Origin of the sequence: Campylobacter rectus, from assembly GCF_004803795.1 — a bacterium.
GTDB lineage: Bacteria > Campylobacterota > Campylobacteria > Campylobacterales > Campylobacteraceae > Campylobacter_A > Campylobacter_A rectus.
The window spans coordinates 1,781,666-1,837,988 of sequence record NZ_CP012543.1 but is presented as its reverse complement, the minus strand read 5'-3'; the positions used below and the strand labels follow the sequence as shown (position 1 = coordinate 1,837,988).

The window sequence follows — 56,323 nt, the reverse complement described above, 5'->3', positions numbered from 1 at the left end:
GTGTCGGTGTAAAATTTCACGATCTCGCTCTCATCGACGAAAGAGAGATCGACGGGCATATGGCAAAAATGAGGTTGATCTGCTCCATCGTGAGCTTGCCTGTGGCGACGTCCAGGACTTTGTTTTGCGCAGTTTTTCGCTCGTTTAGGCCGTATTTTGCCACCAAATTCGCAAGCTTGATTAGGAAATTCGGATCAAAATTTACCGCGCTTAAATTTGAGGCGTTTTGCGTGCTAAAATTCGCCGCAGAGCTCAAATTTGCCCCGCCGTTTTTGTCGGCGTTGGCAGGTGTCTGATTTAAATTTGACCGGCCGAAATTTGCCGCCTTTGCCTCAAAATTTGACGCTCCGACGGCCGAGCCGCGACGATCCTGCGATCGGTAGGAGATTTTAAATCGGCAAAACTCAAAGCGTTTAATTTTGTTCGCTCGTCAAATTTGCCGAATTTTTGGCGGACGGCTGCAAGTGAGCGGTTAAATTTGCGCCGTTTTGAGCCTGCGGCGAGCCTGCAAATTTCACCGCCGAGTTTAAATTCGAGCCCGAAGTGGCGCTAAAATCGTGCGAGCCAGCGGTTAAATTTGCATAGGTATTTTGCGCGTTGCCCCGCAAATTTTGATCGTTTGCCGCATTTGTCGCTGCGCTAAAATTTACTCCAAAGCCGCCCGAACCGTGCCGGCTCGCGTCCGCCGAGCCGACGTTTTGATCGGATAAATTTGCTTCGTTTAAATCGCCGTTTTATAAATTTATCGCGCTCAAATTTGATTTACTCGGCAAATTTGCGACCTTTAAATTTGAGTCCGAGCCGCCGTCGACACTCAAATTTAACGGATAAATTTACTCGGCTTTTCGACGAGAAAATATCCGATCTCATCATTGCCGCGCCTCATCGCGCAAAACTCCTCCTCGCTGATTAGCCTCAAAGAGGTCGGATAGAGCGCCGCATCCTCAAGTGCTAGCAAGTCGAGTAGATTTTCGTAGATCTCGTGCCAAGCGGCGATAAACTCGTCCGCCTTATCGCCGTCTAGCAGCTCGCGCGCTGCGGCTATACCGCCGCGGACCTTGTTGTCAAACCCACATAAAGCGTGACAGGCGGTTAAAGCCCTTGTTTTCGAGCATCGACGAGTAGAACTGGCGCTGTTTTCTGGCAAGGTGCGTCCTGTTAAAGCCGCCCGGTTTATCGTAAATTTCAAGCCATTCGTTTTGATAAATTTCTTTTTTTAGCAGCTCTTTTGCCTTTGCGATTAGCTCGCGCGCGGCGTCGTTTTCGCTGATGTAGGCAGCGATGGGGCAGTCTTTTGGCGCTAGGTGCTTGGGCGGCTAGGATGCTGCGCAATATTTCTGATAGCTCGGCGGCATTTTTGTCGATAAACTCGCTTTTAAAGCCTAAATTTAGCAAATTTGCGCGCACGTTTTTAAAATCGGCCGGCGTAAGTTTCGCTAGCTCCGATTTTGTGACTTTCCTAGAAGCGAAAAATTTGCCGCTCCGCTAAGATAATCTCTTAAAATCGCAGTCGCCGAAGCGGCAGCATTATTAAATTTTATCATTTTTTATCCTTATTTAAAATTTTAAGGATTATGCAAAAAGCGGAGATTAAAAATTTTGATTTATCTTAAGCTGTAAATTTTGACGCCAAACGTCGCGTCGATCTTCTCAGCCTCTTTGCGCATTTTGATCGGAAGGTCGATTTTTACGATATTTTCGTAGCTTTGAAGCGCGTCCATAAACTCGTAAAATTTAGCGGGCGTCTTCATCGAGCCCCTCACCGTTAGCTCATAGACCGAGATTTCGCCATTTTTTGCAGCCTCTTTTGGCTCGCTTAGATTTACGTTTGTGAAGTATTTCGAGGCAAACTGCGCAAATTTATCCGCGTCAAATTTATTTTCAAGCGCGTCTAGCACGGCTTTATCATTTTGATTGATCTCGTTTAGGGCCTTTGATTTAGCATCGTAGATCCTTTGCGTTTGCGCGCTTGCGGCGATTTGCATGCGGCTTTCGTATTTGACTTGCTTGTATTCTTTTATGTTCGGCACCAAAAAGCCAAATATCATCACTAGGCAAGCAACGATGAAAAGTAGCACATATATGAGTAGTTTGGTAACGTCGATATTTTGCAGGCTTCTGTCTTTACTCATTTTTACCCTCTAAGCTGTCGGTTTTGTTTGTGCTGATGAAATTTAACCAGCCGCTATCCAGCTGATAAAAAGAGGTGTTTGATGTGTTAAAAATCGACTTTAGCGGCGTGGCGAGCAGCATATTATAAACATCTCGGCTAGGCGTAGTGCCTTTTACGACGAGTGAGTTTTTATCCATCGCGATCTCGTTTAGCGTAATGCTTGAAGGCACGAGATCGAGTAGATTGCGCACGCTTTGCTTTAAAACGGCGTTTGAGGCCAGTATCTCGTTCGCACTATCTCTTCTTTGTTTTAAAAGCGCGGTAAGTTCGTCGGTCTGTTTGATCTGCTCTTTTATTTGATCTTGCTTTTGTTTGGAAATTTGTGTTTCGTTTCGTAACGAACCGCTCTTAAGCTCGACAAATAAATTTACTGCGGCGAAAAGTAACACGACCGTAGAGATAAAGAGCATCCAAATTTTGCTAAATAGACTAAAGATCGGTTTTTTCTGAGGTTTTATGAAACTGTAACTAGTCATTTTCCAACTCTTTTTTCATCAGTTCCGTCATCGTTTTTAGCGTATCGACGGGATAAACTGCGGTCTTTACCAAAAGCTCGTTTTGCAAATAGTGTAAAAAAGTAGCGCTCGTTCTCTCCATAGCGTCAAAGATCACGACATTTTCGATAAAATCACCCTCGTAAAGCGGATTTGTGTAAAATTCTTTAATCGCGAGCGAGATATGGCGATACATACTCATATCGTGTCCAAATATCGACACGGACGCAGTTACGTCAGTGGATTCGGGCATATTTATATCGTAGTCGAGGTCTGCAAACTCCTCCTCGTTGCCGCTGGTTTTTAGCATATCTTCTAGATCTTCTAGTCCGTCAAGGTTGTTAAAGCTATCGTCCACATCGGTGATAAAATCGTCTATCTCGTCACTGTTTTCTTTGTCGAATTCAGTGTTTTCGCTAGCGTCGTATTCGTCCGTCTTACAAACGGTGGCGTATTTCGCGCCATCGTCCGAAGTGATGCAGATGGCGAAAATTTCTTTGCAGGAGTAGATAAAAAGGGTGTTTGCGGTGGGTAAATTTTGCTTTTCTATCTCTTTTTGTATGAGTACGATAGGCGAATAAAGCACGTCGATATCCGTATCGTCGAATTTTTCTTCAGCGGCTTTTACGTCCGAAAGCTTTGCGTAGACGAGCCAATTTTTAGCGGGATTTATGCAGCTTATTTCTTTTGTTTTGATGCCTAGTTTTTCGAGATGCTCGGCATTTCTAGCCTCAAAAACACCTTGACCGAGAGCATCGAAAAAGAGCGAAACATAAACCCATTTATACTCTTTTTGTAGATTTTTTAGATACTCTTCCGCTTTTTTGGAGATGACGCCTTGCTCATCTAGATCAAATTCTATTTTTATCGTTTTAAGAAGTTTTGCGCCCTTATACGCCTCACCGTAAAATAGGCATTTTTTAGACTCGATAACGGCGCTAAGATATAAAACGCTAAAAAAACGACGTATCAGCAAAGATTTCTCCTAAAATTGCAATGCGTTATCATACCCAAAAAGCTATTAAGTTCAATTAAAACAGCTCTTTTTGCAAGGTTAAAAATTTATCTCTTATCATTTTGGCTTCTTTTTGCAAATCGGGGTCGGTCAAATTTGAGGGCTTAAGCAGGTCGTAGTCGCTCACGGCGATGTCGCACATCATACGTATTTTGTCTAAATTCGCTTTGCTTACCTTGCCTGATTTGCTGATTTTTTGGATCTTTTCTAGATAGTCGTTTGAGCGGGCGATGTAGAGGGCGTATTTTTGCGAGATTTCGCTTTGCACCATTACGGTGTGGGCGAGTTTGTTGTAGATGTCTTTATTATATGCCGATTTTGAGAGCTTATAAGCGGTTTCGTAGTCGCCCGTTTCGTAGTAAAATTTAGCCTTGAGCGCGTTTTTGTAGGAAGGGCTAAGGGTGACAAACGAGATAAAAAGAGCCGCCAAAAGCGCTCCGATAGATAAAACTACGACTTTAGAGCTCATTTTCCATCTCCTTTTTTATCAGCCCCCTTGCGGCTTCTAGCGCCATATCCGTCACGCTAAAAGGCGGCGAGAGCGTGTAAGAGATCTTGCTAAAAGGCTTTGGGATTATCATCTTGTCCCAGCTTTTTAGCTGCCAAAATTTACTCGCTTCGTAGTTTAAAATTTGTATCGGCGCATTTTGCTTTTGCGCGATGACTACCGCGCCGTCGGCGACGCTGTGATAGGGGCCGCGCGGACCGTCTGGGGTGATGATGACGTCGATGCCGCTTTTTAGCTCTCTGAAGCTTTGCGCGAGGGCCTTTACCGCGCCTTTTGAGCTGCTGCCTCTGATCGCGTCGATACTGAAAAACGAAATCACGCGCGCGATGATCTCGCCGTCTTTGTGGTCGCTTATCATTACTTTGGCGCGTCTTTGCGGATTTTGGCCGTTTGTCCACCAGTGCACGTAGGCAAAGCTCATCAGCGCCAGCCTGCCGTGCCAAAACAGCACGACGCAGGGCTCGTTTGTCAAATTTGTCTTAGAAAAGCTCTTTTTGCAGGTTAGAAATATAATCCAAATAAAAAAATAGATGATGCGCGGGGCTAAATTTATAAAAACGCTTCGTTTAAATTTAGCCCACAAGCTCACCGTAAAGCACCATTCTCTTTGGATCGTTCACGCGCACTTTTAGCGTCTTGCCCAGCAGCTCTTCGCTACCTGCGACTTGAACGAGGAAGTTGTTAAAGCTCCTGCCGGCAACGCCGCCGTTTGCGCGAAGCTCCTCGAAATATACGTCAAAAATTTTACTCTTTTGCGCCGCGACGATTTCGTCTAAAATCTCGTTGTGACGGCTTTGTAGGCGGGTTAGGCGAGCGCTTGCGAGGCTGTCGGGGATTTGATTGGTAAATTCCGCTGCCTTCGTAAGCGGACGAGGCGAATACTTAAAGCTAAAAATTTGTTCGAAGCGCACCTTTTCCAGCACGTCCATCGTGTCCTCAAACTCCTCGTCGCTCTCTCCGGGAAACGCTACGATGATGTCGGTTGAAATGCTAACCTCCGGGCACATCGCACGCAGTTTAGCGGCCCTATCTAAAAACCACTCTTTGGTATATCCGCGCTTCATCTCGCGCAGGACTTTGGTGTTTCCGCTTTGAAGCGGCATGTGCATGGATTTACAAATTTTGGGATTTTGACTAAAGATTTCTAAAAATTTATCATCCATATGAAGCGGATGCGGGCTGGTAAATCGTATGCGCTCGACGCCCTTTATCTCGCTGATCTTTACGAGTAGGTCGCTAAAATCGATCTTCTCGTGCGCGCCTGAAAATCTCTTGCCGTAGTTGTTTACGTTTTGCCCGAGCAAGAAAATCTCCTTCGCTCCACTCTCGGCGGCCTTTTTTACTTCGCGCAGGATCAAATTTGCGGGGATCGATATCTCGTCGCCTCTGGTGTGAGGGACGATGCAGTATGTGCATTTTTTATCGCAACCGATCGAGATATTTATGTGGCTTTTATACGGCGAGCCGCGAAATTCGCCGAATGCGTACTCGCTCTCGTCATGATTTATGTCGGTGCTGATAAATTTAGGCGTCTTAACCGCAGTGGAAATTTTACTGACGTTTCGCGCTCCGAGTACGAAATCCACGTAAGGCGCTCGTTTGAAAATTTCATCTCCCAAGTGGCTTGCCGTGCAGCCACAAACGCCGATTTTAGCGCCATTTTTTTTGGCTTTTTCAAAGGCGCCGACCTCGCTAAAAAGTTTATGCACGGGCTTTTCGCGCACCGAGCAGGTGTTGATGAGGATGAGGTCGGCATCGGCGATATTTCCCGTTAGCTCGTAGTCCTCTTTTTGCGAGAGTTCGGCGATGATGTGCTCGCTATCGCGGACGTTCATAGCACATCCTAGCGTTTGGATAAAGAGCTTTTTTTGCGCAGCGCTCAAAGGATATGAACCTCGTACATATAGTCGTTTTCGTTGAGGCCGTAGCGAACGGTCCTGTGATAGACGCTCAGGCCTTTTTCTTCGAAAAATTCGACCAGGGCGATGAGTTGTTTGTGGCTATTTTCTCTGTCGAAATAGAAAATTTGTTGTGGATCTTTTGTGAAAGCCGCTTCGATTTTTTCAAGAGAGATTGTTTTTGGTTTGGCGTCAAGTTGCGTTCTAGCTAGTTTTAGCTCCATTTTTTAATCCTTTGAAATCTTTAATTTAATCTGTGAATATAGCAAAAACATCTTAAAAAACGCATTAAACTTCTTAAAAGTATAAAGCTTGTATAATGCTCCTCTAACTCAAAAATTCCCCCAAATTTAAATAACGGAGCAAAAATAATATGGAAAGAATAGCGGATATCATAGAGTCTATCGCAAACGAAAAAGGGCTTGAAATAGAGGACGTAAAAGAGCGCGTCATAAGAGCTATTATCAACACCGCAAAGAAAATTTACGGCGAAAACTACGAATACGACGCCGTCATAGACAGCTCGACCAAGTCCTTGCATTTGTATCAAAAAATCACCGTCGTAGAGGACGGCGACGAGAGACTGGCCGAAGACAACGAGCACTTTCTGGGCGTAAGCGAAGCTAAAAAAGTGGATGCGGGCGTAGAGATCGGCGACGAGCTAACCTACGAGCTATCTACCGACAACCTCGGCCGCACCGCCGCGCAAACGCTTCACAAGGAGCTTGAGTACCATATCCAGCGCCTAATGGAGGAGAAGATCTTTCAGAAATATCAAGAGATGATCGGTCAAATGGTCTTTGGCTCGGTCACGCGAGTGGATAGCGAGGAAAACACCTTCATCGAGATAGACGAGCTGCGAGCCGTGATGTCGCGCAAAAACCGCATAAAAGGCGAGAAATTTAAACCGGGCGATGTCGTAAAAGCCGTCATCAAAAGCGTCTATATCGACAAATCGATGGGTATCAAGGTGGAGCTAAGCCGCACGTCGCCAAAATTCCTCGAAGCCTTGCTAAAAGCCGAAGTGCCCGAGATCAAAGACGGCCTCGTGCTGATCGCCGCCAGTGCGAGAATCCCCGGCGAACGCGCTAAAGTAGCGCTAGTGGCAACATCGCCCAACGTCGATCCCGTGGGAGCAACTGTGGGTACCAAGGGCGTGCGCATCAACGCCGTCACAAACGAGCTAAGCGGCGAAAATATCGATGCGATCGAGTATTCCGCAGAGCCTGCGATCCTCATCACCCGCGCGATGTCACCCGCAATCATCAGCTCGGTCAAGATCACCGATGAAAACAAGGCCGTCGTAAGCCTGGCGAGCGAGCAAAAGAGCAAAGCTATCGGCAAAAGCGGCATAAACATCAGGCTAGCTAGCATGCTAACGGGCTATGAGATCGAGCTAAACGAACTAGGCACGAAGGGCGAGAGCAAGAATGAAAACGCGAAGGATCTAAAGGCGCTGTTCGGGGATTTGTAGTTGATTTTAGTTTGGAGTGCTATACGCCGTTTTTGATTGCTTTTAGGCGGCAAATTTAGAGCTTGGCGTCCGGGTCGAATTTGAGTAAATAAATTTAGCTCAAATTCAGCCTGTTTCGCGCGCTAAAATTTGCCGCTTTTTTCGTTAAATTTCTTATTTTGTCTTGCCAAATTTTGTTTGCGTTTTTCGGGATTTGCCGAATTTGGCGTCTGCGTCGTCAAATTTTAAACCGCTTTATTTGCCCGGAATTTTACCGTTAAATTTATCCGTAGATCAACAAATTTGCCGCACTTTTCTCGCAAAACCCGCACTGCAAAAACCTGACGCCGAATTTACAAAACCGCCGCAACTATAGAGTAAATAAATCCAATATGTTTAAATTAAATTTTAAAAATATTTAAGGGTGTAATATGTAAAATATCAGCAACAACCTCGCAGGATTAAAAATGAATGAAAAATGGCCGAATCAAAACAAACCCCTCAAAAAACTACTTTTGATAGCCTTGATCGCCTTCGTCGTAGGCCACGCCCTGATGTACATAAACCAAAGGAGCGAGTGGCTATACGAAGGTCAGCCATACAAGAAAGCAAAAGAGTGGCTAATAGGCGCAAATTTTATGATGGTATACGGCAATTTTCTAACCAAACTCCCCTTTGTCGATGAAAAAAGCTTTATCGTTCAGCCTGTGCTTGCCTTGCAGGATTATTTCATAAAAAGATGGAAAGAAAATCTACCCGGCGACGATGCGGAAAAATACGCGGACTGGTATGTTTTTAGGTTGATGATGTATATCGCATCTGACCGCATTTATCTATATATGAAATACAATATGGACGAAGTCAAAAAAATAAACGAAAAAGCCTGGGAAACCATAGAAAATATGATCAAATACGAAGCCAAAGACAAGATGTTTCAAGAGATTAGGTATGCCGCCTTTAACAACTCGTCAGTTATATTTGCAAAAAACGTACTCGTGAACTGGTCTGATATAGAAAATAAAAATGGGCAAACGTCGGTAAGTATAGAAAGAAAAAATATCGCAAAACGTCAAACAGCACGAAAGACTCATAAAACTGCGCGAATATATAAAATATATGAACGCGCTTTACTCTTCAAAATATCCCGAAATTTACGACAAAACTCGCAAAGCGGAGACGGCGGAATACTTTGAAAACGAAAGAATTCACGCGATAGCAAGCCAAATTTTATACTGGCAAATACTGACAAATAGATACGCAAATATAGACGGCTTTTGCCAAACGGATAAAAACGAATACTTAAAAGATTACATACAAACTAGGGACTGGCTGGTGAAAAACAAAGAAGACTTGGACAAATACGACATAAATATATATACGACCGTAATAAAATCCGTGGACGACAAGATAAAAGAGGTTTGCGAGGATGTTAAATTTTAAAATGGGCCGCGCAAACGTCAAATTTTACAAAGCGGCGAAGCGCAATAAATCGGCGTTTAAAGTAAGCAAAATAGTAAAATTTGGCATTTGCGGCGGAGATAAATTTGAGGCGGCGGTTACCCGCCTGATTTGAGGTTATTTATTTTTCGTTGAGCGATACATCGGGTGCTGATAGTCGTTCCTCTCGCATCCCGCAGCCAAAAATCCAAACGCTAAAACAAGCGCGCTCAATATAACTTTTCTCATTTTTCTCCTTATTTGATTTTCAATTTCCGCGCGATTATATCAAATTTTGCCAAACGGGTGAATTTATGAGCGGCTAAATTTGACGGTATGTTTTTATCTACCCTGCCGCAAACCGAGCTTGGCGGTAAAAATAGTCGTCTTTGCCGTCTTGCTAAAAGATTTGTTTCGCCGCTATTTAACCGGCCTCGCCAAACTCCGCCGCAAATCCCGGACGCGCCATATCCTCAAATTTATCCGCCTCATCGCCTCGCCGAGCGGCTATTTTGCGCCCTATTTACGTCAAATTTACCGCCGCATAAGTCGTGAGCGACAAAATGCGACGACCTACCGTGCGTTGCACGGAGCGTGGCTGCGAATTTATCGCTTTGCGCCGACTTGCCGATGATACAAATTTAACTTCGCGTCAGCCCGTCAAATCGTTCGACTCGCATCTGTTACCGCTTGCCTTGCAAACTGCTCAAATTTTGCCGCATAGTCGCACCGAATTTGCGGTTATTTACGTCAAATTTGCCGCCGTTTGACAAAACACGGCATCGCTTTGGCGCACGTTAAATTTACCGCCAGAGCCGCGCTTTTCGTCTTGATCGCCAAGGCCATCTCACCCTATCGTCATCCGCGGCAAACTCGCTATCGCGGCAAATTTTTAGACAAAAGCTCGCCCGTTTCGCCGCCTCTCTAAATAACTCGTTTTGCGCCGCCGCCTTTTGCGGTAGGCTCTACTCTCGCGACAAATTTATCGCCAAACGTCGCTTTACCGTCTTTATGGGGCACTCGTTTCGCGCCGCCCCGAGCCGCAATATATTAAATTTTTATCCAAAAAAAAGTAGAATATCACATCTTAAATTTAAGGAAAAATCCGTGTTGCAAGCATTAGCGCTTAGATATAGACCGCGAAATTTTAGCGAGCTCGTAGGCCAGGAGGCCGTCAGCACCAGCCTCACGCACGCTCTGGACGAGAGCCGCCTCACCCACGCCTACCTTTTTTCGGGGCTTCGCGGCAGCGGCAAAACCTCGAGCGCGAGGATATTTTCAAAGGCGCTGGTTTGCGATCACGGACCGACTAGCCGGCCCTGCGAGCAGTGCGCCAACTGCATAGCCGCAAACGAAGGGCGCCACATCGACATCATCGAGATGGACGCGGCTAGCCACCGCGGTATCGACGATATAAAGGGGCTCATCGAGCAGACCAAGTACGCTCCGGCGATCGCTCGCTTTAAGATTTTCATCATCGACGAGGTGCATATGCTCTCCACGCCCGCGTTTAACGCACTGCTAAAGACACTCGAGGAGCCGCCGCCCTACGTCAAATTTATCCTGGCCACGACCGATCCGCTCAAGCTCCCGGCCACCGTGCTATCGCGCACGCAGCATTTTAGATTTCGCCAGATCTCGCGCCCGGACGTCGTCGCACATCTTGACTTTATCCTAAACCGCGAAAACGTCCCGCACGAAAAAGAGGCCCTCGAGATCCTCGCTCGCAGCGGCGCGGGCTCGCTGCGCGACACTCTCACGTTGCTAGATCAGGCTATCATCTACGCCAAGGGCGAGCTCACGCAAAGCGTCGTCGCGCAGATGCTGGGGCTGCTTGATCCGCAGCGCATAGAGGAGATCTTGGCGCTCGTTATGAGTGGCGACAAATCGGCCGTGAGCGCGGCGGTAGCGCAGCTGGAGAGCTACGACGCCGAGATGGTGATAGACGAGATAACGGCCAATCTCAAGGCGAATTTCCTTGCGCAGAGTCCGAAATACTCGCTGCTTTTATACGAGAGATTTTTTAGGATCCTCTCGCAGGCGCGCTCGATGCTAAGCGTCAGCAGCGACGGCGGATTCGTGCTTGGCGTGATGCTTTTTATGATGATCGAGGCGATAAATCTAAAATCGATCGACGAGATGATAGCCGTGGACGCGAGGGAAAAATTTGCGGATTCGCAGGCGCGCGCGGCTGATTTTAGCGCTTCTCGTGCGGCGTCAAATTTCACGGGCGGACGAAGCGAAGCGGCTAGGTTTAGGGCTCCTGCGCAGACGGGTCAAATTTCAGCCTCTGCGGACGGATCAAATTTGACGGGAGTAAACGCTGCCAAACTCGCCTCGCAAAACGGCGCGGCTTTGGAGCAAAATTTGAGCGCTCAGACTCTAACCGGCTCGGCAAATTTGAGCGCCCAGACGCCTCAAGAGCCGGGCGGCCAAACCAGCGCCGCAAAAACTCAAAATCCGGCTTACGAGGCGTTTTTGGCCAAAATTTACGACCGCAGCTTTGATCTTGGCGAGTGCTTTAAAGACTGCATCGAGTTTTTGGATTTCTCAAGCGGCTGCATGAGTTTGGCCTCGAGTGCGGCTGGCGATGATCAGAGGCGGCTTCGCGAGAGCTCGAAGGTGATTTTGCAGATTTTGCGCAGTCTTTTCGGCGAGAGCGCAAAGATAAAGATAACTCCCAAGCAAAGCCCCGAAATAGTGGGCGCAGAGCAAAAGGACGCGGCGGCAAATTTGACGGCAAAAAGTACTGCAAATTTAGACGATGAGCGCGGCAGTGCGGACAAATTTGAGGGCAACGAAACTGTTTCAGGCCTAGAGAGCGCCAAATTTGACGCGGGCGGCTCGGTGGAAAATTTAAATCAAAACGCCCAAGCGCAAGAGCCCTCAAATTTGACTGGAAATTTGTTTGCAGGCGGTAGCGAGGAGAGGACGGCTACGCCCTTGGTGCAAAATTTAGACGCTAAATTTGAAGGCGGCGAGCAGGACGAGCAAACGGAAAATTTGACGCAGCAAACGCAAGCGCAAACGGCAAACGACTCGGCTCTAAGCGAACAAACTAATAGCGACTCGCCTATGGGCAAAACCGAGCCCTTAAATTTAAACGAAAACGCGGCAAATTTGACGCAAAACTCGCAAACGCAGGCGGGTTTAGTTCAGCCTGCCGAGCCTAAATTTGCGCCTGATTTTGAGAGTATGCGCGACGACACGCACGATTTTCATGAGGCGTATTCGCTGAAATTTAAGACCGATGAAGGCGTCGCTACGGGAGCGGATCTGGCGTTTTTAGACGACGAACTAAGGCTGCTCGAGAGCCAAAACGCCGCGAAAACGGAGCAAAAACCAAGCGGCGCTGCTAAATTTAACCAAAACAGCGCGCCGCAAACGGCTAGCTTCGGCGAGCCGCCCTTTGATTCTGATGGCGTGAGCGAGATGTTTAGCGAGGCGGCGGACTATGAGGGTATCGCCGCACCCTTTGAGCAAGACGCGAGCGAGCCGGCAAGCGCCGCCGCAAGGCAAAATTTAGAACCTCGGCAAAACGGTGATAATGTATTTGGCAGCTTGGTTAAAACGAGTACACAGGGCGCTTTAGCGGATTTCGTCTCGCGAAACGGCGCGCCTTTTGATGCGGCAAAATTAAGCGGCGACAAGCTCCAGGACGAAGCAAATTTTGACGACTCGTCCTCAAACGAGGCAAATTTGAGCAGTCAAAATCCTGCGCAAAATTTGACCGCCAAACTGCAAACCGACCCAAAAGCCGCAAAAAATCAAGCGGTTTTAAAAGAAGCCAAGCGACTGTTTGGAGAGCCTGAAATTTTGGAGATTTGACGATATGCACGACGCCGCAGCACTTCTAATCGCACTCATTTTTCTAATCGTAAGCTTCTTTGTCGCTTTAATCGCCCTCAAGGGTAAACGCAAGCTGCTTTGGCTTTTTGTTTGGTTTATGGTTTTCTTTAGTGACTTTATCCTACTTCGAGTCGTTATGGCCTATTATGATTTTAAATATGCCAAGATAAGTGTCCACGAAAAGCCCGCTATCAGAGCATATTATGCCGGAGAAAGAGAAATAGTCGAATGGAATAGAAGCGCTTTTCCTTTGATAGATCCAACCGATTGGCTAAATTTCCCTGCAAATACGACCGATGCGAATTTCATATCTTTGATAAACGGCTACGTAAATTTTATAGACTACAAAGAAAAAAGTAAAAATCCCGCCACGAACGGTAAATATTTTAGAATTTATCTGGATGACTATACCGCACAAGAGTGCTTTTTATCAGCCAAGTTAAGCACAAGAGGCTTTTTAAAGAGTATCCCGATAACATATGAAGAATTAAATATATTTTTTAATCAACTGCAATCAAATCATGAAAGCGAGGATAAAATAATCATAGAGATAAAATCGTTACTTGATGATAGAAATGCCTCGACGATAGATATAAAACCGTCTAAAATATTAAGCTACATAAAATACAATATGAAAGATCTCAAGCAAATTTACAAAGACAAATGTATAGCTCGCAAAGAAATCAATGAAGATGAGATAGCGTCTGTCGAGCTCGTAATAAAATATCCGTATGCCGTCATAGAACTAAAGCCCGACATAAAGCCTAATGTATTGACAGATATGTTATATATTGATTTTGACTACGGTGCCGTGATCAAAGATAGATATACCGGTAAAATTCTAGCAGATAACGTATATATGAGCGTTGGATACCAGGGGATAGCGGGTGAAATTATAAGGGCATATGGCGGCAATCCCGGGAGTACGGATTTTTGCGATAGCGGCAGAGAGAAGTATTTAGACGTATGTAATCAAAAAATGATAGAGGAATTCTTTAAAGGCGCTGGGCGGTAAAATTTGCAAATCCGTCGCAGCGATAGAAGAGGGGGCGGCGTGCTCGGTAGCGCAGTAAAATTTAAATAAAAAAGCAAAGCGTGCATAAAGCGGTTAATCTCGTAAATTTAGCGTAAGATGTGAGAAGCGACGGACAACAAAAGCTAAAAGCAAATTTGAAAGGCCGCGTTAAATTTGGGCGTTTAAATAGTCGCCGCTACTGACGTAAATTTAAGCGGAGACGGTTTGTAAATTTATAAAATTTAGAGCGTTTTAAAGTAGGTCGGCGAGCCGAAACGACTCGCGCGTAAGATTAAGCGGCGGTAAATTTAGGTCAAAAAATGCGTAAATTTACGACTCGTTTAGGATCGAAAGCAGCTCTTTGTTATCCTTGGTTTTTAGCATTTTGGCGTATAAAAACTTAAGCGCCTCTACGTCGTCCATCGTCGCGATCGCCGAGCGGATAGCCCAGATCTTTTGCAGTTCGTCCGGTTTTTGCAGTAGTTCTTCTTTTCTGGTGCCTGATTTTAGTACGTTGATAGCCGGGTAAATACGGCGGTCGGAGATGTTGCGATCTAGCACGATCTCGCTGTTGCCGGTGCCTTTAAATTCCTCGAAAATTACCTCGTCCATACGCGAGCCCGTGTCGATGAGTGCGGTGGCGATGATGGTGAGGCTACCGCCGTGCTCGATGTTTCGCGCCGCGCCGAAAAAGCGCTTCGGTTTATGCAGGGCGTTTGCATCCACGCCGCCGGTTAGCACCTTGCCGCTTGGCGGAGTTACGGTGTTATACGCGCGCGCTAAGCGGGTGATGCTATCAAGCAGGATGATGACATCCTTGCCCATTTCTACGAGGCGTTTGGCCTTTTCGATGACGAGTTCGGCGACGCGCACGTGGTTCATCGCAGGTAGGTCAAACGTCGAGCTAAATACCTCGCCCTTTACGCAGCGCTGCATGTCGGTGACCTCCTCGGGACGCTCGTCCACGAGCAGTACCATGAGATGCGACTCGGGGTGGTTGCGCGCGATGCCGTGGGCTAGCTCTTTCATGAGCTCGGTTTTACCGCTTCTTGGAGGGGCGACGATTAGGCCGCGCTGACCCTTGCCAAGAGGCGTAAAGAGATCGAGCACGCGGCCCGTTAGCTTCATTGGATCGTACTCGAGGCGAAGTTTTTCCGTCGGGAAAAGCGGGGTTAGGTTGTCAAATAACGGGCGCTCTTTGGCCTCGATTAGCGGCATATAGTTTAGCGCTTCGATTTTTAGCAGGGCGTAGTATTTTTCCTGATCTTTTGGCTCGCGCACCTGACCCGTCACGATATCGCCCACGCGTAGGGCAAATTTGCGAATTTGAGAGTTTGAGACGTAGGCGTCGTTTGAGCTGTCACTGAGGTTTGCGTCTACCGAGCGCAAAAAGCCGTAGCCCTCGCTCGTGATCTCTAAAATGCCCGTAAAAAGTATAAATCCGCCTTGTTTTGTTTGGGTTTTTAGGATCTCAAATATCAAATCTTGTCTGCGAAATTCGCGCGGATTCTCGACGCCTACGCTATTTGCGATAGCGATGAGCTCCTCTAGGCTGAGCATTCTTAGCTCTTCGATTTTGTGTCCGTCGACGGGGATGTGAGTGCGCACACTCGGGTATTTTTTGGTCGTTTTTTGATTTTCCTGCGCGGAATTTGCAGGCTGGGTCGCGTTATTTTCCATCGTGTCCTCTTTAAAATTACGGAATAATTTTGTAGATAAATTTAAGTTTCAAAAAGAAGTTTTGAAAGCTCGCATTTTATAAAATTTTGGCTTTGATGTCAAGAAGCGATATAATCTCGCCAAAAATGAAAAGAAATTTCAAAATGACGGATTTTAAAGACGACAAACGTGAAAAAACGATGATAAAACCGCGCTTATCGGTATAGTTACGAATTTTTTCTTAGCCGGAGCGAAAATCTTTATCGCTATGGTTTCAAACTCGGTCGCGCTGATATCAGACGCTGTAAATAACCTTAGCGACGCAGGCTCAAGTATCATTACAATTTTCGGATCAAAACTAGCTAGCAAGATGCCGGGCGAAGCCCCACCCATACGGCTACGGCAGGACCGAGTATATCGGCGGTCTCATCGCCTCGGTTATCGTGCCGATGCTGAGATTTCAGTTTCTAAAAACTTCGGTCGAAAATATCTTCGCGCCGGAGCCTACTAGCTTTACGATGCCGTTTTTGGCGTTTTTGTTCTGCGCGATATTCGTCAAATTTGCGCTCGGATTTTACTGCAAAAGATCGGCAAACAGACCAAATCTATCTCGCTTAGAGCCGCCCCGCAGGAGGCTTTGGGCGATGCGATCATATCGTGTGTGATCCTCGTCTCCGCCGCGCTATCGTACTTCGCCGATATCCAGATAGACGGCTACGCAGGCGCTTTGGCCTCGCTTTTTATTATCGTAAACGGCGTTTTTGATAAAAGAAACCTTCGATAAAATCATCGGTCGGCGCGTTGAAAAGGAGATCAGCGACGAAATTTGCGCCGCCGTAAATCGCTGCGAGATCGTGCGCGGCGCATACGACCTAATCCTGCACAACTACGGCGCGCAGCGATACTTTGGTTCAGTAAGCGTCGAGATAGACTAGCATTTGCCTCTTAGCGAGGTCTCGCAGAGGCTAAACGAGCTTCAGATCGAGATTTATAAAATTTACAGGATTTATCTGGTTTTCGGCGTTTATAGCGTAAATTTGAGTCAAGAAGGGAGCCGCGCCTGCGTGACGAATCTACTCTCGCGCTTTAGCAGCGTGCGCGGATTTCACGCGTTTTTCATCGATACTAAGAAAAAGAGCGTGAGGTTTGACGTGATGGTCGATTTTGCCGAGAAAAATCTAGGTGAGCTGCGCGCCGAGGTAGAGCGCGAGATATCGCTAAGCTTTCCTGGATATAAAATTTTCATCGTGATAGATAGGGAGTTTGCGTGAGGGTTGGGGGAGGGACAAATCGGTAGCGCCTAGGACGTTTTAATGTGCTATAATCGTGCGGCTTAAAAATATAAAGCTGGAGCGTAAAATTTAATCTAATCGTGAGAAAAAAATGGCATTTTTAAAAATTTTTACTTGTGCGTTTTCGATGAGTTTTTGCTTTATGAGTATTTACGGGCTTACGACTAGCGCGGTAGAGCTTGCGCTTTTTACGGAGTATGATCCAGCAGGAGATGCCGATCCTCTCGGAGATTTGGGCGATCCGCTTGATTGGCTTCAGCTAAATATCGCTTATTTGGTCGGTTTTTGGATATTTTTTAGTGGCGTGTGCGCGGTGCTTTATAAGCGGCTAAGTTATTTTGACGAAATTGCAAAATTTTTCATAGATTTGTTTTTGCCTGCCGCTGCGACGATTATTTTAGCGCTTATTTTGGGTGCGCTACTCCCGTTTGCGGTTGGGGCACAGCGAGGAGACTTTGTTGTTGCTCAAGGGGTTGGCACATTTTTAGCCGAAATACTTTTTATAATCATAATAGCTCGCTTGCTAAAAAGATAGCGAAAGTATTAAATTCAGCGCTCAAGACACTATTTGTATTACTACAAGATTCCACAGAGCGGTTATGGGTAAAATTCGAGGCCAAAATTTGCGAGCGTTAAAAATTCGCTCGTAAATTTGCCAGCGTTTTCAAGATGCGGGTTTTGGCTAAGTCTGATCAAATTTATGTTTATGTGTGAGCAAAATCTGTCAAATTTGCCGTCAAATTTGGAGACACTCTCCCATTCACGCCAAAGCTTGCAAAATCAAGCGAGGCTTTAGAAATTTTGCGTATAATTAAAAATCTTAAAATGAAAGAAAAAAGTAACCGATGAGCAAATTTAAATGCGCGCACTGCAGAGGCGAATTTGAGCGCGAGGCGTTGATAGAGCGCGGCGGGGAGCTGTTTTGCTGTGAGGGGTGCGCGGGAGTTTATGAGATACTTAACGCAAGCGGGCTTAATGAGTTTTACGAAAGGCTTGGTAAAACTACGCTAAATCCCGCCTGGGGTGCGAAAAACGCGGCGCAAAAGTCGCAAGAGGACCTCGCGGCTATTTATCAAAATTATGTCAAAAACGAGAACGGTTTTAGTAAAATCTCGCTCATCATCGAGGGTATCCATTGCTCGGCTTGCGTCTGGCTAAACGAGAAGGTTTTATTTGCGCAGAAGGGAATTTTAGAGGTAAATATAAACTCGGTTAATAACAAAGCCCTCATCGTCTGGGACGAAAACGAGATAAATTTGGCTCAAATTTTCGCTCTTATCCACTCCATCGGCTACGAGCCCTACCCATACGACGCGCAGGCTCAGGAGCACAGGCTAGCAGGGCAGAGGCGCGAATTTTACGCTAGGCTGCTTGTCGGGATATTTTGCACGATGAACATCATGTGGCTGGCCGTCGCGCAGTACGGCGGCTACTTCACCGGCATGCGCCAGGACGTGCGCTCTATCATAAATTTCGCCGAATTTATCCTCGCTACGCCGGTGCTTTTTTATACGGGAAGCGGGTTTTTTAGGGGTGCTTGGACGGCGCTAAAAAACAAAACGCAAAACATGGATAGCCTCATCGTCACGGGTACGCTTGCGGCTTACATTTTCTCGATCTACGCGATGTTTTCAAGGCAGGGCGAGGTGTATTTCGACTCGGTCGCGATGATAATCACTTTCGTATTTATCGGCAAATATCTGGAAATCTTGAGCAAGAAAAAAGCCGCCGACACGCTTGATAATCTAAACTCGCTAAATTTAAACTCCGTTAGCGTCAAAAACGGCGACGAAATAATCCTAAAAAGCGCGCAGGAGGTGCGTGCGGGCGAGCTCGTGGTCGTGAGAGCGGGCGAGCGCGTGCTACTTGACGGCGTAGTCGTAAGCGGCGCGGCGAGCTTTGATCTCTCTAGCCTTAGCGGCGAGAGCGCGCCTGCGTATCTTAGCGCAAAAGATGGCGAAAACGAGATAAAAAGCGGCTCTGTGTGCGTGGACGGCACGCTGGTTTATGAGGTCGGCGCCGTCTTTAGCGAGTCGGTGCTAGCCCGTATTATAAATTTGCTAGAAACCGCCGCAGCCAAAAAGCCCAAGATTCAGGCACTCGCGGACGCTATCTCGGCGAGATTCTCGGCTGCTATCACGGCGCTGGCGCTAGCGACGTTTGCGTTTTGGTTCTGGCGCACGGGCGAGCTATCCGCCGCGCTCATCGTCGCGATCTCGGTCGTGGTGATCTCGTGTCCCTGCGCGCTGGGGCTTGCTACGCCCGTTAGCACGCTCGTTGCGCTTGGGGCGGGCTTTAGGCGCGGGATACTTTTTAAAGAAGCGCGCATCATCGAAAGTCTAGCCAAGTGCGATACGGCTGTGTTTGATAAGACCGGTACGCTCACGTCCGGGCGGCTTAAGGTTAGTAAATTTACGCACTCGGGCAAATTTGACGCAAGTGCACTTTTTTCGCTGGTTAGCGGCTCGGATCACCCGATTAGCCGCGCCGTAGGCGAGTATCTGCGCGCAAATTTTAGGGATTTAAAACTTTTAGAGTTAAAGGGCTTTGAAAATATCGCAGCGCGCGGAGTAAGGGCTAAATTTGACGGTATAAATCTAGCCGGCGGGAGCGAGAAATTTATGCGCGAGCTGGGGCTTTATAACGGCGAAGCGGTACGCGAGACTTGCTATTTTTTTGCCGCAGACAGGGAGATCGCGGCGGCATTTGAGCTAAAGGAGAGCCTAAAAGATGGCGCTAAAGAGTGCGTGGACGCGCTAAAAAACGCCAAAATGCGCGTAGCGATGCTAACGGGCGATAACGAATACGCCGCAAAGCGCGTAGCAGAGGGGCTTGGCATCGACGAAACGGTCGCAAACGCTCTGCCCACGGACAAGGCCGCCTACGTAGAGAGACTGGCGCAGCAGGGCCGAAATGTGCTGATGGTAGGCGACGGGATCAACGACGCCGCCGCGCTCGCGCTATCAAGCGTGGCTGTGTGCATGGGTAGCGGAGCGGCCGTGAGTATCGCAAAAAGCGACGTCGTGCTAATGAGGGATGACCCCGTCTCGCTAGCAGCTGCGGTTAGGCTCGCGCGCAGGACCTACCGCATCGTGCGGCAAAATTTGGCCTTTTCGCTCGTTTATAACGCCGTGACGATACCGTTAGCGATGGCCGGCTACGTGGCGCCCGCCGTAGCTGCGCTCTCGATGTCGCTAAGCTCGGTCGCGGTCGTGCTAAACGCGATGCGGGCTAGGAGCGAGCGATGAGCGGGGCGGTCGTGGCGATGATGATCGGCGTCTCGACGCTGCTTGGCGCGTGCGGGCTGGCGGCGCTGCTGTGGGGGCTTAAAACCAGGCAGTTTGACGATGAGCGAAAGTTTTTGGACGGGACGAAATTTGACGACGAAGACGCGCTAAACGACGCCTATAAGCTGGAGCTGCGCCGCAAAGAAAAGGGCTATAAGCCGCCTGATTGAGGTTTAAATTTATGGCAAATTTTTCGAGACTTTGTCGATAAAATTCAGCCGATTTTAGGCTGTAAAATTCGCTGCGAAATTTGACTTTGAGCGTCGGCGGAATTTTGCTGATAAATTTGAGGTTTAAATTTGACGGCGAGGGCTTTGGCGGTAAATTTGAGCGATAAATTTTAATCCGTTGCAGTTAAATCTAGCGTTAAATTTCGACTAACTACGGCATAACGACAGGCGAAAATCCGAGTAGATTTTTAGCATCTTAGACGGCAAAAGCGTGCGAGTGCAGGCCCTTGACGTAAAAATCGGCGTTTGGCGCTTTTTGCCAAGCGTCGGGCGGATCGTAAGCGAGATCCTTCTAGACGGGGACGAGCGACTGGAGGCCTTTTTTGAGCAGCGAAATTTAATACTTTGCAGCGTCAAAGAGGAGGGCGGACAAAGCCTGATCGCTAGGCGGGTTTTGGAGGCTTAGGCGAGCGCAGGAGTTTGCTTTGCGGCGCGGGCGTGAAAGCGTTTTTGGCGCGCGATAGCCGGTAGATAACCCAGGTATCGGCGATAGCTTTACCGCGGAGCGAAAACACTTTTAGCGCGCGATAGTGCGCATTGCGACGGCGCGACGACGTATTTTGCCGCAGAGCTATGGCGCGACGGGCGTGAGCGACGCAGACTACGACAAAGCTCTAGACTCTGCGCGTGCGCAAGAGATCCTAAAAACATGGGACGAGAGCTACGACGTAGCCAAGATCCAAGGCGTGCCGGCGTTCGTCGTCGGCGGTAAGTATCTGCTAAACGTGCAGGCGCTCGGCTCAGTGGATGCTATGACTGAAGCGATCAAAGAATTGTTGGTGAAATAATGGACTACAATATCGAAAGGCTCAAGATAAGTTAAAAACTTCCAAAGGAGTTTTTCTCAAAGAGAGCGCGTCTTATCAGTAGCAAACGAAGTGAAGCTAAGCACAAGAACTATGATTTTATCAATGAAAAATAAGTATATGGTCCGTTCAAGAATTTCTGAAGCTAAATTTAGAGAAATTCTAAAGTACTTCACAGAGGATATAGAAGCATCAAAGATATCGAATTTAACTAAAATTTCAGAAGTAACACTATGTAAAATCTTTAGAGAAATAAGAATTCTAATGTCTAAAGAGTAAGAGGTCTTGTGCTCACACTCTCTTTGAGAAAAGAGGTAGAGGTATAGCAAATAAAACTCCGGTGCTTAACTTCGCTTAGCGTCGCTCCGCTAGCTACCGTCGCCTAATGGCTCGGGACCGCTCGTTACTGCGCCTTAAAAAGCTACGAACACAGTGAAGTAGAGCACAACGGTATGTTTAAAAGAGATGGCAGAGTTTATACCCAAATAATTAAAAACTGCTCTGCTAGTGAATTAATACCTATACTATCGCAATATAGCAAGCTTGATAGCTCTACTATATACTCTGATTGCCGGAAAGCTTACGATGGTTTGGTTGATTACGGAGCTAAAGCACACTACAGGGTAAAACATTCTAAAAATGAATTTTAATTATGCTACGCTTATTACTTTATAAGACGCTAACGGTAAAAATCACATAAACGGTATAAAAAACTTTTTCTCAAAGAGAGTGCGTCTTATCAGTAGCAAGCAAAACGTGGCTAAGCACAAGAGCTGCGACTTGTGTTGCTACTGCCTCCTGAAAGGCTACGAGTTTAGCGAAGTAGAGCAGAGGGAGATATGCTAAACAAAATTTAAAGAAATCTTCTCAAGCGTAGTGACGGTAGCGACCGCAGAGAAACTAAACAAAGAGAATTTCTTGCTTTATCTAAAGGAATGTGTTATGCTCTACTTCACTGTATTCGTAGCTTTTCAAGACGCAGCTACGAGTGTAGCGAAGTAGAGTTTAGATATAATAAACAGTAAAGATACAAAAACTTTCTATCATATTTTACTAAAGATGATAAGATAAAATCCGCTTAACTTATCTTGAGCCTATCGAAAATAAGGGCTTTGTCTGCTTTGTGTATAATTTGCAACGAAGGCGGGCGTTTTGGGCGGCGTTGCTTGCAGTTTTGGCGGTTAAATTTATCTTGTGCGAGCTGTTTTTAGGCGGTGCGGTTGCGGATACGCTCGTTGTGAAACTACGCTTTGCGACGTTTTTTAGCTCGCGAGCGAGCGGGACGGTCGGTGTATTTAGCCGCTCGCAAAGCCCCTTGTCGGTTTTTTAGGCTCGCGCAGGCTACCCTTGGCATACAGGCCTGATATGCGCCGCTGCTAAGCGGGTCATTATCGTCGTTTTAAAATTTAATCGCTACGATTGCCGCGCGAGCAAGGTCTGATCCCGCAAATTTCTGCTCCCTCGCGAGCAAAATAACGCCTTGCTTTCGCAAGACCTCTTAATCTACTTTTAGCCTTTTGGTGATATAATTTCTCAAAATTTTAACGAAGGATACAACATGAAAACGCTCGTGATCTTATCGCATCCGAATTTCGCCGCCTCGCGCGTAAACAAAGCCCTATCACAGGTCGCAAAGGGTGCTGTGGATACGGAGGTGCGCCATTTGGAGGGGCTTTACGGCTTGGACGTTGCGCGCATCGACGCTCGCGCCGAGCAAGAAGCACTACGCGGCGCGGATCGTATCGTGTTTTTGTATCCGCTGTACTGGCTAAACGTGCCGCCTATGCTGAAGGCCTATCTCGACGCCGTTTTTTCGCACGAACTGGTGGGCTCCGGCGCGCTTAGGGGCAAGGTCCTGCAGCTCGCGCTAAGCGCTAGTACGCCGCTTAGCGAATACTCTAAGCAGGGCGCGATCGGCTATAGCATGGATGAAATTTTAACGCCGCTTAAGATCGCGGCAAACTACTGCGGGATGGACTTTGCCGTGCCGTTTATCAGCGGCGGGTTTGAGCCCGGCGAGTTTAGCGACGATGCCGTAGATGCCGCGGCTGCACGCTTTGGCAAACTTTTACGAGGCGAGTTGAGCTCTAGCGAGTATCAAATTTAGCAAAGCAAATACCCGCTACCCGCGGCTACGAGTAGAAATTTTACGAGGGCGAATTTTAGCCGCGAAACCGCCGCTTTTAACGAACCGATCGGCAAAAGCTCAAAAACCGCCCCGGTTTAGGGCGAGGCGAACGGTTAGAAGCGGTGCGATATGTCTGGACGGGATGCCGGTTTACGATGCTGGCGCCGTTTTTGGCGAGTCGGTGCTGGCATGCATCATAAATCCGCTCGAAAACCGCCGCGGCCAAAATGCAATTTTAAGTTGGACAAGCGAGAGCAGGATCCATGCGCGAGATTATTTCGGTCGCTTCGCAGTTTGTCCCATCGATTACCGAGATTTTCGAGGTTTAGATCGCAAAGATTATTTTAGACTCTCGATATACTCGCTCACTGCCTCTATATCCTCGTCGCTTAAAGCTTTAGCTTGGGGTTGCATCACCTTGCCCATACCAAAGCTATCGTTTGAGCCGTCTTTGTAGCCTTGCAAGGCTTTTACGCGTTCTTCTTTGCTGATGCTAGTTAATGCGGGGACTTTATTTGCGTATTTTAACTCCGCTTTTTTGCCGTGACAGGCTGAGCATTTTTTGTAAATTTGCGCTCCGTCGGCCGCAAATAGAGATAAATTTAGCGCCAAAACCGCCGCCGTAATGTGAGTGATTTTCATTTTGCATCCTTTTTGATAGAAATTTAGACCGAGATTATAGCCTTAAAAGCTTAAAAGAAAATTTATAAAAAAGTCACTAAAATGAAACCCGAGCAAAGGGAAAAAATCGGCGGAAAATCTCCGCCGAAAGGATTATTTTAAAGTAGAGATATACTCCGAAAGAGCTGCGATATCATCATCGCTAAGAGGTTTTGAGATGGGTTTCATCATAGCTGAAGTTTTAAATTTATCCAAAGTGCCGGCTTTGTATCCTTTTAGGCTCTCAGTGATACTCTCTTTTGAAAGCGTGTTTAGCGCAGGAACCTTATTTAGATACACTTTTTCGGCTTTCGGTCCGTGACAGGCTGCGCATTTTTTGTAAAGAGTCGCGCCGTCCGCGGCAAATAGGCTACCGGCCAGCAATGCGGCCACACCTGAGACAATGATAAGCTTTTTCATTTTTCAGTCCTTTTTGATAGAATTTGTAACTATATTATAGTCTTAAAAGCTAAATTTTACATTAGTTTTTAATATTAAGTTTAGGGTGCGGCGCGGGCGGCGATTTTCATTTAAATTTAGCTTTTTTCTGTATAATTTTCGCTATGGATAAAACAGAGTTTAAAACGGCGCCCAAAAAAGCGCTTTTTCTTGATCGCGACGGCGTTATAAACGAGGATGCAGGCTATGTTTATAGACGCGAGGATTTCGTTTTTAAAAAGGGTATTTTCGCCGCTTTGAGGGAGTTTGTGCAAGCAGGCTACGCGCTAGTCGTGGTGACGAATCAATCAGGCATCGGGCGAGGCTACTATACGCTGGAGCAGTTTGAAGAGCTTTGCGGGTTTATGCTGGGCGAGTTTGAAAAAGAGGGCGTAAAGATAGAGAAAATTTACTTTTGTCCGCATGCGCCGGAGGCTCTTTGCGGTTGCCGTAAACCGGAGCCAGGCATGTTACTAAATGCCGCAAACGAGCTAAACATCGACCTTGCGCGCTCAATAATGATAGGCGACAAGGATAGCGACGTGCGGGCGGGGCAAAGCGCGGGCGTAGGGGTAAATTTAAAGCTGGGCGACAGTCTAAAAAGCGTGGCGGACGCGCTGGAGTTTTTAAAAAAAGAAGGAAAAATATGAAAGATATAAAAAAGGTCGTAATAACTGGCGCTGCGGGCTTTATCGGCTCAAATTTGGCGCATTATTTCGATGAAAATTTAAAAGACGTAGAAGTGCTCGCCGTGGATAAATTTAGAAGCGACGAGAAATTTAGCAACGGCAACCTCAAAAGCTTCGGGCATTTTAAAAATTTGCTCGGATTTTCGGGCGAAATTTACGAGGGCGACATAAACTGCGCAAAGACGCTAGCTATGATCGAGAAATTCGCTCCCGAAGCGATCTTTCACGAGGCGGCGATCTCGGATACCACGGTGACCGAGCAGGGCGAGCTCGTAAGGACGAATCTAAATAGCTTTAAAGATCTGCTGGATATCTGCGAAAAAACGGGCGCTAGGATGATATACGCGAGCTCCGGCGCCACCTACGGCAACGCAAAAAGCCCGCAAAGAGTGGGCGAATGCGAAGTGCCGAGTAACGTCTACGGCTTTTCAAAGCTAAAAATGGACGATCTGGGCCGAAAATACGCTAAAAAGGGCGTAGCGGTCGTAGGGCTGAGATACTTTAACGTTTATGGCGCGAGGGAGTTTTATAAAAACAAAACCGCCTCGATGGTGCTGCAGTTCGGTCTGCAAATTTTGAGCGGTAAAAATCCGCGCCTCTTTGAAGGTAGCGACAAAATCAAACGCGACTTCGTCTATATAAAAGACATCGTGCAAGCAAACCTGCTAGCCCTAAATGCACCAAGCGGCGTGTATAACGCGGCGACGGGCATCGCAAGGAGCTTCCAAGAGATCGTGGATATCTTGCAGCGCGAGCTGGGGTCGAATTTGCCTTGCGAATACATCCCAAACCCGTATGCGCGCTCGTATCAGTTCCATACGCAAGCCGACATCGAGCCGACTAAAAAGGCGCTGGGATATGAGCCTAAATTTAGCCTGGAAGAGGGCATAAAAGACTACGCGGCCGAGATAAAAAGGATATACGAGGAAGAGATAAATGCGTGAAGTACGTGCTTTGGTCGCGGGCGATCTGATGCTCGATCACTATATCTGGGGTAGCTGCGAGCGTATCTCGCCCGAAGCTCCCGTGCAGGTGGTAAAGATAAAAAACGAAACCAAACGCCTAGGCGGAGCGGGCAACGTGGTGCTAAATTTGCTCTCATTGGGCGCGAAAGTTGGCGTCATAAGCGTGCTCGGAGATGACGAAACGGGCGACGAGATAGAGCGGATCTTGCTGGAGCAGGGCGCTAGACCTGAGTTTATCAAGCGCGAGATCGGACGCACGAGCTCGATAAAAAGCCGTGTGATGGCGACGCATCAGCAAGTCGTGCGCATAGATAAAGAAAGCGTCGAAGCCGTAACGTGCGAGGACGAGCTGGCGGCAAATTTCGCCCGCGCGCTGGAGAGCTACGACGTCGCGCTGCTATCTGATTACGGCAAAGGCGTGCTGACGCCGTCGCTGTGCCAAAAACTCATAAAGGCATGCGAAGATGCGGGCAAACCCGTGCTCATCGATCCAAAAGGCGCGGACTACTCGAAATACAAGGGCGCTACGCTACTAACGCCCAATAAAAAAGAAGCGGGCGAGGCCGTGGGTTTTAAAATAGAAAACGACGAGCAGCTTTTTACGGCGCTAAATTTACTAAAAAACGAGCTAAATTTGACCCATTCGCTGATCACGATCTCTGAGGAGGGCATTGCGCTTTTGGAGGACGGGCAGGCGGTTAAATTTCCTGCTCTGGCAAAAGAGGTCTTTGACGTCACGGGCGCGGGGGACACGGTGCTAGCGACTCTGGGCGTGATGCTGGGTGCGGGCGAAGGCGTCAAAAAAGCGATCGAGACGGCAAATTTAGCCGCCGCGGTCGTCGTGGCCAAGGTCGGCTCGGCGACGGCAAGCTTTGAGGAGATAAACGAGCTCGTGCGCCGTAAAAACGCGGCCGGCTTCGAGGAGAAAATCAAAAACGCGGATGATCTAGCCGCGACGCTGGCAAATCGCGGCGAAAAGCGGCTTGTTTTTACAAACGGCTGCTTTGATATCCTGCATGCGGGGCATGTGGGTTATCTCGCTAAAGCGCGGGAATTCGGCGATATACTAGTCGTCGGACTAAACTCGGACGCCTCGGTGCGCGCGCTAAAAGGCGACACTCGCCCCGTAAACGCGCAGGCCGACCGCGCTACCGTGCTGGCGGCTCTTGGGGCGGTTGATTACGTGACGATATTTGACGAGCTCACGCCTCTAAATTTGATCGAAAAACTACGCCCCGACGTGCTCGTCAAGGGCGCGGACTATGAAGGTAAAGAAGTCGTCGGCAGCAGTGTCGTAAAAGACGTGCGGCTGGTGGAGTTCGTGGCCGGCAAAAGCACGAGCGCGACGATAAAAAGGATAAAAAGTGAACACTGTTGAGATGATAAAAAGCGAGCTAGAGGGACATCTAGCCACGATAAAAGCGACATTTGCACTGGAAGCTGATATCAAAAAAGCCTGCGAAACGGCGGTAGCGACGCTAAAGGCGGGCGGTAAAATTTTACTTTGCGGAAATGGCGGAAGTGCCGCAGACGCTCAGCATATCGCAGCCGAGCTAACGGGTCGCTACAAAACCGAGCGCGGCGCGCTAGCTGGCATAGCTCTAACGACCGATACCTCAGCGCTCACGGCGATCGGCAACGACTACGGATATGAGTTCGTTTTCTCGCGTCAGCTGGAGGCTCTGGGCCGTGAGGGCGATCTGCTCATCGCGATCTCTACTAGCGGAAACAGCGGCAACGTCGTAAAAGCGCTCGAGCTAGCGCGAAAAATCGGTATCAAAACGATCGGTTTAAGCGGCCGCACGGGAGGCTCGATGAACGAGCTTTGCGAGCTAAATTTGGTCGTGCCGTCAAACGATACGCCGCGCATCCAAGAGATGCACATAATGATAGGGCATATCATCTGCCAAGCTATCGACGATGCGTTTTAGGCTAAATTTAAAAGCATTTGCGGCGGCGGAGTCAAATTTGGCCCGCCCAGCCGCCTTTTAACGCCGTTTGGCGCACTGGCAAATTTAACTACTTATGAAAACACAAACTCCCGCCTACGCCGTCATCGATCTAAAGTCCTTCTACGCCTCGGTCGAGTGCGTTGAGCGAGGGCTTGATCCATTTGAGGCAAATTTGGTCGTCGCAGACGCTAGCAGAGGCGAGAGCAGCGTGTGTCTAGCCGTTAGTCCCGCACTAAAGGCGCTCGGCGTAAAAAACAGATGCAGACTGTTTGAGATCCCTAAAAATATCAAATATATAATCGCTGCGCCCAGGATGCAGTTTTACATCGACTACGCGGCTAAAATTTACGGCATCTACCTAAAATACGTTGCCAAAGAGGACATCTACGTTTACTCCATCGACGAGGCGTTTATCGACCTCACCTCGTATCTAAAATTTTATAAACTAGAAGCTAGAGCTATGGCAAAGATGATAATGGACGACATCCTAAAAACTACGGGCGTAACGCCGACCTGCGGCATAGGGACGAATCTATACCTAGCTAAAATCGCCCTTGATATCCTAGCTAAGCACAGCGAGGATAATATCGCCTTTTTAGACGAAGCGCTCTATAAAGAAAAGCTCTGGACGCATCGGCCGCTAAATGATTTTTGGCGTATAGGCAAGCAAACTAGAGCAAAGCTTGAGAGATACGGGATATTTTGTATGAAGGATATGGCAAACGCGCCCTTTAGCCTGCTAGAAAAGGTGTTTGGCATCGACGCCTACATCGCGCTAGATCACGCAAACGGTATCGAGCCCACCACTATAGCCGATATCAAGGCCTATAAACCCCCAACCAAATCATACTTTAGCTCTGAAATTTTACCTAGGGACTACGAGAGGCTAGAGGCTCTAATCGTGCTAAAAGAGATGACCGATAGGCTAGCTCTAAAGATGATAAACGAGGAGGTGCGGGCTAGCGGGCTCACGATAAATATCAAATTCGCCGATAAAAATGAACCTGCGCAAAGAGCCACGGTAAGGTTTAAAACCCCGAGCAATATCGCTAGCGCACTCATGGACGCGGTGCAGGAGCTATATCTAAAAAAGATAAAAAACGCAGGCCTCATCAGGCAAATCGGCATATCTGCAAACGACGTCGTAAAGGAAAGCAAAACCGAAAAAAGCCTCTTTGAAGAAGAAAACGCAAAAGAAAAAACGGTGCTAAAAACACTAAATAAGATAAAAGAAAAATACGGCAAAAACTCCATCCTAAGGGCTACCGATCTGCTGCCGGAGGCCACCGGACGAGATAGAAACAAAAAGATAGGAGGACACAAAAGCGGTGAATAGGGATAGAGCCAAAATCTTTAGCTCGTTTAACCCTCTCTCAACTCTAGAAAAAGCCCTAAAAGCGCAGGAGCGAGAAAAGAGCGAAAAGCTAGATCTTGACGAATCAAAAATAGAAGAAATCCTAAATAAAATAAGCAAACTAAAGCCCGCCGACAAGGTAAGAATCACATACCACGACGGGCAGGGCTACGTGAGCATAGAGGGGCTAGTCTCAAACGTAAATTTGATGGATAAAAGCTTAACGGTAGTAAAAACGAGGGTTAAATTTGACGATATCTACGCGGTTGAGGTTGTTTTGTGAGGCGGGATTTTGCGGTGTGCGAGACGCTATAGACGGCATGCAAAACGCTTAAATTTGCTAGCTTTAAAGGCGTTTAAATTTTACTTTGTCTGCACTTTTCTTGATAGCTAAAAATACGGCACAATCCTAAGTCGCGCCAAAAATCGGTATAGTAAAATTTGCCCTGATTAAGCCACCTTGCGCTATATCAAATGCGTGCTTTGCGTGCGTTAAATTTGGTCGCGCGCCTTTTTCAAAGCATTTGTGCGCGAGGAGCTTTTGCTTATTTGCGGTTGCTCAAGAAAACGAGCCGCGCGCTCGCTAAAACGCCTAATTTCCTTGCGCTTTGCCGAAAAACTCTCGCTCGATCGTCTGGATGACGGCTTGCGGTGAGAGATCTTTCATGCAAGCGTGGTTTTTTAGCGGGCAGGCGCGCTTCATACACGGCATGCACTCTAGATTTAGGTGCAGGATGCGGGCGTTTTCGTTGCGCCACGGACAGGTCTGTGTAAATCTCGTCGGCCCAAAAAGCGCGATCGTAGGCGTCTTGTAGGCTGCTGCGATATGCATCGGGCCGCTGTCGTTCGTGACGAATATCCCGCCGCTTTGCCCGGTACCGCCGATATTTTCGCAAAGCTCCTTCACGCTCGTTTTGCCCGCTAGATTTTCGCAGTCAGCGCCGTTTTCGCGTAAAATTCGCTCGATCTGCTCGCACATATCCCGCTCGCCCACGCCGCCGAAAATCATAATCTTAAATTTATCTTTAAAATGCAGCGCCACCTGCGCGAAGTAGGCTGGGTACCAGCGTTTGGCGCTTCCGTAGCTAGCGCCGGGATTTAGTCCGAGCACCGGAGCGTCAAATTTGCGCGGCTCAAAGTAAAGCTTTAGCTCGTCGTCCGCCCGTTTTAAATTTAACGCCGATTTGACGAATTTTAGGTATTTTTGCACCTGATGCGCGCCGTCTTTGCTTTTTTGGAAAATAAATTTTTGCTGCGCCCGCGCCCCGTAAAGTAAAATTTTACTCGCAAACGAGCTTCTAAAGCTAAACGCAGCGTCGAATTTGCCCAGATTTCTCGCCTGCCAAAACAGCCGCCAGAGCCTAAATTTAGCCTTTTTGCTGTTATCTACGACGACGCGCTCGCAGTTTGGATGAGCTTTAAAAAGCTCGCACGCCGCAAACGAGCCAAAAAATACGATTTTGACGTGTTTATCGGCTAAATTTTCGCGATTTTGTGCTGTTAGTAGATCTTTTTTTTTAAAATTTTGCGCTTGATTCTCGAGCTTTTGCGTCTGCGCTTTAAAATCCTGCGACAAATTTTTAAATTTTTGCTCCGAATTCGTCGCCGTTTTGCCAAACGCAGTCGATATTTGCGCTGTTTCGCTAGGTTTTAAATTTTGCCCGTTTAACGTCAAATTTTGCATTTTTGATGTTAAATTTACATCGCCGCCCGATTTAAATTTTGCGTTAAATTCGCTATTCGAATTTAACGAATTCTTATTCGTAAAAAATTGTATTTCCTGCATCACTGCACCGAAATTTTGCGACAAAAAGCTAAAACTTCGTCCGCTTATATCGTCTCCAAAAGCGCCCGCATCATCGCCGACCGTCAAATTTTCCCCGTCGAATTTTCGCGCCGTTTCGTCGCCGCTTGCCGAATGAAAATCGGAGCCATCCGTAAAAGTATCAGCCAAGCCTTCAAATTCGCCCGTCAAATTCCCCGCGCCAAACGTTGCCGCGTGCTTTGCGATGGCCTCCACCGCGGCGCTTGCCATCACGGCGTCGCCCAGCCAGGTCGGCAGCTCAATCAAGATTCGCACGTATGATCTCCAGCGTCGCGTTCGCGTTTTTTTCGATGCCAAACTCGCTAGCAAGCGCCAAATTTCGCTCTTGTAGCATTGCCAGCCGCTCGTCGTCGTTTAAGATATCGTCGATCAGAGCGCAGATGTCGTAGTCTTGCGGCGAGCTCATCACAAACTCCCCCGGTAGTATCTCTGCCGCGCCGTTTTGAGCGGTCGTGATAGCGACGCAGCCGTAGCTAAGCGCCTCCAAAACGACGTTTGAAAACGGCTCGTACGCCGTCGGGAACAAAAACAGCTCGCTGCCTTCGTAAAATCTCGCCGCGCTTTTTTGCGCGCCCGTAAATACGGCGTTTAGGCCTAGTTCCTTGGCTAGATTTTTGTAGCGGGTGGCGTTTTTGTCGCGGCCGACGATCAGGCAGTTTACGCGGGTTTTTAGGCGAGCCGCGATGCGCAAGAACTCCTCCGCGCCCTTGCGTTTAAAGCCGCTTCCCACAAACAGCAGCGTCGGTAGGTGAAAATCAAGCCCGAATTCCTCGCAAAGAGCGAGCTTTGCCGAGCCTTTTTGCACGCGTGTAGGTAAATTTACGCCGTTATAGACGACCGCGATCTTTTCAGGGACGATGCCGTAGGTCTCGCAAATTTGACGCTTTATAAAATTTGAGTTGGCGATGATTTTTTTGGCATTTTTAAAAGTGCGCTTTTCGAGGTATGGAATAACGAAATTTAGGGGATTTGTGAACCAAAAAGGCTTGGTTTTCATATAGACTTTGTGCACGCCGTCACCCGCGCGGTAGATGTCGGCGCAGGTGATGCGCTCAAGGCTGAAATAAATCTCGTCCGCGCTCTTTTGCCGCTTTGCTTGCGAGTTAAAAAGCAGGGCTTTGATCCACGAGCTTAGCTTTTTGCTACCGTTAAATCCGCGAGTCTCGCACTCAACGCCCGAATCTTTTAGAGCTTTAACGAGCCGCGAGAGATATCTCTGCGCCCCGCCGATAGCATCCAAATCGAGCCTTAAAAATACTATTTTTTTCATGTTCGCCTTTTAAAATTTAGCGGTATTTTATAAGTTTTTTGATGAATTTTAGGTTATGCCCAGCGGGCTAGGGACGAGGGCGTAAATAAGTATAAGCGTAAAATAGGTATAATCGCGCAAAAAAAGGAAAATAGTGAAAATTTTGCTCGTTAGAAACGATAATATCGGCGATCTCATCTGCACGACGCCAGCGATTGAAGCGCTGCGAAAGGCTCATCCGCATGCGCAGATAGATATCGTGGTAAATAGCCTAAACGCATGCGTCGTTCGCGGCAATCCATTTTTAAACAAAATCTATATCTACACGAAACCAAAGCACGTAAAAGGAGCGGCGGCAAAGGTGCGGGCATTTTGGAGGAAATGTAAAATTTTACTTCAAATTCGCCGCGAAAAATACGATGCGACGGTGATTTTTAGAAGCGCTTATTCGCCCTCTGCCGCGATATTTGCCAGAGCAGCCGCAGCTAAAACGACCATAGGAGCGGCAAAGCAAAACGAGGGCGGGTCGTTGATAACGCATAAACTAAGCTTTAATCCGCCGCCTCACGAGGTGCTGCTTTGTTACGAGCTAGCCGCGCCGCTGGGAGCGAAATTTGACGGGGAAAAGACGCTTTACGTGCCGAGCTTTAAAAGCGAGAAATTTAAGGATTTTGTATTTTTTCACGTCTCTTCAAGAGTGGAGCAAAACCGTATGGACGAGGCTAAAATTTTGCGGATTTTGGGATTTTTAAAGCAAAATTTTAGGCACGTCGCCGTTAGTGCCGAGGATGCGAAACTGGGCGAAAAAGTAGCGCAAGAAGCGGGCGTGGAGTTTGCCTCGACTGCGAGCCTAGATGAACTTGCAGGCTACATCCGGGCGGCTAAATTTGTCCTTACGCTTGACGGCGGCGTAGCGCATCTAGCTCCTGCGCTTGGCGTAAAAACGGTGCTGGCGCTTGGCAAAACGGACGCCGCTCGCTGGGCTCCCATTTACGGCGGCGCGAAGTGTATCGTGCTGCAAAGCGCGAGTAAAAGGGCGCAGGACGCGGCGGACGAGGAAATCCACGAGGCGGTCAAAAATATATGAAAAAAACGGACAAAATCAACATCCTAGAGCTTGAAAGCTCGCTAGGCTTCGGCGGTCAGGAGCACCGCACGCAGCGCGTCATAAACGGGCTAAATAAGGATAAATTTAAGGTATTTTACGCGCTAAATCCAGGCTCAAAAAGCTTTGAAAAGCCTATTGATTGCGAGTTTGTGGAATTTAACCTAAGCAAGGTCTATAATATTTTTGAAATTTTTAAAATTTGCCGTTTCGTGCGCGAAAAAAAGATCTCCGTCATCGCCACGCACTCGGGCAAGGACGGCAACATCGGCGCGATCGTCGCAAAGCTAACGGGCGCGAAAGTCGTGCGCACTAGACACCTGCAAACGCCGATCAGATCAGCATTTAGCTACAACGTAAATGACAAAATCGTAGTCGTCTCAAACGCCGTAAAATCCCAGCTCGTCTCGCAGGACGTGCGGGGAAATTTGATAGATGTTATCTATACGGGTGTGGATACGGCGCGGTTTAATCCAAATTTTAAAAAAAATATAAAAGTGGAGCTAAATTTGAGCGCGGACTGCGTCGTAGTCGGTATCGTGGCAGTCTTGCGCGCGGCGAAAAATCATAAGCTATTATTTGAAGCTTTTAGCGAGCTAAATCTGCCAAACACCGCTTTAGTCGTGGTCGGCGACGGTCCGCAGGAAGAAAATCTAAAAAAGATGAGGACGCCAAATATCTACATGCTAGGCTCGCGCACCGACGTGAGCGAGTTTTTGGGTAGTTTTGACGTTTTCGTTCTGCCCTCAAAGATGGAGGCGCTGGGCACGGCGCTACTGGAGGCGCAGTCGTGCGGAGTGTCTTGCATCGGTAGCGATGCGGGCGGTATCGGCGAGGCGATAAATAGCGGCGAAACGGGGCTCTTGTTTAAAAACGGTGATAAAGAATCGCTCAAAGCGGCCTTAAAAACACTGATAGAAGACGCGGCGCTTCGGGCGAAATTTAGCGCGAACGCGAGGGAATTTATCGTGCGAAACTTCTCGATAGAGACGATGGTCGCGCAGACAGAAGCGATGTATGAAGCTCTTTGAGAGCGCGGCGCGGCTCATTTTGCGCTTTAAAAGCGTGCGCAAAACGCAGCTGGTTACGCAGCCCATACAAACGGTTTGTTTTTTTAGCAACACGGCGCTTGGCGACACGATTTTTAACACGCCCGTTTTTCGCGTCTTTCGGCAAAATTTCCCGCACGTACGCACGGTCGCGCTGCTAAATCCATCTACGGCACCGCTTTTTAAAACCGATCCGAATATCGACGAAATTTTACTCTACGACGGCAAAAAAGGCGGCTTTTTGCGCGCTTTATCGCAGCTAAAAAAGATAAAACCAGACGTCATCTTTATCCTGCACTCAAACGAGCCGCAGGCTACGCCGCTAGCTGTTTTAAGCGGGGCTAAATACGTCTTTAAGCTGCCAAATGCCGGCAGTAAATTTAGTCCCTTTCACTCAAACACGCCCGAGCCTTACGGAGATGAGAGGTATGTCGTGCTAAACCGCCTCGAGCAGCTTAAATTTGTCGGCATTGAGAGCCGCGATACGAGGCTAAATTTATACCTCGAGGCGAGCGATTTTACCCGCGTCGATGAGATGCTAAAAGGCTACGGCGCGCGCAAATTTATCGGCTTTCAGATGGGGGCGAGCACGGTTTCTAGGCAGTGGTTTTTGCAGCGTTGGCAGGAGCTGGCGGAGATTATTTTGGAGCATACGGACGCCGTTATCGTGCTAACGGGCAGTCCTGCCGAGCGAGCGATGACCGCGCAGCTAGAAGATGTGCTAAGAGACCAACGCGTGATAAATGTGGCGGGCAAATTTAGTCTGCGAGAGGCTGCGGCGCTGGTAGCAAGGCTTGACGTGCTAGTGACGCCCGACACCGGTCCGCTACATGTCGCAGCTGCGCTAAAAACGCCTACGATCGGGCTTTTTGCCGTCGCTTCGCCCGTGAACTCAAATCCGGATTTTGACGAAAATATCCATAAATTTATCAAAAAGCCACGCACCTGTTCGCCTTGCGTCGGCAAAAACTGCAAATTTCAGGAGTGTATGCTGCAAATTGAGGCGCACGAGGTCTGGGAGATGCTAAAGGAAATGATTTGAAAAAGATTTTGTTCGTCGATACGGGGCGCGAATACGGCGGCGGAACGAAGAGTTTCTTGTATCTTTTGCGGGGGCTTGCCGCGCAGCAAAAATACGAGCTTTGCGCGTTTTTTGAGAGTGATTACGAGGCTGGCGAGTGCAAAATCTCGCAAGTCATCGAAGAAACAGGGGCTAAATTTATAAAATTTGAGCCAAAAAAGCAGCCCTCAAAGCTAAAAAAAGAGCTTTTGCGCGCGCTGGGCGGTCAAATTTTAGCAAAATACCTCTATAAAAGAGACTACGACTACGCGCTTTGCTTGCTGCGGCAGGTGCAGCCCGATATCCTTCATCTAAATAATCACTTTTCAACCAATCTCGCCTACATCGCCGCCGCAAACACCCTAAATATCGCGGTAGTGCAGCACCTGCGTAAAAACTCGCCCGTCGAGCCCTTTAAGCTTGAGATTTTAAAGCGGCTAAAATTTACGCCCGTTTGCGTTTCAAACGCGACTTACGAATTTTACGCCGCGCAGATAAAGATGCCTAAAAACGTGGTTTATAATCCCGTGGAGGCGCCTGTTTTGAAACGGGAAAAATCTGAGACGGGTGAAAATTCGGATGCTTTAATCGGCGATAAAAATTTTGGCTCGACTTTTAACGCGGCGATCTGCGACCGAGCTTGCGGCGAGATTTTAGGCTCGGCTTCGGACGGGCTAACGGTGAGCTCAAAAAACGGCGATTTTGATAACGGCGCCGCGTGCGATACGGATAAAATTTACGTTAAATTTGAAAGATTGGAAGCCGGCGGCGAGAGGCAAATTTGCTCGGATTTACACGAGACTGGCGAAATTTGCGGAGAGGGAAATACGGACGGCGAGCTAAAATTTAAACCCCGAATTTACGGTAAGGAAAACGAGCTAAATTTGTGCGCAAAATCCGAGGAAAAAGCAAAATTTGACGCGCAAAATCTACATACTCAAGATCGCGCCGACCAGATGCTTAGCAGGATAAATTTAACAGCTCGAAACGGCGTCCGAAACGCCTCAAACAAAGAGCTTGGCGATAAAAATTTAGGTTTGTCGCAGGCAAATTTGAGTATCGGGCGCGATAAATCGGTAAATAAAGATGCAAAAGCGCTTAACGAGCCGCAAAACGGGCAAAATAACAGCAAAAATAAAAACGAAAGTCGTCCGCAGGACGAATGCGATTTTCGTAAAAGAGGCGAACTAAACGGCGCGCAAAATGCAAAAAATAAAGAGCTTGAGGGCGATAAAAACGCCGCCCTAAAAGCCAAATTTGACGCCGAAAAAATAAATATCGTAATGCCCGCAAATTTCTTGACGCTTAAAGGTCACGAGCTCGTTTTCGACGCGCTTGCGGGGCTAAAAAGAAGCGATATAAAAGTCTATTTCGCCGGCGGAGGCGAGCTAAAAGCGGGCACGAAAGCCAAATTTGACGCGCTGATAAAATCGGGCAAGGCCGAGTATCTGGGCTTTGTATCAAAGATGGACGAGATTTATGCAGCGTGCGACTACGTGCTTGGATTTTCCAGCGACGAAGGGCTGCCTAGAGTCGTCATCGAGGCGCTTGGCTGTGGGCTTGGCGTGGTGTATTCGGATATCGCCGTCATAAGGGAGATTTATGAAATCTCCTCGAAAAAGCAAGATTTTTTTATAGTTCAAAGAAGCTCGGACGCGCTTTTAGCCTGCTTTGATGGTTTGCGTAAGCCAGCCTCAAAAAGCCCCGACGAAGCCGTTATAAAGGCATTTAGCATAGAAAATTATCTTCGCGGGATAGATAGGATATATAGCGAACTTTGACGAAGGCCTCGATGTCTGCGAGGTTTTGCTCGCTAAGCTCGAAAAACGCGCTCGCGTCGATGTCGCGCACGGTTTTAAACACGGAGCTAACGGGCGGCAGATGCGAGTTTATCACGAGCGAGTCGGCGACGCCTCTTTGTTCGCTGGCAAAACAAGGCCCCATCAGGCAGATCGTGGGCGTGCGCACGCTGTCGGCGACGTAGTAGTTGCCGGTATCCGAGCTCGCGTAAAGCTGCATCTGTGAGAGATAAAACGGCAACTCCTCTAGTTTGATTTTACCTATCAAAGAGATGATTTTTAGCTCGTTTTCGCCGAATTTTTTCACGTAAGTATCGCAAATTTGCGAGCTCAAATTTGACCCGTCGCTAGTGCCCTTTTTGCTGCAAATTTGAGCTTTTGCTTGCTTGCCGTTTGCATTATCGTATGTCGTCTTATTGTCCGTGTTTTGGGCTCTGATGGTCGGCGCATTGTTTGTGTTTTTGTCGTCGTTTTCGGCGGCACGTTTTGTGTTTAAAATTAGCTTTTTGTATGCGGTGTTTTGAGCGATAAAATTTGATGCGGCGTAGCTTGCTTCGGTATGATTTTGGGCGTATGAAGTTTGCTTGCCGTTTGCATTTTCAAGATCGCCGTAAATTTCGCTCGCGCCGTTGCCGGCTAAATCCGCGCAAATTCCCCGCTCGCTTAAATTCTTCGCCCGTTTTTCATCCGCATTTTCCGCGAGCAGGTTTTGTAGCAGCGCAGCCTCCTCGCCAACGCCGAAAATATAAACCTCGCAGTCGAATTTGGCAAAAATCTCAAATATTTTTTCCCAGGTTTTTTTTGGCGGCGTTTTCATTTTATTACCCGCACTTAGGCTCACGCCGATCTTAAATTTGTCGCTTTTTACGAGATTTTCGCGCGGGATAACGAGAGGTTTTTGCAAACATTTTTCATATTTTAGCTCGCTTTCGCCGAGCGTTTTTAGGTAGGTTAGCAGCGTGAGATCTTGCAGAGTATGCGGCGCTTTTTTCATACCGAGCGCCAGCAGAGCAAAGTCGCTGGAGGCCGCGTAGTGATGTACGGCGACGATATTTTTAGCTAGAGTGCAGCGCGCTAAAAAGAGATTTAGGCTGTTTGGCATCAGCACGTAGACGCTCTCGTAGCCGCGCGAAAAAAGCTCAAGCGCGAGCCCTAGTTTGGATGCTTTTTTGCGTTTTACGCCGTTTATCGTAAATATTTTTTCTATTCGCCGGTCGTGTTTTGCGAAGGCTAGATTTATCTCGTCTATGAGCACGTCAAATTTGCCCAGCTTTTCAAAGATCACGGTCGAGTTTGCGTAGTCGCCGATTTTAGCGGTTTGTATGAGTAAAATTTTACCTTTTTCGCCTTTAAATTTTAGCTTTTTCATCATAAAAAGATATGGGTAAATCAGCAAATAGATGAGAAAATATATCAAAATTTGGGCCTTTATTTTTTATGAAATTTAGTCTAAATTTAGCATAAATTTATAAATTTACGGACATTTTTGAGCGTGCGCGAGTAAAATTTGGCCCAAAATCGCTTACTGGATTTTAATGATTTTATCGTTATAATGGGCGTTTTAAATTTAAGGAAGAAAATGACCAAGCTGCAAAACCGCCTACAAAACGCCGCTTTATATCTCGTTTGCGTTTTTATCGCTTGCGAGCATATCCCGCATATGACGTCGGCGAAAAACATCTCGCTTTACGTCGCGCTTGCTTGCGCGATCCGGCTTTATTTCACGGATAGGACGCGATTTGCTGCAAGGATCGGGGCAAATTTCAGCCTTTCGCGCGTGCCTGCGTTTTGTCTTATCGCATTTGCTTTTTACGCGTTTTTGATCTCGGCTTTTCCCTATGCGCCGCAGTTTGATTCTCTCGGCAATGCGGCGAAAGAGTTTGGGCGCGGGTTTGCCTTTTTGTTTATTATTTACGTCTTGGCAAACGGCGAGGCCGCTCAGGCAAAAGCCTTTTTTTACGCGCTGATAGCAGGCTTTGCGGTTATTAGCATCTACTACGCCGCACCGCTTTTTAGCGAGTTTGAGAGGCTTGGTAGCGCGGGCGAATTTGACGCGCGGGTTGTGCGCCGTGCGTATGCGGACTACGTGGATAGATTTTTGCCTTTTGCGCTGGCGGGAGTTTTTATCTTTAGGCGGCTTTGGGCGCGGATTTTGGTCGCTTTGCTTTGTCTTGCGGCCGTGGGACTTGACGTTTTGAGCGGCGTTAGGGGCAGCTGGGGGGCGATGCTGGCTTGTTTTATTATGTTTGGTTTTTGTTTATATATCTTAGGCGGCGAGACGAAGCGTAAATTTAAACTCTTTGCCGTTATTTTTGCCGTTTGCGTAGCGGGCGCGTCGGCGGCGGTTTTGAGTTCGCCCACGGCGATGTATAAATTTTTGCAGATCGGTATAGTAAGCGAAGCAAATCTCGAAAATGAGAGCATGAGAGAGCGACTTGCCGGGCTTAGCTTTAGCTCGGGGCGCGATTTGATTTTAAAGGAGCGCTTGCCGCTGCTTTTTGCGAGTCCGCGTGCGATAACTGGGCTTGGGCACGGCAAGGAGCAGTATGACGCTTTTTTGCGCGACGAGGCGGACAAAGGCGCGCAGATCTCGATGATGCAGACGAGGCCAAACGGAGAGCGGTACTGGTTTAACGACGAGCCGTTTTTTATCGGGCACTATTACTACTACGGCGCGGTCGGCACGGCGTTGCTACTGGGCGGTTTTATCTCGCTTTTGGCGTATTCGCTTAGGCATTTTTTACGCTCGCGCGAGCTGCTTTTTGCTGCGATTTTTATCTCGCTAGCGTGTTATTTCGGCGTACGCGGGCTGTTTGAGGCGATAAACTTACGCATACTTTATATGTTTTATATGCTCGGATTTTTCGTCTTGCTAGTTGCGCGGACGGGAGCTAAAGGAGGCGGCGTTGAGCGTTAGCGTTTTGATGTATCATCACGTTTTAAAAAAGGGCGGATTTATCGCTTCTAGCGTGGAGGATTTTGCCTCGCAGATGAGGTTTCTCGCCGAGGCTGGCTACAAAACGCTCACGATGAGCGAATTTATCGCTTATAAAAAGGGCGAGCTGGCCGTACCTAAAAAAAGCATCCTCATCACCTTTGACGACGGTTGGAAGGACAACTACGTCTATGCCTACCCGGTCTTGCGCGAGTTTGGGCTGCGGGCGACGATATTTTTAGTGACGCAGTGGATCGAGCGCGCGAGCATGCGGCGGGGCGAGTTTATCGAGCTAACTCACTCCGAATACAAAAAAGTAGCCCCCCAGCGTCCGCAGGACGTGTTTTTGAGTCTTGACGAGATAGCTGCGATGCGGGACGTTTTTGACTTTCACTCGCATACGCATACGCATTTTGACGAGTATTTCGGCGCGCTCCCGCCTGAGGAAAATTTCGCTCGGTGCCGCGAGTTTATGCGCGCAAATTTGGGCATCGAGGATAGGCTTTTGTGCTGGCCGCGCGGCAAATATGGCGAAAATTTGATCCGTCTAGCTAGGCAGGCCGGTTACGAGGCGTTTTTCACGACGCAGCGAGGTATAAACAGACCAGACGGCGACCTATCGGCTATCAAGCGCATCGCCGCTAAAAAGGACGCCGCGTGGCTAAAACGCACGCTTTTTATCTATCAAAACGACTTTTTGGGCGGGATATACTCAAAGATAAAAAAGTAAAATTTGCCATAAATTTTAGTAAATTCGGGCGTCGTTTTTTGGAGCGTTTGAGGCGATTTACATAAAAATACGGCTAAATTTGGGCTTGGTTTTTGCGGGATTTGCATAAAATTTATCTCAAATTTAGAAAGGTTAGGGTGATGAACGCGGAGCGAAGGTATAAAATTTACGCGGCGGCGAGGTATCTGCTCGCTTTGGCATCTAAAGGATCGTTATGAAATTTCACAAACTTAAATTTAAAATCCTAGCCGCAACGCTGCTTTTTACGGTGATACTCTGCGCCATATTTATCCGTATAATCCCAGATTATTCCACTTCACGAGGCTTCGCCGTAGTTTTCCTTCCCGACTACAACAAATACAAGCAAGGATACTGCCTAAAAGAGGATAGAATTTTGCCCAAAGAGGAGCGATTTAAGCGAGGAATTTTAGATCTTTTAAATAGGCGCATGCTGTTTCAGGCCGTTGTTACCGACAAATGCTACTATGTATACCACTTCGATAATTGTAATTATGGCAATAGGGAATCTGCCGTTAAAGTAGGCTTTTATGAGACGGATAAATTTAATAACGATGATTGGCTGGAAGTTCTATCCAAAGAGTATGAGATAGAAAAACGTAAAAATCAAGGCGCCTGGCCGTATAGAAGTATTTTTGTCGATAAATTTCGGATGAAGCCCGTAAATATCGCAGAAAGGTTAAAGATAAATTTAGTTGGCAGATCGGCCGGTTTTGAGGAGCCCATAGTAGAATACGGCGGTTTGCGTGAGTATATTTTATATTACGATAAAAGCTTTATATTGTATGATAATTTTGAATTTAGATATGCCACGATTACGATATACGAAGGAGATACCATAAAAGATTTGTCTGAAGGAAAACAATATTATGACAACACCATAGAAAATGAATCGCGCGAAAAGAATTATTATTTAAAAATCGACACATGCGGTAATAGCGATTTTAAAATTTATAAAAACAATGTCGAAGAAATAGCGGATCGTCTGGTAAGAGAAGATTTGTTTAAAGGCGGCTAAAAAGCCTTGATTGTAAAATTTAAAAAGAAGCAAAATATGATGAGTGCTGAGCAAAGGTATAAATTTCACAGGGCGGCGAGATATCTGCTCGCTTTGCCGATAGTTTTCTTGCTTGTTTGGTGGGCGGCGGCTTTGATTTTGGCGGTTTTGCCTTTTGAGGGCGTGCTAAGGATTGCCGTTTTTGCGGCAACATTTGCGATTTTGGCTTGCGTGCTGCTTTGGTATTTGTTCAAAAGGTGTAAAAATTTCAAGCCAAGCAAGCTGTTTGTAAAAAATCCAAATCTTAGTTTACTGCTTTTTGCGGTAGAAAATTTATCGCTCGGCGCTTTTTACGGCGGGTTTTTGGCATGCCTCGCGGCGGGGTATTTTTGGGGCGAGCGTGCCGCCGGCTGGAGCGTGGCGTTTGCATTTGCGTTCGCGCCCGTTTGTTTGCTTGTTTTCGTGATCTCGTATGTGTTTAACGAAAAGAAGGCTTAGGTCCAAATTCGAAGCAAATTGAGCGTGTAAAAAACTTGCTTCGGTTAAATTTACGGCGCTAAAATTTACAAAACGAGCGTCAAATTTGACGGACGGCGCGCTTGCCGAAGTTCAAATTTAACTCTGCCTTAAGCCTTACGACATTATCATTTTATCAACGTAAAAAAAGGGCGAGGCGGTCAAAATTGGCGTATGACCACGACTGTTAGCCCGTAAAATTTGACGCAAGCGATAAATGCGCCGCCTCTGTCTTGCCAATAACAAAAAAAGGATACGCCATGGGTATGATAATACTGTTTGTTTACATTATTCCTTACTTGGCAGTTAGCACTATAGTTATGGTCATTACCGCAAAATACACTAATAAAATTTGGATCAGAGGTATCGTAGTGGCCGCGCTATTTCTAATCCCTACTTACGATATCATTATTACAAATATACTTGGGGCGTATTATTGCGCTACCGCTCCAAAAGCCTTTGTAAAACAGACCGTAGAGTATCCGCAGAGTATTTATTTTGAAGATAATGAACAGCCCTTTACAAAAGAAGATGCGGAGCGGATGAAGAGAAACTATCTAGATGGCATTCATTTAAAAACTTTAGCTTTAAATTTATCCGACGGAAACGTGATCATTTTTTCATTTGATGAAAATTCTAGCAAATTTAAAGAATATCTAAAAATTATGAAAGAGTATAATGAAGCTAAAGCTTCCTATAAAGCTTTACAAGAAGAACTTCATAAAAGGCTTGAAAACGGGGAAATAAAATATAAATCTGATGAACATAGTAAATACACGAGTAATATTAGCGCTCAAGAAAAGTTAATGTTCGAGCTTTCGAGCGAATCTAGTAATATTAGAAACAAGATAATTACGCAAAAGATAAACCAAAAGAGCGATATGCCAAAGATAAGCTACACAGTTATAGATAATGAAATCAAATTGAATAAATTTGTTGCCAATTTTCTATATTCTAGTGAAAATATTATTATCAAAAACGATACAAAAGAAGTAATCGGTCATAAAATATCATGCATGAAACTGTTTTACAATATATTGCCTGATTCTGTAGGGGAGAGATATTTTTCAGCCAAGATATGTGGCGAAGACGGTGTACTATATGAGAAGATATTTAGTGTAGATAAATGGCGCCTATGGAACGTGATTGATCACGAGATTAGTCTTAGTCATTTTTTATACAAAAAATACTCAAAAAAAGAATGATAAAAAAGTCAAATTTAATAAAGCCCACCTAACCCCGCTCCAAATTTTCCCTGATTTTGCTCTTTATCGCCTCTAGCTCCTCGCCCTCAAATCTCATCAGCGTTCGCTCCACGCCGTGCTTTATCATCCCCTCTTTGTCGCACGGTACGAAGCCCCAGTCTTTTTGAAATACCGCGTGCTTGCCCATAGTTTGGTTGCCGTTACGCTGCGTGTAGCCGTTTTCGTTTAGATCGTTATCCCACGGTCCCCACTCAAACGCCCCGCTAGGCCCAAACAGCGCGATCACGGGCACGTCGTTGGCCGCGGCTAGGTGCATGATCGCCGTATCCACGCCGATAAACATCACGGAGCGCTTTGAGAGCGCGGCGGTTTGCTTTAGGGTGAGTTTGCCGCCCAGATTTACGGGACTAGAGGAGCATAGCGCCAGCACGTCGTCTAGCTTTTTTAGCTCAGCGTCGTTGTTATCTGCCGTCAGCACTACGCGCACGCCCAGCCCCTCGCAAAAGTCGATTATCGCGGCCATAGTTTCATCGTCCGCGCACTTAAACATCCATCGGCTAGTTAGGTGCACGTGGATAAATTTAGGCGGCAAATTTAGATGGCTGATGCAGTCCGGATCGAAGTACACGCTCACTCGCTTGCCGCTAGGCTCAAATCCAAGCGCGGCCAGGGCATCTAGATTTCTATCCACGGTGTGGCGCAGGCCGCCTATTTTAGGGGCTTTGTGCGTGATTATTTTATTTACGGCTTTGTTTTTGCCCTCAAAGCCCACGATGGTTTTTATCTTTGCGTATTTGGCGACGATGATGCCGCGGTCGCCAGTCGTGGTCTGCACGGCGATGTCGTACTTTTGCTTTTTGATAGCGCGGATAAACTTTAGCTCGCGCCAAAGTCGTTTGAGAAAGCCGACCTCTTTTATATTTGCGCGGTCGTAGATATGGATGTTTTGGATGTTCGGGTTGCCCTCGATCATCGCCTCGGTACCCTTGTTTAGCGCGAAATCTATCTGCGCGTCGGGGTAGATACGGCGCAGGTTTTCGATGAGCGGAGTCGTGAGCAACACGTCGCCGATGTTTCTAAATTTCATAACGAGGATTTTGATTTTTTTATCTTTCATTTTACGTACTTCCAAAATGTATATTGCGAGTAAAGCCTTGCTATCACGTAGCCGCGCCAGCCCTCGCGCCAGCCGCCCTTTAGGAAAAATAGCTTAAAAAACGTCCACGCGGGATTTAAAACGGCTTTAAATTTACTTGATTTTGCGCCCTTTGCACCGAGGCTCGAGTAACGATTTTGCTTGGCGATAAACTGCTCGATGCTACCATATGCGTAGTGTTTGAAGTGGTTTTTTAGCCTGCCGATTTGATTTTTAGCGGTGGTTAAATTTGCTGCGTCCGCCGAGGTTTGTTCGTCCGTTTTGGCCACGCTTTTTAAAACGACCTTTTCGTGTATCTCGCGCCCGTCAAACTCCGCCCGCGTCTTGTCAAACAGCCTAACCGTGTAGTCTGGGTAAAGCCCCATAGTGCGCACTTCTTTGCCGAAAAAGATATTTGCGCGAGCCACCTCGTATGCGCAAAACCCAGGACGCTGCAAAACCTGCAAAATTTCCTCTCGCAAAGGCTCTAAAATCACCTCGTCGCTATCTAGCACGAAAACCCAGTGATTACGCGCTAGATCGACGCCCAGCTGCTTTTGTGCGCTAAATCCCAGCCATTTTTGCTTGTGAAATTTGACGTTTTTAAACTCAGAGCAAATTTGCTCAGTAGCGTCCTGCGAGCCGCTATCGACGACGACGACTTCGTCTGCGAATTCGCAGCTTCTTAGCACCTCGGCGAGGTATTTTTCGCTGTTAAGCGTGAGGATTACGACGCTTAGCATTTATAAATTTCCTCGTTAAAATGCTTAAATCGTTTGTGAAACCAAAAATACTCGTCCGGCTTCTCGCGTACGGCGGCCTCGGTGGCATCTGATTGCGCTTGCGTGGCCTTTAGAACGGCTTCGTCTTTGTCAAAATCCCTAACGTCAATCGGCGGAAAAAAGCAAATTTCGCTGAGGTTCGCCCCTTTTTCGCGGATAAATGCGGGCACGATGAGCGCGTCCGTTTTTTGCGCGAAAATGCTAACCGCAGGCGTATGTAAAACCTTTCGTCCGAAAAATTTGACCTCTACGCCCTCGTCTTTGGCGGTGTTTTGATCGACTAGGATGCCGACTAATCGGCGCGCCTTAACCGCTTTTAGGATTTGCTTTGCGCCGCCCATTTTATCGATTAGCTCGATATCAAAGCGGGTGCGGTTTGTCGCCAAAATGCGCTGCATGACCGCGCTATCAAGAGCGCGTCCGACGATACTAACGCCGCCGAATTTTGCCGCCATCGCCAGCGAAAAGAGCTCCCACTGCCCGTAGTGCGCCGTTTGCACGATGATCGGGCGGCCGGAGGCAAGCGCGTTTTGAAAGATTTGCTCGTTTTTAAATTCGACTTTTTCTAGGATTTTTTCCTTGCTCGCGTTTTGGTTTTTTATAAAATTTACCGCAAATTTGGCGAAGTTTTGGTACGTGTCTTTTATGATTTGCTCTTTTTGCTCGGCTGTTAGCTCGTTTGCGTAGGCGAAATTTAGATTTGCTCTGATGATTTTGGTGTGCTTGGCGTCAAATTTATAAAACAAAAACGCGATGAAATTTAAAAAAGGATCCAGCAAAAACGCGGGCGTAACGGTAAAGATAAATTTAAAAAATCTATAAAGCCAAAGGTAAAATAAATCACGCATCAAGTAGCCTTTTTGCCGCGTTTGCGATAGTCTGCGGCGCTATATCTCGCACGCAAAAGTCGCTTTTATCTATCTTTTTGGCGTCTATTTTTTTGCCCGCGTCTAGCGTTAAATTTACGGGCGTCGCGTAAGCGTTTCTGCCTGAGGGGCGGTTACCAAAAAGCGTGATAGAGGGGCGATTTTGCGCCCAGGCGATATGCGTCACGCCGCTATCGTTTCCGATAACCAGATCACAGCTTGAGATAAAGCTCACGAGCTCTTTTAGGCTTAAGCTTAGCGTTTTTGCGTTTGAGTTTTTTATCAAATTTATGGCTTTTTTCTCCTCGTTTTCACCGTTAAAGCAGACGAAAATTTCATTTTGCGGCTCGTCTAGCAGGGCAATAACGTCTCCAAATTTATCGTAAATTTTACTCGGCTCGCTAGCAAAAGGCGCTATCAAAATTTTCTTTTTTGAGCTATCAAATTTACTTTTCAAAGCGCTAAAACAAGGCTGTTTGGCTAAAATTTCATCCTCGCTAAAACTAAAGCCTAAAGCAAAAGCCGTAAGTCCTAAATTTCGCAAGATGATATTTTCTCCGTAACCATAGCTAAATTTATGCTTGTAAAACAGCGCCGCAAGCGGTTCTTTGGCGCTAAATTTGTCAAATCCGTAACTGTTTTTGCCAAGGAGCTTCGCAACCGCGGCGGATTTAATAAGCCCCTGCAAGTCGATGACATAGTCAAATTTGCCCTCTTGTTTTGCAGACGCGATCAGCTCCAAGCTCTTTTTGTATTCGCCGTTTTTTAGTGGTAGCGATACGACGCGCGAAATTTGCGGACAAAGGAACAAAATCTCGCTAAATTTAGCGTCGGCAAACCACGTTATTTTAGCTTGCGGCAAGTGCTTTTTGATAAACTGCAGCACGGTCGCCGCATGGACGATATCGCCCAGGGCGGAGAGCTTGATAACGGCGATGTTTGGGGCTGAGTTTTTATTCATTTATCGCTTTTATAAAGATTTTTAGCTATCATTTTAGGCAAAAATAGCTAAAAAAGGTTTGAAATGGCTAAAAATTATATCTGCGTTTTTGACTGCGAGACGGTGCCAGACACCGCGCTTTTGCGTAAAATTTACGGCTTTGAGGGAAGCGACGCGGAGGTGGCGAGGCAGGCGTTTGCCGTGCAAAAGGCCGCGAGCGGAAGCGAGTTTTTACCGGTGATGTTTCACCGCGTCGTGGCGATCTCTGCGGTGATGGCGGACGAATACGGTAAATTTTTGCGCGTAAGCACGATGAAAGGCGCAAGCGAGCGCGAAATCCTAAATAAATTTATCGGTTTCGTAAACTCGCACAACCCGCGCCTAGTGAGCTTTAACGGACGGGGCTTTGACCTGCCGATGATTTTAACTCGCGCGATGAGGTACAACGTCTCGTTTCCGAGCTTTTACGAGGTCGAAAACAAGGAGCTTGGCAAAGGCAAATGGGACGGCAACTACCGCGACCGATACAGCGGCAAATTTCACTTTGATCTGCTTGATCACGTGAGCGAGTTTGGCTCCGTGCGCGGGCTAAAGCTGGACACGCTTTGCGCGAGCTTAAATTTGCCCGGCAAATACGACGTGCACGGCGATCAGGTGATGGAGCTGTTTTTTGACGGTAAGATCGATAAGATCAACGAATACTGCGAAAGCGACGTGCTAAACACATACTGGCTTTTCCTAAAATACGAGCTTTTGCGCGGAAATTTGACGCTGGACGATTACGCGGACGACATCTCGGTGATGAGCGAGTGGCTCGCGGCAAACTGTGCGCAGATGGGCTATACGCCGGTTTTTTGCGAGGCGGTCGATCGCGAACTCGTACGCCTTGAAACGCAAAACTACGAGGAAGAGCCCGAACTCGGAGATGACGACGAACAGGTCGGAGTAGAGGAATACTACACCGAAGAAAATATGCCCGAGATAAATTTAGACGAGCAGTGACGGGCGCAAATTTAGTATATTTTACCAGATCGACTAAATTTAAAGGGCTTGCTCTTGGTTAAAGCGTAATTTAATCGTAGTTTTTGGTAAGTGCCGATAGTTTAATTTTTATAGAATATAAGGATAATCAGTGTATAAAAAGATCGTAGCTTTTTCGGCGATATTCGCCCTGCTGTTTTCCGGTTGCGCAGATAAAAGCGCCAGCGTCAAAAAGATAGACGAGATACAAGGACTTTATGCGTATAATGACGGATACTACGTTGTCGGTGACAAATATACCTTCAGACTAAACGAAACGGCAAAAATAGACGATGCCAAACGCTTTTACGCTAGCGAATTTGCCAATAACATAAAAGATGATTTTGCATCTATTTGCATATATGAAGACGATAAAAAGATGGTCGGAACATATGTCATTTTTCTTGATAAAAAGCTATTCTCGGATGAGAGATACGCTGCACTAAAAGCGTCTTTTGAGATGTTTGATCCAAGCAAAAATATACAATGGTCTCAGGCTATGAAAAGCTTTTTGGAGTCGGGATACATAACAGGCTATTACTATCTGAGCGGAAATATGGCAAACATAAGCAATGCTAAAAGAAAAGAAATTTTAACCTCGGGTAAATTTCAAAACCCCATCAAAGTATATACAAATAAAGATTGCGAAAAAATAAGTACAAGCAGCAGCAGGGCGAGGATAAATCTCGGCGATGCGGCGATGGTCGTAGGCATACCTGTCGCCGGTGCGGGGATGATAGTAGCTTTTCCTGCTATATTTGCGGTCGGAGCGGCATTTTACGGTACGTTTTTCGTAGGCTGGGGGCTTGGTTGTTTGCTTGGATTAGCGCGTTGTTCGTAGGGTTGGGGCTAATTTTATTTGCGAGCTTGGTTTTTGAAAATATGCTAAAATAGCGTCAAATCACAAAGGAAAAAACATGAAAATTTTAGTAACCGGAACGGCGGGATTTATCGGATTTCACTTGGCAAACGCCCTCGTAAAAAGAGGCGACGAGGTCGTCGGATACGACGTGATAAACGACTACTACGACGTAAATTTAAAGCTCGCGCGCCTAAAAACGGCCGGCTTTGAGATAAGCGAGATCAAGCAAGGCAAGCTGATAAGCTCAAAAACGCAGCCTAATTTAAAATTTATAAAGGCCGATCTAGCAGACGGCGAGACGATGAAAGAGCTTTTTGAGAAAGAAAAATTTGGCTGCGTCGTAAATTTGGCCGCGCAGGCGGGCGTGAGATATTCGCTAATTAATCCGCAAGCCTACATCGACAGCAACGTCACGGGCTTTATGAACATCCTTGAGTGCTGCCGCCACAACCAAACTAAAAATCTAGTCTACGCAAGCTCGAGCTCGGTCTACGGTCTAAACGAAAATATGCCGTTTTCTACGCACGAGGGCGTAAATCACCCGATCAGCCTCTACGCCGCAACTAAAAAAAGCAACGAAATGATGGCGCATACGTATTCGCATTTATTTGGCGTACCGACTACGGGACTGCGATTTTTCACCGTTTACGGCCCGTGGGGACGCCCTGATATGGCGCTGTTTTTGTTCGTCGACGCCGCGCTAAAGGGCAAGAAAATCGACGTCTTCAACTACGGCAAGATGAAGCGCGACTTTACCTACGTGGACGACATCGTAAAGGGCATTATAAAATGCGTCGATAACCCCGCAAAACCAAATCCCGCGTGGGATGCGAAGCATCCGGATCCTGCCACCTCAAGCGCGCCGTTTAAGGTCTATAATATCGGCAACAATAGCCCCGTAGAGCTCATGGACTACATCAAGGCCGTTGAGCTAAAAATCGGCCGCGAGATAGAAAAAAACTTCCTTCCGCTTCAAGCCGGCGACGTGCCTGCGACATATGCGGACGTGAGCGATCTGGTGGCAGACTTTGAGTATAAGCCCGCAACTAGCGTAAATGACGGCGTAGCTAGGTTTATCGAGTGGTACTGCGAGTTTTACGGGGTTAAAATTTGAGATTTTTCGCGCTATTGCTGGCCGCCTTTTTAAATTTCGCTTTGGCGGCGCAGGATTTGGCTTCGCAGCCTAAAAAATTTTCGGCGGCGCAGGGCGAAAATCTAAGTAGCGCGGTGGGCGTCGATACTATAAGCGCGGTTGCCGTAGCCGATAAAAACGCTAAATTTAAGCTTTTAAAACTTAGCGAATACAAGGGTCAAAACGTCGGCGGTTGGCTAGCTAGCGAGAAGCTTGACGGCGTGCGCGCCTACTGGGACGGGCGAAATTTGCTATCTAGAAACGGCAAAATTTTAGCCGCACCAGGGGGCTGGAGCGCGCACTTTCCGCCTTTTGCGCTTGACGGCGAGCTCTATACCTCGCGGGGCGAATTTGAAAAAATCCAATCGATCGTGATGGATAAAACGCCGAGCGTCGCGGCGTGGAGCGAGGTTAAATTTTACGTTTTTGACGTGCCTGAGGCCGTCGGCGGACTTTTAGAGCGGCTTAGCGAGCTTGAAAAATTTATCGCAAAGAACCCGCAAGCGGGGCAAAATTTAAAGATAATCAAGCAGGTAAAAGTAAAAGATAACGCCGAATTTGAGGCGTTTGCCAAGCATATCGTCGCAAAAGGCGGCGAGGGTGCGGTCGTGCGAGAGCCAAATGTGCCCTACGAGCGAAAACGAAGCAAAAATGCTCTGAAATACAAAAAATTTAAAGACGCCGAGTGCGAGGTAACGGCGATAAACGCGGGTGCGGGCAAATACGCCGGGCTTATGGGCTCGGTAACCTGCAAGGCTATCGGAAACGAGGGTTTAAATCCCGGCTCGGGCGAAAAAACAAAGGACGGAGTCAAATTTAAAGTAGGCTCCGGTTTTAGCGACCGCGACCGCGCAAACCCGCCTAAAATCGGCTCGATAATAACCTACAAATATCAAAATTTAACCGCAAAAGGGTTACCGAGGTTTCCGGTATTTTTGCGGGTTAGAGAGGATTAAATTTGGTTGCTTTAGGCAAAATTTGCCCGCCGGTTGCTTTGAGGCGGGCGTCGTAAATTTGATAAATTTACGCTCGGCGCGGGCAAAAAACGGGTAAATTTAGCGAGGCGCTTTTGGACAAATTTGCCGCTTTGATGCTCGCCGACGTAAGATTATTGGCCGCAAAACGCAATGCTCCTCATCATCTTAAATTATAATGCGTTGCCGCGCGGAGCAAAACTGCGGCGCTTAAATACGATGCGGCGAGCGAGCTTTGGTATGAGAGTGTGCACGACTTTAAGCGGGCGTGAAATAGCGAGGCGGCGTTAAGGACCGATAAGGTCAAATTTACGATGAAAAACTCGGTATGCGACTAGTCAGCGAGGTTGCGGCAGCGTAGTTTTAGCGAAATTCGCACGCTTTACGGTTATGCTCGGAGCGGTCGCCAGAAACGCTCGCGCGTAAATTTACGTTTAGCTGTTTTTGTTTGAAAGGCCTTTTGGTTAAATCTACGAGCTGCGCCGCTTGGATTCACGCCTTTGCCTATTTTAAAATACGAAAGCGCTTTTTAAAATTTAAGCCCGAATTTGCCCGCTATTTTAGTCAAATTTTACGTCAAATTTGCTCTTGCTTGCCGCCGTCTCGCTCAGAAATTTCCTTAAAAAATTCGTTTATGTCGCAGTTAAAAAGTTTTGAAAGCTTAAAAAGGTGGAGTAGATTAAAGTGCTTGCCGTGTGCGTTATTTTCCATATTTGCGTAAAATCCGCCTGAGGCCTGCCCTATACTTAGAGCCGTCTCGAGCTGGCTTAGATTTTTCTCTTGCCGCATCCTTTTTACGTTCGAAGCCACGGTATCAAAAAACTGCTCGTTTTGCGCATCCGTCGTTATTTCGGGTAAAATTAACAGGTGCATCGCTGCAAAAGTTTTCTATAAGTTTAATCTCCATATAATACCGCAGCTATCTAAAATCGCTCATCTTTAAAGGAAGAAAATATGAAATATGTTTTGCTTGGATTAATGGTCGCAAGTTTTGCTTTCGGCACCGCGATTGATTGCAATAAAAAAACGCATTGTAGTCATTTTAGCAGTTGCGCAGAAGCAAAAGAGTACCTAAAAAAATGCGGAAGATACGAGGACGGCGGCACTCAAAGAACCGACGGCGATAATGACGGCATACCTTGCGAAAGGCAATTTTGCAATAAAGAAAAATAATTTAGCAAAGCATGTATAACGTAATGTATTTGTAAATCATATATTAGGAATTACAATGAAAATTTTAATAACAGGCGGGGCGGGTTACATCGGCTCTCACGTGTTAAAGGTGCTTTTAAAGCAGGGCGGGCACGAGATAACGGTCGTTGATAATCTCTGCAAAGGCACGACAAAGGCGCTTGACGCGCTTGAGAAAATCGGTAAATTTAAGTTCGTAAAGGCAAATTTAGAGGATGATTTAAGCGGTATTTTTGCAGAGGGCAAATTTGACGCGATTATCCATTTTGCCGCATTTATCGAGGTTTTTGAAAGCACGCAAGATCCGCTAAAATACTATCTAAACAACACCGCAAACGTCGCTAAAATTTTGACCTATTGCAAAAAATACGGCGTAAATAAATTTATCTTTAGCTCCACCGCGGCGGTTTACGGCGAGCCTCAAGATGATAAAAATGCGGGCGAGGTCGATGAGCAAACCGCGGCAAATCCGATAAATCCCTACGGCCGAAGCAAGCTAATGAGCGAGTGGATCATCAAAGACTACGCCGCTTCAAATGAGAATTTCAAATTTGCGATTTTGCGATACTTTAACGTCGCGGGTGCCGATGAGGAGGGGCTTATCGGACAAAACTATCCAAACGCCACGCACCTAATCAAAGTCGCGACGCAGACGGCTCTGGGTAAGCAGGAGAGTATGGGAATTTTCGGCAGCGACTATCCGACCGCAGACGGCACCTGCGTGAGGGACTATATCCACGTGAGCGACCTAGCCGAAGCGCATCTAAGCGCACTGGATTATCTAAACGAACATGAAAAAAGCGAAACCTTTAACGTCGGCTACGGCCGCGGCTTTAGCGTAAAAGAGGTTATAGAAACGGCTAAAAAAGTAAGCGGGATTGACTTTAAGGTAGTTAGCGCGCCTCGCAGAGAGGGCGATCCCGCGCGTCTCATCGCAAAGCCCGAAAAGATAAGAAATTTAACCAACTGGCGGCCTAAGAGAGAAGATCTCGCGCTCATCATAAAAACCGCGCTCGAGTGGGAGAAAAGGCTGTGAGGATCGCAGTCGTAGGCACGGGATACGTGGGGCTCGTTAGCGGCGCGTGCCTAGCTAAAATGGGCAACGACGTCATATGCGTAGATGTGGACGAAGTCAAGATAAACGCCCTAAACAGCGGTATCATACCGATCTATGAGCCTGGCCTCGCCGAGATCGTGGCCGAGTGCAGGGCAAACGGCGCGCTCAAATTTAGCGTCGATATAAAAGAAGCCTTGGCGCACGCTAGCGTGCTATTTATCGCAGTGGGCACGCCTATGGGCGCGGATGGGCAGGCCGATCTGCGCTACGTGCTGGAAGTCGCAAAAAGCATCGGGCAAAATTTAACCTCGCCGCTAATCGTCGTGGATAAATCAACCGTCCCCGTGGGCACGGCGGAAAAGGTTAGCGAAGTGATCGCTGGCGAGCTAAAAAAGAGGGGCATGGACATCAAATTTGAGGTCGTCTCAAACCCAGAGTTTTTAAAAGAGGGTGCGGCGGTCGAGGACTTTTTAAAGCCCGATCGCGTCGTAGTCGGCGCTAGCAGCGAGTGGGGACAGAGCGTTATGCGCGAGCTTTACGCGCCATTTATGAAAAATCACGATAGATTTATCGCTATGGACGTGAAATCGGCCGAGATGACCAAATACGCTGCAAACGCGATGCTAGCGACTAAAATCAGCTTTATAAACGAGATCGCGGGTATCTGCGAGCGTGTGGGAGCGGACGTAAATTTGGTGCGAAAAGGTATCGGCAGCGACTCTCGCATCGGTTATAGCTTTATATATCCGGGCTGCGGATACGGCGGTAGCTGCTTTCCAAAGGACGTCGAGGCGCTTATCTACACCGCTAGGCAAAACGGCTTTGAACCGCAGGTTTTAAGCGCGGTAGAGGCTAGAAACGCGGCGCAAAAAACGGTGCTTTTTGAAAAAATTTCAGCCTTTTTCGGCGGAAATTTGAGCGGCAAAACGGTGGCGCTTTGGGGGCTAGCGTTTAAGCCAAACACCGATGATATGCGCGAAGCTAGCTCGCTAGTGCTCATAAAAGCGCTGCAAAACGCCGGCGCAAACGTCGTCGCATACGATCCAAAGGCCGCAAACGAAGCCAAAAAATACCTGCTTAACTCAAATTTAAAATTCGCCCCGAACAAATACGACGCGCTAAACGGCGCCGACGCGCTCGCGCTCGTGACCGAGTGGAGCGAGTTTAGGTCGCCTGATTTTATGGAGATGAAACGGCGGCTAAAAAACGCCGTGATCTTTGACGGGCGCAATCAATACGATGCCAAAAATTTGGCGAATTTAGGTTTTAAATATTTTCAGATAGGAGTGAGATCATGAGAAAAATTTTATTTGCTACGTTGGCTTTAGCGCCGATGCTTTTAGTCGGGGGGCAGCCGCAAAAGCAACTAAACGTCTTTGAGTTGCCGGTTTCGAAGTTGCCGTCGGAAAAATTTATAATAGAAGCGGCTTTTTCAAAGGAGGTAGAAACCGATTGCAACGGCGCTTTTTTGCTGGGCGGTAAGCTCGAAGAGATGGATACGGATAAGGGGTTTTATTATGAATTTAGCGGGAAGGACGAGTTGGCGCAGACGTTAATGCTTTGTAATGAAGAGAAGAAAAAAAGAAAAATTTATTATGAGCTAAAACAAGCTTTGCCTTACGTGAGTCCCGTAAAAATAATGGCGCCTAGCGACGTAAAAGTAGAGCTCAGGGTTTTTCGGTTTGAAAAATCAATAAAACCAAAAATAGAAAGGCCAAAATGAAAATAGCCGTTATCGGACTGGGATACGTCGGGCTGCCTTTGGCGGCTGCATTTAGCGAGAAATACGAAGTCACGGGCTTTGACGTAAATGCTGCCCGCATCGAGGAGCTCAAAAGCGGATATGATCGCACGCTGGAGCTTAGCGGCGAACAGATGAAAAAAGCGATAGATAGCGGTATGAAATTTAGCTTAAATTTGGACGATATAAAGGGGTGTAATTTCTTTATCGTTACCGTCCCGACGCCGATAGATAAAAACAAGCGCCCAGATCTAACGCCTGTCGTAAAAGCTACGCAAAGCGTCGCGAAGGTGCTAAAAAAGGGCGATATCGTCGTGTATGAAAGCACCGTGTATCCGGGCGTTACTGAGGAGATCTGCGTGCCGCTGCTTGAGCAAAGCGGGCTTAAATTTAACGAGGACTTTTTCTGCGGATACTCGCCCGAGCGCATAAATCCGGGCGACAAAGAGCACACCGTAACTAAAATCAAAAAAATCACTAGCGGCTCGACGCCTGAAATCGCCGAAAAAGTCGACGAGGTCTACCGCTCGATCATAACGGCGGGCACGCATAAAGCGCCTACCATCAAGGTCGCCGAGGCAGCCAAAGTCATCGAAAACACGCAGCGCGATATAAACATCGCCTTTATGAACGAGCTTGCGATGATATTTAACAAGATGAACATCGACACGAACGCGGTTTTGCAGGCGGCGGGCACGAAGTGGAATTTCTTAAATTTCCGTCCTGGGCTAGTCGGCGGCCACTGCATCGGCGTGGATCCTTATTATCTCACGCATAAGGCGCAGGAGCTTGGCTTTCATCCCGAGATGATCCTAGCCGGACGCCGTATAAAC

Annotated in this window: 61 protein-coding genes and 3 pseudogenes (2 of these 64 cut by a window edge); 42 read left to right on the top strand and 22 right to left on the bottom strand. The window is 47.3% G+C overall.

Features of this window, described 5'->3' with window-relative positions; translation table 11 throughout:
- From CRECT_RS12340 to CRECT_RS08810, 11 genes are all read right to left on the bottom strand, one after another.
- Positions 1-20, bottom strand: partial view of a PAS domain-containing protein gene (locus CRECT_RS12340; protein WP_232501125.1) — the beginning only. Its footprint begins 187 nt before the window's first position; the window shows 20 of its 207 coding nt (coding positions 1-20); it begins with the start codon at positions 18-20; its stop codon lies off the left edge, out of view.
- Positions 17-256, bottom strand: coding sequence for a hypothetical protein (locus tag CRECT_RS12335; RefSeq protein WP_198400775.1), 240 nt, complete (start codon positions 254-256; stop codon positions 17-19). Before CRECT_RS12335 ends, CRECT_RS12340 begins: the two co-directional genes overlap by 4 nt.
- A 157-nt stretch (positions 257-413) precedes the next feature.
- Complete coding sequence (locus CRECT_RS08850) at positions 414-608, bottom strand: hypothetical protein (RefSeq protein WP_002945487.1); 195 nt, start codon at positions 606-608, stop codon at positions 414-416.
- Positions 609-820: 212 nt separating this feature from the next.
- Positions 821-1,189, bottom strand: a complete 369-nt coding sequence (locus CRECT_RS08845) for a hypothetical protein (RefSeq protein ID WP_171992714.1) — start codon at positions 1,187-1,189, stop codon at positions 821-823.
- Between the two features lie 415 nt (positions 1,190-1,604).
- Positions 1,605-2,132 (bottom strand): hypothetical protein, encoded by a 528-nt coding sequence (locus tag CRECT_RS08840; protein WP_002945488.1) that lies wholly within the window; start codon positions 2,130-2,132, stop codon positions 1,605-1,607.
- Complete coding sequence (locus CRECT_RS08835) at positions 2,125-2,649, bottom strand: PilN family protein (protein WP_002945439.1); 525 nt, start codon at positions 2,647-2,649, stop codon at positions 2,125-2,127. Before CRECT_RS08835 ends, CRECT_RS08840 begins: the two co-directional genes overlap by 8 nt.
- Positions 2,642-3,643, bottom strand: coding sequence for a DUF8341 domain-containing protein (locus CRECT_RS08830; RefSeq protein WP_002945466.1), 1,002 nt, complete (start codon positions 3,641-3,643; stop codon positions 2,642-2,644). Before CRECT_RS08830 ends, CRECT_RS08835 begins: the two co-directional genes overlap by 8 nt.
- A 55-nt stretch (positions 3,644-3,698) precedes the next feature.
- On the bottom strand, positions 3,699-4,151 hold the full coding sequence (locus tag CRECT_RS08825) for a hypothetical protein (RefSeq protein WP_002945437.1): 453 nt from the start codon (positions 4,149-4,151) through the stop codon (positions 3,699-3,701).
- Entirely contained in the window at positions 4,141-4,773 is a 633-nt protein-coding gene (locus CRECT_RS08820) for a lysophospholipid acyltransferase family protein (protein ID WP_002945481.1), read from the bottom strand. Before CRECT_RS08820 ends, CRECT_RS08825 begins: the two co-directional genes overlap by 11 nt.
- The gene (miaB, locus tag CRECT_RS08815) at positions 4,763-6,073 is read right to left on the bottom strand and encodes a tRNA (N6-isopentenyl adenosine(37)-C2)-methylthiotransferase MiaB (RefSeq protein ID WP_002945459.1); all 1,311 of its coding nucleotides are present in this window, start codon (positions 6,071-6,073) and stop codon (positions 4,763-4,765) included. Before miaB ends, CRECT_RS08820 begins: the two co-directional genes overlap by 11 nt.
- Positions 6,070-6,312, bottom strand: a complete 243-nt coding sequence (locus CRECT_RS08810) for an HP0268 family nuclease (protein WP_002945446.1) — start codon at positions 6,310-6,312, stop codon at positions 6,070-6,072. Before CRECT_RS08810 ends, miaB begins: the two co-directional genes overlap by 4 nt.
- A gap of 149 nt (positions 6,313-6,461) precedes the next feature.
- Between CRECT_RS08810 and nusA the strand changes: the two genes are divergently transcribed.
- From nusA to CRECT_RS08780, 6 genes are all read left to right on the top strand, one after another.
- The gene (gene nusA / locus CRECT_RS08805) at positions 6,462-7,562 is read left to right on the top strand and encodes a transcription termination factor NusA (RefSeq protein WP_002945431.1); all 1,101 of its coding nucleotides are present in this window, start codon (positions 6,462-6,464) and stop codon (positions 7,560-7,562) included.
- A gap of 446 nt (positions 7,563-8,008) precedes the next feature.
- Positions 8,009-8,734 (top strand): hypothetical protein, encoded by a 726-nt coding sequence (locus CRECT_RS08800; protein ID WP_002945428.1) that lies wholly within the window; start codon positions 8,009-8,011, stop codon positions 8,732-8,734.
- Entirely contained in the window at positions 8,658-8,981 is a 324-nt protein-coding gene (locus tag CRECT_RS08795) for a hypothetical protein (protein WP_039888497.1), read from the top strand. Before CRECT_RS08800 ends, CRECT_RS08795 begins: the two co-directional genes overlap by 77 nt.
- Entirely contained in the window at positions 8,968-9,114 is a 147-nt protein-coding gene (locus tag CRECT_RS08790) for a hypothetical protein (protein ID WP_002945489.1), read from the top strand. The genes CRECT_RS08795 and CRECT_RS08790 overlap by 14 nt, the downstream gene beginning before the upstream one ends.
- A 974-nt stretch (positions 9,115-10,088) precedes the next feature.
- On the top strand, positions 10,089-12,806 hold the full coding sequence (locus CRECT_RS08785) for a DNA polymerase III subunit gamma/tau (RefSeq protein ID WP_227932363.1): 2,718 nt from the start codon (positions 10,089-10,091) through the stop codon (positions 12,804-12,806).
- Complete coding sequence (locus CRECT_RS08780) at positions 12,778-13,842, top strand: hypothetical protein (protein ID WP_002945454.1); 1,065 nt, start codon at positions 12,778-12,780, stop codon at positions 13,840-13,842. Before CRECT_RS08785 ends, CRECT_RS08780 begins: the two co-directional genes overlap by 29 nt.
- 330 nt (positions 13,843-14,172) lie before the next feature.
- Here CRECT_RS08780 and rho read toward each other — a convergent pair whose 3' ends face one another.
- A complete protein-coding gene (gene rho, locus CRECT_RS08775; protein WP_002945468.1) occupies positions 14,173-15,522 on the bottom strand; it encodes a transcription termination factor Rho in 1,350 nt (449 codons plus the stop codon).
- Positions 15,523-15,769: 247 nt separating this feature from the next.
- On the opposite strand from rho, the gene CRECT_RS12880 reads away from it, so the two are divergent.
- From CRECT_RS12880 to CRECT_RS08730, 12 genes and pseudogenes are all read left to right on the top strand, one after another.
- A complete protein-coding gene (locus tag CRECT_RS12880; protein ID WP_250645223.1) occupies positions 15,770-16,012 on the top strand; it encodes a cation efflux transmembrane domain-containing protein in 243 nt (80 codons plus the stop codon).
- A pseudogene (locus CRECT_RS12740) lies at positions 15,945-16,285 on the top strand (cation transporter). The gene CRECT_RS12880 and the pseudogene CRECT_RS12740 overlap by 68 nt, the downstream one beginning before the upstream one ends.
- A complete protein-coding gene (locus tag CRECT_RS12735; RefSeq protein WP_227932266.1) occupies positions 16,263-16,436 on the top strand; it encodes a hypothetical protein in 174 nt (57 codons plus the stop codon). Before CRECT_RS12740 ends, CRECT_RS12735 begins: the two are co-directional and overlap by 23 nt.
- Positions 16,437-16,439: 3 nt before the next feature.
- Positions 16,440-16,772, top strand: a complete 333-nt coding sequence (locus CRECT_RS12730; RefSeq protein ID WP_039888500.1) for a hypothetical protein — start codon at positions 16,440-16,442, stop codon at positions 16,770-16,772.
- Positions 16,773-16,884: 112 nt separating this feature from the next.
- A complete protein-coding gene (locus tag CRECT_RS08765) occupies positions 16,885-17,328 on the top strand; it encodes a hypothetical protein (protein WP_002945485.1) in 444 nt (147 codons plus the stop codon).
- A 310-nt stretch (positions 17,329-17,638) separates the two neighbouring features.
- A complete protein-coding gene (locus tag CRECT_RS08760) occupies positions 17,639-20,041 on the top strand; it encodes a heavy metal translocating P-type ATPase (protein WP_002945457.1) in 2,403 nt (800 codons plus the stop codon).
- Positions 20,038-20,250, top strand: a complete 213-nt coding sequence (gene ccoS / locus CRECT_RS08755) for a cbb3-type cytochrome oxidase assembly protein CcoS (RefSeq protein ID WP_002945433.1) — start codon at positions 20,038-20,040, stop codon at positions 20,248-20,250. Before CRECT_RS08760 ends, ccoS begins: the two co-directional genes overlap by 4 nt.
- Positions 20,251-20,521: 271 nt before the next feature.
- Positions 20,522-20,716 carry a hypothetical protein gene (locus CRECT_RS08750; RefSeq protein WP_002945427.1) on the top strand — a complete coding sequence of 65 codons (195 nt, stop codon included), beginning with the start codon at positions 20,522-20,524 and terminating at the stop codon, positions 20,714-20,716.
- Between the two features lie 154 nt (positions 20,717-20,870).
- On the top strand, positions 20,871-21,098 hold the full coding sequence (locus tag CRECT_RS08745) for a DsbA family protein (protein ID WP_002945443.1): 228 nt from the start codon (positions 20,871-20,873) through the stop codon (positions 21,096-21,098).
- Between the two features lie 111 nt (positions 21,099-21,209).
- Positions 21,210-21,463: pseudogene (locus CRECT_RS08740) on the top strand (IS1595 family transposase); the annotation flags it as partial.
- Between the two features lie 102 nt (positions 21,464-21,565).
- Positions 21,566-21,881: pseudogene (locus CRECT_RS08735) on the top strand (transposase); the annotation flags it as partial.
- Positions 21,882-22,674: 793 nt separating this feature from the next.
- Positions 22,675-23,223 (top strand): NAD(P)H-dependent oxidoreductase, encoded by a 549-nt coding sequence (locus tag CRECT_RS08730; protein ID WP_002945486.1) that lies wholly within the window; start codon positions 22,675-22,677, stop codon positions 23,221-23,223.
- A gap of 360 nt (positions 23,224-23,583) precedes the next feature.
- Here the strand turns inward: CRECT_RS08730 and CRECT_RS08725 are convergent, their stop codons facing one another.
- Together CRECT_RS08725 and CRECT_RS08720 are read right to left on the bottom strand one after the other, a co-directional pair.
- Positions 23,584-23,886 (bottom strand): c-type cytochrome, encoded by a 303-nt coding sequence (locus CRECT_RS08725; RefSeq protein WP_002945455.1) that lies wholly within the window; start codon positions 23,884-23,886, stop codon positions 23,584-23,586.
- Positions 23,887-24,018: 132 nt separating this feature from the next.
- Positions 24,019-24,324, bottom strand: a complete 306-nt coding sequence (locus CRECT_RS08720; protein ID WP_002945479.1) for a c-type cytochrome — start codon at positions 24,322-24,324, stop codon at positions 24,019-24,021.
- Between the two features lie 143 nt (positions 24,325-24,467).
- Here CRECT_RS08720 and gmhB point away from each other — a divergent pair, with 143 nt between their 5' ends.
- The 6 genes from gmhB to CRECT_RS08690 all read left to right on the top strand — a co-directional run bounded on the left by gmhB (position 24,468) and on the right by CRECT_RS08690 (position 29,585).
- Positions 24,468-24,992, top strand: a complete 525-nt coding sequence (gene gmhB / locus CRECT_RS08715) for a D-glycero-beta-D-manno-heptose 1,7-bisphosphate 7-phosphatase (RefSeq protein WP_002945462.1) — start codon at positions 24,468-24,470, stop codon at positions 24,990-24,992.
- Positions 24,989-25,975, top strand: a complete 987-nt coding sequence (rfaD, locus tag CRECT_RS08710; RefSeq protein WP_002945444.1) for an ADP-glyceromanno-heptose 6-epimerase — start codon at positions 24,989-24,991, stop codon at positions 25,973-25,975. Before gmhB ends, rfaD begins: the two co-directional genes overlap by 4 nt.
- Positions 25,968-27,374, top strand: a complete 1,407-nt coding sequence (gene rfaE1, locus CRECT_RS08705) for a D-glycero-beta-D-manno-heptose-7-phosphate kinase (protein WP_002945448.1) — start codon at positions 25,968-25,970, stop codon at positions 27,372-27,374. Before rfaD ends, rfaE1 begins: the two co-directional genes overlap by 8 nt.
- A gap of 1 nt (position 27,375) precedes the next feature.
- Positions 27,376-27,927, top strand: a complete 552-nt coding sequence (gene gmhA, locus CRECT_RS08700; protein WP_039888510.1) for a D-sedoheptulose 7-phosphate isomerase — start codon at positions 27,376-27,378, stop codon at positions 27,925-27,927.
- Positions 27,928-28,021: 94 nt separating this feature from the next.
- Positions 28,022-29,284, top strand: coding sequence for a Y-family DNA polymerase (locus CRECT_RS08695; RefSeq protein ID WP_171992713.1), 1,263 nt, complete (start codon positions 28,022-28,024; stop codon positions 29,282-29,284).
- The gene (locus CRECT_RS08690; RefSeq protein WP_039888850.1) at positions 29,277-29,585 is read left to right on the top strand and encodes a YolD-like family protein; all 309 of its coding nucleotides are present in this window, start codon (positions 29,277-29,279) and stop codon (positions 29,583-29,585) included. Before CRECT_RS08695 ends, CRECT_RS08690 begins: the two co-directional genes overlap by 8 nt.
- A 309-nt stretch (positions 29,586-29,894) precedes the next feature.
- Here CRECT_RS08690 and CRECT_RS08685 read toward each other — a convergent pair whose 3' ends face one another.
- Together CRECT_RS08685 and CRECT_RS08675 are read right to left on the bottom strand one after the other, a co-directional pair.
- Positions 29,895-30,932 (bottom strand): glycosyltransferase family 9 protein, encoded by a 1,038-nt coding sequence (locus CRECT_RS08685; RefSeq protein ID WP_039888308.1) that lies wholly within the window; start codon positions 30,930-30,932, stop codon positions 29,895-29,897.
- Between the two features lie 433 nt (positions 30,933-31,365).
- A complete protein-coding gene (locus CRECT_RS08675) occupies positions 31,366-32,397 on the bottom strand; it encodes a glycosyltransferase family 4 protein (protein WP_004320216.1) in 1,032 nt (343 codons plus the stop codon).
- A gap of 133 nt (positions 32,398-32,530) precedes the next feature.
- Between CRECT_RS08675 and CRECT_RS08670 the strand changes: the two genes are divergently transcribed.
- Genes CRECT_RS08670 through CRECT_RS12725 form a run of 4 tightly spaced genes read left to right on the top strand, consistent with a single transcriptional unit; the run spans position 32,531 to position 37,371 of the window.
- Positions 32,531-33,463, top strand: a complete 933-nt coding sequence (locus tag CRECT_RS08670; protein WP_004320207.1) for a glycosyltransferase family 9 protein — start codon at positions 32,531-32,533, stop codon at positions 33,461-33,463.
- Complete coding sequence (locus CRECT_RS08665) at positions 33,460-34,512, top strand: glycosyltransferase family 4 protein (protein ID WP_039888297.1); 1,053 nt, start codon at positions 33,460-33,462, stop codon at positions 34,510-34,512. Before CRECT_RS08670 ends, CRECT_RS08665 begins: the two co-directional genes overlap by 4 nt.
- A complete protein-coding gene (locus CRECT_RS08660) occupies positions 34,499-35,572 on the top strand; it encodes a glycosyltransferase family 9 protein (RefSeq protein ID WP_004320176.1) in 1,074 nt (357 codons plus the stop codon). The genes CRECT_RS08665 and CRECT_RS08660 overlap by 14 nt, the downstream gene beginning before the upstream one ends.
- Positions 35,569-37,371 (top strand): glycosyltransferase, encoded by a 1,803-nt coding sequence (locus tag CRECT_RS12725; protein ID WP_004320218.1) that lies wholly within the window; start codon positions 35,569-35,571, stop codon positions 37,369-37,371. Before CRECT_RS08660 ends, CRECT_RS12725 begins: the two co-directional genes overlap by 4 nt.
- On the opposite strand, the gene CRECT_RS12720 is transcribed toward CRECT_RS12725, so the two are convergent.
- Positions 37,319-38,806 (bottom strand): glycosyltransferase family 9 protein, encoded by a 1,488-nt coding sequence (locus CRECT_RS12720; RefSeq protein ID WP_050771502.1) that lies wholly within the window; start codon positions 38,804-38,806, stop codon positions 37,319-37,321. The two genes, CRECT_RS12725 and CRECT_RS12720, sit on opposite strands and share 53 nt — an antisense overlap.
- Before the next feature lie 162 nt (positions 38,807-38,968).
- Here CRECT_RS12720 and CRECT_RS08635 point away from each other — a divergent pair, with 162 nt between their 5' ends.
- The 5 genes from CRECT_RS08635 to CRECT_RS08615 all read left to right on the top strand — a co-directional run bounded on the left by CRECT_RS08635 (position 38,969) and on the right by CRECT_RS08615 (position 43,790).
- Positions 38,969-40,306, top strand: coding sequence for an O-antigen ligase family protein (locus CRECT_RS08635; RefSeq protein WP_004320224.1), 1,338 nt, complete (start codon positions 38,969-38,971; stop codon positions 40,304-40,306).
- Positions 40,296-41,054, top strand: a complete 759-nt coding sequence (locus tag CRECT_RS08630) for a polysaccharide deacetylase family protein (protein WP_004320182.1) — start codon at positions 40,296-40,298, stop codon at positions 41,052-41,054. Before CRECT_RS08635 ends, CRECT_RS08630 begins: the two co-directional genes overlap by 11 nt.
- 214 nt (positions 41,055-41,268) lie before the next feature.
- Positions 41,269-42,090, top strand: a complete 822-nt coding sequence (locus tag CRECT_RS08625) for a hypothetical protein (protein ID WP_004320175.1) — start codon at positions 41,269-41,271, stop codon at positions 42,088-42,090.
- Between the two features lie 36 nt (positions 42,091-42,126).
- Entirely contained in the window at positions 42,127-42,567 is a 441-nt protein-coding gene (locus CRECT_RS08620; protein ID WP_171992712.1) for a hypothetical protein, read from the top strand.
- Positions 42,568-42,845: 278 nt separating this feature from the next.
- Complete coding sequence (locus CRECT_RS08615; protein WP_004320163.1) at positions 42,846-43,790, top strand: tripartite tricarboxylate transporter TctB family protein; 945 nt, start codon at positions 42,846-42,848, stop codon at positions 43,788-43,790.
- Positions 43,791-43,818: 28 nt separating this feature from the next.
- Here CRECT_RS08615 and rfaQ read toward each other — a convergent pair whose 3' ends face one another.
- The 4 genes from rfaQ to waaC are packed head-to-tail and all read right to left on the bottom strand — an operon-like array spanning position 43,819 to position 47,534.
- Positions 43,819-44,907, bottom strand: coding sequence for a putative lipopolysaccharide heptosyltransferase III (gene rfaQ / locus CRECT_RS08610; protein WP_004320226.1), 1,089 nt, complete (start codon positions 44,905-44,907; stop codon positions 43,819-43,821).
- A complete protein-coding gene (locus CRECT_RS08605) occupies positions 44,904-45,668 on the bottom strand; it encodes a glycosyltransferase family 2 protein (RefSeq protein WP_004320204.1) in 765 nt (254 codons plus the stop codon). Before CRECT_RS08605 ends, rfaQ begins: the two co-directional genes overlap by 4 nt.
- Entirely contained in the window at positions 45,662-46,555 is an 894-nt protein-coding gene (locus CRECT_RS08600; RefSeq protein ID WP_004320212.1) for a lipid A biosynthesis lauroyl acyltransferase, read from the bottom strand. Before CRECT_RS08600 ends, CRECT_RS08605 begins: the two co-directional genes overlap by 7 nt.
- Positions 46,548-47,534 carry a lipopolysaccharide heptosyltransferase I gene (waaC, locus tag CRECT_RS08595; RefSeq protein ID WP_004320178.1) on the bottom strand — a complete coding sequence of 329 codons (987 nt, stop codon included), beginning with the start codon at positions 47,532-47,534 and terminating at the stop codon, positions 46,548-46,550. Before waaC ends, CRECT_RS08600 begins: the two co-directional genes overlap by 8 nt.
- 63 nt (positions 47,535-47,597) lie before the next feature.
- Here waaC and CRECT_RS08590 point away from each other — a divergent pair, with 63 nt between their 5' ends.
- The 4 genes from CRECT_RS08590 (at position 47,598) to CRECT_RS08575 (ending at position 51,483) form a co-directional block, all read left to right on the top strand.
- Entirely contained in the window at positions 47,598-48,515 is a 918-nt protein-coding gene (locus tag CRECT_RS08590) for a 3'-5' exonuclease (RefSeq protein ID WP_004320235.1), read from the top strand.
- Between the two features lie 130 nt (positions 48,516-48,645).
- Entirely contained in the window at positions 48,646-49,374 is a 729-nt protein-coding gene (locus tag CRECT_RS08585; RefSeq protein WP_004320180.1) for a hypothetical protein, read from the top strand.
- A 76-nt stretch (positions 49,375-49,450) separates the two neighbouring features.
- Positions 49,451-50,509: an NAD-dependent epimerase gene (locus CRECT_RS08580; protein ID WP_004320170.1), complete on the top strand. Its 1,059-nt coding sequence runs from the start codon at positions 49,451-49,453 to the stop codon at positions 50,507-50,509.
- Positions 50,506-51,483 carry a DNA ligase gene (locus tag CRECT_RS08575; protein WP_004320189.1) on the top strand — a complete coding sequence of 326 codons (978 nt, stop codon included), beginning with the start codon at positions 50,506-50,508 and terminating at the stop codon, positions 51,481-51,483. Before CRECT_RS08580 ends, CRECT_RS08575 begins: the two co-directional genes overlap by 4 nt.
- A gap of 594 nt (positions 51,484-52,077) precedes the next feature.
- On the opposite strand, the gene CRECT_RS08570 is transcribed toward CRECT_RS08575, so the two are convergent.
- Positions 52,078-52,374: a helix-turn-helix transcriptional regulator gene (locus tag CRECT_RS08570; RefSeq protein WP_004320222.1), complete on the bottom strand. Its 297-nt coding sequence runs from the start codon at positions 52,372-52,374 to the stop codon at positions 52,078-52,080.
- An 81-nt stretch (positions 52,375-52,455) separates the two neighbouring features.
- On the opposite strand from CRECT_RS08570, the gene CRECT_RS08565 reads away from it, so the two are divergent.
- The 5 genes in view from CRECT_RS08565 to tviB are tightly spaced (at most 55 nt apart) and all read left to right on the top strand, a layout consistent with a single transcriptional unit that may run on beyond the window.
- Complete coding sequence (locus tag CRECT_RS08565) at positions 52,456-52,674, top strand: excalibur calcium-binding domain-containing protein (protein WP_002944923.1); 219 nt, start codon at positions 52,456-52,458, stop codon at positions 52,672-52,674.
- A gap of 55 nt (positions 52,675-52,729) precedes the next feature.
- Positions 52,730-53,728, top strand: coding sequence for a UDP-glucose 4-epimerase GalE (gene galE, locus CRECT_RS08560; RefSeq protein ID WP_004320227.1), 999 nt, complete (start codon positions 52,730-52,732; stop codon positions 53,726-53,728).
- A complete protein-coding gene (locus tag CRECT_RS08555) occupies positions 53,725-55,047 on the top strand; it encodes a UDP-glucose dehydrogenase family protein (RefSeq protein WP_039888295.1) in 1,323 nt (440 codons plus the stop codon). Before galE ends, CRECT_RS08555 begins: the two co-directional genes overlap by 4 nt.
- On the top strand, positions 55,044-55,472 hold the full coding sequence (locus tag CRECT_RS08550) for an ecotin family protein (protein ID WP_004320172.1): 429 nt from the start codon (positions 55,044-55,046) through the stop codon (positions 55,470-55,472). Before CRECT_RS08555 ends, CRECT_RS08550 begins: the two co-directional genes overlap by 4 nt.
- Positions 55,469-56,323, top strand: partial view of a Vi polysaccharide biosynthesis UDP-N-acetylglucosamine C-6 dehydrogenase TviB gene (tviB, locus tag CRECT_RS08545; RefSeq protein ID WP_004320191.1) — the 5' portion only. Its footprint extends 378 nt past the window's final position; the window shows 855 of its 1,233 coding nt (coding positions 1-855); the start codon lies at positions 55,469-55,471; the stop codon falls past the right edge of the window. Before CRECT_RS08550 ends, tviB begins: the two co-directional genes overlap by 4 nt.

Coding starts and splice junctions, on each gene's coding strand:
- gmhB (WP_002945462.1), top strand. CDS start 24,468: ATGGATAAAACAGAGTTTAAAACGGCGCCCAAAAAAGCGCTTTTTCTT.
- CRECT_RS12880 (WP_250645223.1), top strand. CDS start 15,770: ATGGTTTCAAACTCGGTCGCGCTGATATCAGACGCTGTAAATAACCTT.
- CRECT_RS08720 (WP_002945479.1), bottom strand. CDS start 24,324: ATGAAAAAGCTTATCATTGTCTCAGGTGTGGCCGCATTGCTGGCCGGT.
- CRECT_RS08840 (WP_002945488.1), bottom strand. CDS start 2,132: ATGAGTAAAGACAGAAGCCTGCAAAATATCGACGTTACCAAACTACTC.
- CRECT_RS08795 (WP_039888497.1), top strand. CDS start 8,658: ATGAACGCGCTTTACTCTTCAAAATATCCCGAAATTTACGACAAAACT.
- galE (WP_004320227.1), top strand. CDS start 52,730: ATGAAAATTTTAATAACAGGCGGGGCGGGTTACATCGGCTCTCACGTG.
- CRECT_RS08660 (WP_004320176.1), top strand. CDS start 34,499: ATGAAGCTCTTTGAGAGCGCGGCGCGGCTCATTTTGCGCTTTAAAAGC.
- nusA (WP_002945431.1), top strand. CDS start 6,462: ATGGAAAGAATAGCGGATATCATAGAGTCTATCGCAAACGAAAAAGGG.
- CRECT_RS08695 (WP_171992713.1), top strand. CDS start 28,022: ATGAAAACACAAACTCCCGCCTACGCCGTCATCGATCTAAAGTCCTTC.
- CRECT_RS08590 (WP_004320235.1), top strand. CDS start 47,598: ATGGCTAAAAATTATATCTGCGTTTTTGACTGCGAGACGGTGCCAGAC.
- waaC (WP_004320178.1), bottom strand. CDS start 47,534: ATGAATAAAAACTCAGCCCCAAACATCGCCGTTATCAAGCTCTCCGCC.
- CRECT_RS08800 (WP_002945428.1), top strand. CDS start 8,009: ATGAATGAAAAATGGCCGAATCAAAACAAACCCCTCAAAAAACTACTT.
- ccoS (WP_002945433.1), top strand. CDS start 20,038: ATGAGCGGGGCGGTCGTGGCGATGATGATCGGCGTCTCGACGCTGCTT.
- CRECT_RS08760 (WP_002945457.1), top strand. CDS start 17,639: ATGAGCAAATTTAAATGCGCGCACTGCAGAGGCGAATTTGAGCGCGAG.
- rfaQ (WP_004320226.1), bottom strand. CDS start 44,907: ATGAAAGATAAAAAAATCAAAATCCTCGTTATGAAATTTAGAAACATC.
- CRECT_RS08675 (WP_004320216.1), bottom strand. CDS start 32,397: ATGAAAAAAATAGTATTTTTAAGGCTCGATTTGGATGCTATCGGCGGG.
- CRECT_RS08730 (WP_002945486.1), top strand. CDS start 22,675: ATGAAAACGCTCGTGATCTTATCGCATCCGAATTTCGCCGCCTCGCGC.
- rfaE1 (WP_002945448.1), top strand. CDS start 25,968: ATGCGTGAAGTACGTGCTTTGGTCGCGGGCGATCTGATGCTCGATCAC.
- rho (WP_002945468.1), bottom strand. CDS start 15,522: ATGGAAAATAACGCGACCCAGCCTGCAAATTCCGCGCAGGAAAATCAA.
- CRECT_RS08570 (WP_004320222.1), bottom strand. CDS start 52,374: ATGCACCTGTTAATTTTACCCGAAATAACGACGGATGCGCAAAACGAG.
- CRECT_RS08810 (WP_002945446.1), bottom strand. CDS start 6,312: ATGGAGCTAAAACTAGCTAGAACGCAACTTGACGCCAAACCAAAAACA.
- CRECT_RS08665 (WP_039888297.1), top strand. CDS start 33,460: ATGAAAAAAACGGACAAAATCAACATCCTAGAGCTTGAAAGCTCGCTA.
- CRECT_RS08825 (WP_002945437.1), bottom strand. CDS start 4,151: ATGAGCTCTAAAGTCGTAGTTTTATCTATCGGAGCGCTTTTGGCGGCT.
- CRECT_RS08725 (WP_002945455.1), bottom strand. CDS start 23,886: ATGAAAATCACTCACATTACGGCGGCGGTTTTGGCGCTAAATTTATCT.
- CRECT_RS08600 (WP_004320212.1), bottom strand. CDS start 46,555: ATGCGTGATTTATTTTACCTTTGGCTTTATAGATTTTTTAAATTTATC.
- CRECT_RS08565 (WP_002944923.1), top strand. CDS start 52,456: ATGAAATATGTTTTGCTTGGATTAATGGTCGCAAGTTTTGCTTTCGGC.
- CRECT_RS08605 (WP_004320204.1), bottom strand. CDS start 45,668: ATGCTAAGCGTCGTAATCCTCACGCTTAACAGCGAAAAATACCTCGCC.
- CRECT_RS08620 (WP_171992712.1), top strand. CDS start 42,127: ATGATGAGTGCTGAGCAAAGGTATAAATTTCACAGGGCGGCGAGATAT.
- CRECT_RS08835 (WP_002945439.1), bottom strand. CDS start 2,649: ATGACTAGTTACAGTTTCATAAAACCTCAGAAAAAACCGATCTTTAGT.
- CRECT_RS08765 (WP_002945485.1), top strand. CDS start 16,885: ATGGCATTTTTAAAAATTTTTACTTGTGCGTTTTCGATGAGTTTTTGC.
- CRECT_RS08790 (WP_002945489.1), top strand. CDS start 8,968: ATGTTAAATTTTAAAATGGGCCGCGCAAACGTCAAATTTTACAAAGCG.
- CRECT_RS08615 (WP_004320163.1), top strand. CDS start 42,846: ATGGGTATGATAATACTGTTTGTTTACATTATTCCTTACTTGGCAGTT.
- CRECT_RS08635 (WP_004320224.1), top strand. CDS start 38,969: ATGACCAAGCTGCAAAACCGCCTACAAAACGCCGCTTTATATCTCGTT.
- gmhA (WP_039888510.1), top strand. CDS start 27,376: ATGATAAAAAGCGAGCTAGAGGGACATCTAGCCACGATAAAAGCGACA.
- CRECT_RS08580 (WP_004320170.1), top strand. CDS start 49,451: ATGAAAATTTTAGTAACCGGAACGGCGGGATTTATCGGATTTCACTTG.
- CRECT_RS08550 (WP_004320172.1), top strand. CDS start 55,044: ATGAGAAAAATTTTATTTGCTACGTTGGCTTTAGCGCCGATGCTTTTA.
- rfaD (WP_002945444.1), top strand. CDS start 24,989: ATGAAAGATATAAAAAAGGTCGTAATAACTGGCGCTGCGGGCTTTATC.
- CRECT_RS08625 (WP_004320175.1), top strand. CDS start 41,269: ATGAAATTTCACAAACTTAAATTTAAAATCCTAGCCGCAACGCTGCTT.